The organism is Verrucomicrobiia bacterium, assembly GCA_036405135.1.
Lineage (GTDB): Bacteria > Verrucomicrobiota > Verrucomicrobiia > Limisphaerales > JAEYXS01 > JAEYXS01.
This window is the reverse complement of sequence record DASWYF010000036.1, coordinates 1-57,671: the sequence shown is the minus strand read 5'-3', so window position 1 is coordinate 57,671 and position 57,671 is coordinate 1. Positions and strand designations below refer to the sequence as shown.

The window sequence follows — 57,671 nt, the reverse complement described above, 5'->3', positions numbered from 1 at the left end:
GTTTGTTGTAAGGCAGTCATTGGATCCAATTTAAGGATGGCCTCCAGTTCTTCGCAGATGTACAGGAAGTTCAGCAAGTCGGCTGATTTAGCGCCGCCACTTTCGTAAACGGCCCATCCGAATTTTTGCAGAGGAGGTGGCCAAGTATCGAAGGGGGTGGAGGAAGTGAAAAGTTGCTGGCCAGCGGGTTCATGCCATGAACCAATGATAAAGGTGCGTTCGCCATGAAGTATCCGCAGGAGATCGGTTTTGCTTTCTGAATCGGCAATCATCTGTTGCAGGCTGGCGAGATCAGGTGATGGAAATCCATCCCGTTGAAGGAGCATTTCAAGACTGCTCTCTGAAACGCTGAGGCAGGCATTACGCACCAAGAAAGAGATAAGCGTTGGTTCGCCAGCCAAGGAGTCGGAAACCTGGAAGGAAACACCGATAGATTTCAATGCTGCAGAATGCCGGCCTTCAGCGAGATGATGCAAAGACTCTACGCGAAGCAACTTGGTGATTTTCTTCGGCTCAATCAAGTCGGGTAACAGATTGGTGGCTCCTTGGTTCAGGTCCACCGGATAGCGCCATTTTGGTTTGGCGACAGCATCGTAGATGAGGCGCAATGCAGTTTGATTGCTGACTATGATGCCTTGCAAAATTGCACGAGCCGCAGGCGTGATGGGGTTCGTCACGTACATGACACTGTTGGAGGACAGATCGCCAATCCAAGGAGCATAGATTTCGTCCCATTCTACGTAGTGATTCCGATATTGTAGCAGCAAGACGGTTCCGTTATCCGCATCGGGGATGTGGGTGTAAAAAGTATCCAGTTCAGCCAGGTTAGTGGGCAGGTTTTGGGTGCGGATGGCGGCCAGCTTGGTGTTGATTTTACCTTGAGTGCGGTGGCGTTGGAACAGGCTGAACGCCAAGAGTAGCAAGATGAAGAGAAGGATGCCGCCCCAGCCGAAGACGGCGAGGCGATGGCGGCGGAGCCAGGAGCCGGTTGTTTGGGTGGATGGTTCCATGCTGCTCAACGGTCAAGGTGAGGGTGCTTTTTCTACGGTGAAGAGGATGTCATAATCATCCTTGTAGCTGCCTTTTTTACGAGGTTTCCCGTCATTATCGAGGCCGTCAGGACCGATGCTCCAGAGGTCAAAGCCTGTGGCGGTTTTCCGGTAACGAAGCGGGCTGGCATCAAACGGATCGAGAGGAATGCCGGGGATGGAGGTGAGGTTTTCGGGGAGATCACCGGCGTGTTCCGATTGGTAGATATGCAGCAGCAGGGCCGCGCGGGCGAGGCGAAGATACGCGCGTGCCGTCACATTTCTTTCACCTGCCTTGAGAAGAGCTGGAATGGTGATGCGGGTGATCCTCAGTCGCAATTTCGCATCGGCAACCTGTATGCGCAGGGCTTTATCCACTTCTGCGAAGGCGGCGGTTATCTGTTCAGCGGGCTTTCCGCTGGCGGCGATGGATTGCTCCATCAACACTGTATGCAGGGCGAAGTCCTGCTCATTCAAACCGGTGATTTCATAAAAAGAAGAGATGAGCGATTGCTCGAATGAAGCCTTAGCGATTCGTTGCGAATTGTTAAAGATTTCCAAGGCCATGGCGCGTTCACCCGTCATGGCGCGAGGCAGGTTGAGAGCGTTTTCAGCAGTCTCCAGCTCCATCAGCAAAGGCTTCAAGAGGGATGGAGGAAGGGCAGTGCGGTTCAGGATGTTTTCCAAGGCTGTGCAGGTGGTGAAATATCCAGCAATCTGAACGAGGTGCGAAATGAGCGTCGGCTCATCGGACAGAGAAGAAGCTGCCTTCAAGGAAACGATGAGCGAATCAATGGCGGCTTGTGGATGGTTTTCCACAGTGTGATGGAGTGATTCCAAACAAAGGAGACGCACAGCGTCTCGGAGCTGGGTAGCGTGGGGCAACAGGGTGTTATAACCGGCAGTCAAATTGACTGGATAGCGCGCGGTGGAAAGCTGGCTGCCCTCGTAAAGCAGTTTAAGGGCGTTCTGATTGGAAGAGATCACCCTGGCCAGTTCAGCGCGGGCTAGAGCGGGAATAGGGTTCGTGCGGCTTAAGATATTGCTTTTGGAATAGCTATCGAACCATGGGCCGGTGGGCGGAATGCCGACCATCAGGGGAAAGGCGCTCAAATAGATGGTAGCGGCGTTTTGATTGACGGGAGGTTCGACATACCAAGCATTCAACTCTGCGGTAGAAGCAGGGAGCCCTTGGGCACGGATGGCAGCGAGCTGGGCCGCCATTTTCTGGCGTGATCGCCAGTTCTGGAATTGGGTGTAACTGACGAGTAACAGCGTGAACAGAATGATGCCGCCCCAACCGAGGACGGCGAAGCGGTGGCGGCGAAACCAGGAATTGGTGGATGCACTGGTGGTCTCCATACTTCAGAGTTAGCAAAGTCAGGGTGATTTTTCCACGGTGAAGACGAGATCGTAGGCGTCGCCGGAGTTTTTCTGTCTGGGTTTGCCGCCTTGGTCGATGCCATCAGGGCCGATGCTCCAGATCATGAAGCCGGTTTCGGTGCGGCGGTAGCGGAGGGGTTTGCCATCGAAAGGGTCCAGGGGGATTTCGTTGAGAGCGGACAGGGATTCGGGATGTGGCCCGGATTGGAGGATCAATGCGAGGCGGGCAAGGCGAAGTTGGGCGATGGTCGTCACGTGACGTTCTCCAGCCTTTTCCAGTGAAGGGAGCATCATGCGCGTGAGGAGCATGCGCAGGGGATATGTGTTGGCGAGTTTTTGATTGAATGAGGCAGAGGCTTCTTTCAAGGCGGGATTCAGCCGGGTGACTTCGTTGGTGCAGGCGGAAATATATTCCTCCATGACCTCCAGGTAGGTGCGGCGGTCGGATTCTTTAAGGAGCGCATCATAGGCGCTGGCGGTCAATTTGGTGCCGAAGGAGGGGCTGGAAGAGGCGGCTGGGGAGTTCATATTGGCTCCAAATATCTGGACGCTGTTCCCAAAGGCGTCGAGACCGATGGCGCGCTCGCCGGCGAAGGCGCGCTGGGGATGGAGGGAGTGTTCGGCACGGAGGATTTCGTCCAGCAGGGGTTTGACAGTGGAAGGATCAAAGCTGGCGCGGGACAAAATATTCTCCAAGGAAGTGGCGGTCTGGGTATAGGCGGCACATTGAAGCAAGGAGGAGATGATGACGGGTTCATTCGACAAGGAATGGCCGACGCGCAAGGAGACGATGAGGGAATCAATGGAAGCGGCCAGGCGGGCATTCAATGCGTGGTCCAGGCTTTCATACGTCAACACGCGGGTGGCATTTTTTAATCCATTGAGATGACTGAAAGTGGCATTGAAGCCGCCGCTGAGGTTTATGGGGTAGCGTGAGGAGGGGAGACGCGCGCCATCGTGGAGCAGTTTAAGGGGGGCTTGGTTGGAGGCGACCAAGCTGGCGAGTTCTGAGCGGGCGGCAGGGGGAATGGGGTTGGTGCGAGAGAGGATGTTGCTGCTGGACTGGGTATCGAACCATGGGGTGGAAGGCGGAACGCCGGTGATCTGGTTGAAAGCGGTACCGTAAACAAGGGCGGCGTTATCCGCGACGGGTGGTTCGGGATACCAGGCATCCAGATCAGCGGCGGAGGTGGGATAGCCTTGGGCACGGATGGCGGCGATCTGGGCGGCGAATTCCTGCTCGGTAAGGTTCCGCTTAAAAGCGTGCCAGCCTAGCAAAAGAGCAAAGATGACCAGGCCAGTGATGGGAATAATCCATACGCGAGAACGGTTTGGTTTTGGTTTGAAGTTGGTCGCCACACTCATGGATTGGGACAAAATAACAAATAACAGAAACCAGAGCCATTACAGAGGTTGCCGATATTTCGAACCGGAAAGGAGTGAGGAATTCCTTTGATGGCGTGTCTGGGCTTGAGTTGATCCGTGAAAAAAGAGAAGGTTTTTAAGTTCTTGAAAGGGAGGGGCTTGGCAAAATGCAATACCGCGTGATTTTTGCTTGTTCTATGAGGGTGAGAGCGTAGGGTGAAAGTGTTAGATACTAGCGGAGTCGTATTAAGCTATGGTAACCAACGGAATTGAAAGCCGACATTTTGGACGCGTGTCACAACGATTCGTTGTGGACATGGCGATATTTATCGCGGCGTTTTTGGTGGCGTTCATCCTGCGTTTTCAAGAGGAGTGGATGCTGGCGGTAATGGATCACTGGGCGGGGATTTTCCTTGGGGGGGCATTCTATTCCTGTGTGGCGTATATCTTCGGTTTTTACTCTTTTCACGGCATCCCCAGCAATCCAGTGAGCCGGGTGCTGGCGGTGAGCGGAGCGGTGACGCTTTCAGCAGTGCTGATGTTGGGTTTCTTTTATCTGTTCCAAGTGGCTGGGATTGGTCGTGGTGCGATGGCGCTGGGAGCAGTGATCGCGGTGGTGTGTCTTGGGGTGTACTATTCGTATATACGACACCGGGAAGAAAGTTTTCGCGAACGGATGGTGGTGATCCTGACGAGCTTGGATGATGAGCATGAGTTGATGTTGAACCGTCGCCTTTGGGAGCCAGGATTGGAATTGGTGGGCGTGGTCGCGGCGGCGGATTACCATCCCGGCGAAGGCTTGAAGGTGCTGGGCAAGATTGCCGACCTGCCACAGATCGTGCGTCGGCAAGACGTCAGGCGCGTGGTGTGTGCGGAGAGTTGCATCACCTCGCCGGAAAACTTCCGTCAGTTCTCTGAGTTGCGTTATTCTGGGGTGATCGTGATGCCGTTGATCAGCATGTGTGAGGAGTTTTACCAGTTCATACCGCTGGTGTTGGTGACGCCCGCCTGGTTGTTAGCAGCGAGCGGTTCGCCGCGATTGACTTATATCCGCAAGATGAAGCGGGCGTTCGATATCGTATTTTCCTTGCTGGTATTGGTGGCGCTCTCCATCCCATTCCTGATCGGAATGCTGCTGGTGCGGTTGACGAGCAAGGGGCCGATTTTCTACCGGCAGGTGCGGTCAGGGCGGTTCGGGCAGAAATTTGAGATGCTGAAATTGCGCTCCATGAGAGTTGATGCCGAGGCAGCGGGGGTGCAATGGGCAAAAGATAAAGATCCGCGAGTAACGCCAGTAGGCGATTTTCTGCGCAAGTACCGGATCGATGAGATTCCTCAGTTACTCAATGTATTGAAGGGGGAGATGTCTTTGGTGGGGCCGCGTCCGGAGCGTCCGGAATTTGTCACGCAGTTGGCGGAACGCATCCCGTATTTTCAAGAGCGGTTGATGATCCAGCCGGGCATCACGGGGTGGGCGCAGGTGAAGTATCCGTATGGGGCGAGCATCGAGGATACGCGCAAGAAGCTCGAGTACGACCTGTATTACATGAAGCACATGAGTCTGTTGCTGGATCTGTTCATCCTGCTGGACACGGTGCGGACGATTCTCTCAGGTGGTCTGGGGCAGAAGGCACGCGACAAGGCGCCGCATTATCATACGCGGCATTCTCATCAGGCGGCTATCGAAGAGACGGAAGCGGCGGGGATGCGGAGTTAAACGGGATAGCGGAAACATCGAACTCCCGACTCCGAACATCGAGACAAGAGTTGGAATAGATGGTGAATTAGGGAATTTGACGGCTACGGCGGATGACAAATTACTGCCGGATGGAATCCGGCAGCAAGGGGTTCAGGCTTCGTCGGTCTTTAAATTCGCGACTGACCAAATAATCCACCGTTCTGCCGATGAGAATCTGCGCTGCTTACCAAGTTAGGCGCAGGGGCGCCAGATGATGGCTTTGGTGGCTGTTTTGATACCGCCGGAGACGAGGTCTACCACTTTGATTTCGTGACCCAAGTTGGGGAGCAAGGCGCGGGCTTCGTCGTTGCCGTTGCCGATGACGATGATCTTGGCACCTTTCACCAGTTCCTCGACGGAGCCGACAATGAGGTGGCTGAGGTGGGGCAGGTGGGTTTCGATGAATTTCTTGTTCGCACCGATGAGGCGTTCGGGTGAGACGTTGCGATCGTAGATACGCACTTGCTTGCCCGCCTTCATGAGTTCCTCGATGAGCTTGACCACGGGAGATTCGCGGAGGTCATCGGTGCCGGCCTTAAAGGCGAAGCCGAGGACGGCGATGGGTTCTTCCTTTTGCTCAAGCAGGTAGCGGAAGGCGCTGTTGAAATGGGCGTCGTTGCTAAGGCCGATGCCTTCCATGAGGGGAAGCTCCACACCGAAGGAACGACCAGCGGCAGCGATGGCGCGGAGGTCTTTCGGCAGACAGGAGCCGCCGTAGCAGAAGCCGGGCTTCAGATAAACGGGGGAGAGGTTCAGCTTGGTATCCAGAGAGAAGATGCGCATGACTTCATCGGCATTGGAGCCGAGGGCTTTGCTGGCGCGGCCGATCTCGTTCGCGAAAACGATCTTCAGGGCATGGAAACAATTGTCGGCATACTTCACCATCTCGGCGGTACGGACATTGGCATGGACCATGGGGCCGGGAATGCCGTCGTAAAGCTCGGCGATCTTCAGGAAATCTTCTTCGGATTCCGTGCCGATGACGGTCTTGGGCGGGTTGTAGAAATCATGGACGGCGGTGGATTCGCGCAGGAATTCGGGATTGATGCCGACGCCGAAGCCGAGGCCGGTTTTCTTGCCGGACGTTTTCTCCAAGGCGGGGATCACGGTGCCATCGATGGAGCCAGGCAACATGGTGGAGCGGATGACGACGATGTGGCGTGAGGGTTTATCACGCAGAACTTCGCCGATGTTTTCGCAGACGCGGCGGATGTAGGTGAGGTCGATGCTGCCATCGGTCTTCGATGGCGTGCCAACGCAGATCATGGAGACTTCGCTGTCGAGGACGGCGGCTTTGTAATCGGCAGTGGCACTGACGCGACCGGCGGCGACACCTTCGCCCAGCATCTTCTCGAGCTCGGGCTCGATGATGGGGGATTTGCCAGCGTTGATCTGGCCGACTTTGAAAGCATCGGTATCCACACCGATGACGGTGTGGCCCTGACGGGAGAAACACGCGGTGATGACCGCGCCGACGTAACCTAATCCAAAAACGCTTACTTTCACCGTGGTTCAAATATAGGGCCAGGTCCGACAGGACCCAACTTTGATTCATTGCAGGCAAATTGCCGTGTGACGCGGAGACTTTGGCGGGAACATGAGTGGGGAGCAAGCCGAGAGACGGGGAAGATTTTAATCACAGATGTATTGGAGAGAATAGGTAGAAGAGGATAGCGATGGCTTGTCTTGAGAACGTTCCAAGGACAACTTAGGGCCTTGATGAGTGAGAAGAAGCCATGGCGTATCGTGTGGTTGAAGAGTGGGCCGCTGCATCCGGTGGATACGGGCGGGAAGATCCGCACGTACCAGATGTTGAAGGAATTGAACCGGAGGCATCCGGTGCATTACGTGGCGCTGGACCCAACGGCGCGGCAGCACACGGCACAGGCGAGCGAGTATTCGCGTACGCAGACGTGGATCGACTGGCAGGAGACGCCGAAGGGCTCGCCAAAGTTCGTGGCTGAACTGGGATCCAATTTTTTGTTTAGCCGGAATCCGTATGTGATCGACAAGTATCGGTCGAAGCCTTGGGAGCAGATCATTGCGAAGCTGGATGGTGAGGGGGCGATGGATGTGATGGTGTGCGATTTTTTGACGCCAGCGCCGAGTGTGTTTCATGGGAGCTTTCGTCCAAAGACGCCGTGTCTTTTATTCCAACATAATGTGGAGGCGCTGATCTGGGAGCGCATGGCGGCGAATGCGACGGGGTTGAAGAAATGGTATTTTAACCAGCAATGGCAGCGGCTGCGCACGGTGGAGCGGGAGTTTTGCGAGAAGTTCGATGCGGTGGTGGGGGTGTCGGACAATGACTGTGAGCTGATGCGGAAGGATTACGGGCTCACGAATGTTTTGGGGAGTGTGCCGACGGGGGTTGACGTGGAGTTTTTCCAGCCATCCACACAGCCAGCGAAGCCGGGCAAGATCGTATTCCTTGGATCGATGGATTGGCAGCCGAACATCGATTGCGTGTTGTATTTCAATGAGGCGATCTGGCCGAGGATCAAGGCGGCGGATCCGCAGGCGACGTTTGTGATCGTGGGGCGCAAGCCACCGGAGAAGGTGCTGGCGCTGGCGAAGGCGGATCCATCCATCATCATCACTGGCACGGTGCCGGATGTGCGGCCGCACTTGAACGACGCATCGGTGATGGTTGTGCCGTTGCGCGCGGGTGGGGGAACGCGCATCAAGATTTATGAGGCGCTCGCGATGGCTTTGCCGGTGGTGTCTACGCGGGTGGGGGCGGAGGGATTGGATATCACGGACAAGCAGGATATCCGGTTGGAGGATGAACCGAACGCGTTTGCGGATGCGGTGATCGCGTTGTTGAAGTCACCGGAGGAGAGGGCGCGAATCGGTGGTAATGCGCGGAAGCTGGTGTGTGAGAAGTTTAGTTGGGGATCGGTGACGGATCAGTTTGAGGAGTATCTGACGCGAACGATTGAGATGGCGAAGGGAAGATGACTTTAGACAGAGAGGTTTAAACAGAAGGACGCGGAGGTAGCGAAGGGAAAAGGTTGGGGAGGCTGGACAGGCGGTGGCGCCTGTCCCACTACGGTGGGCGAGGGCGTCTGCTCAATGACATGAAATCACTGCGGTTACTTGGCTTCGGCGACGGCTAACAAACTTTGGCCGAAGGGGGGGGCGGGGAGCCAGCTTTCTACGGTGCTGGTGACGGGGAAGATGATGCGGTCGAACATGCGGACGGAGCCAACTTCGAACTGGCGTTTCTTCAACACGCAGAAGTTCAACCACCAAGCAAAGTAGCCGGTGACGTTGAAGTATTGCAGGCGGATGATGTCGAATCCGGCTTCCGTGAGCTTCTGCTGAAGTTCGTGCTTCTTGTAACGGCGGAAGTGGCCGAAGTCTTTGTCAATGGGCGCGTAGATCTCAGGTCGCGCAGGGACGAAGAGGCAGAGGCGACCATTGCGTTGGCTAAGGAGTTTGGCGTAACGCTTCAATTCATCGACGTCATCCTGAATGTGTTCGAGCACATTGATGCACACGACGCCATCCCATTGAGAACCTTCGTTCAAGGCGCTGACGGTACCGCGGATTAGCGGGATGTCCGGCACGGTCGCCTTGAACATGGCGCAAAAATCGGGGTCGGGCTCGATGCCGAGGACGGATTTCACGGCGGGCAATGCTTTCACCATGGTGGTGATCTGGCCGATGCCCGCGCCGACCTCGATGACGTCACCTTGCAGATGCGGGCCGAATTCGATGAGGAGGCGTTTGCGGTAATTCTCCGCCTGCTTCAGGGCTTCGAACTCGAAGTTGTTCGTCAGCGCGAATTCATTGGGGCGACTCGACATGATCAGTTGAAGAGATTGTACTTCAAGATGCAGCGGAGGGCGCTGACACCGTCTTTCCAGCCGATCTTTTTGCCTTCGGCGTAAGTGCGGCCGTAGTAGGAGATGGCGACCTCGTAGATGCGGGTATCGAGCTTGGCGATCTTTGCGGTGATCTCGGGTTCGAAGCCGAAGCGGTTCTCCTCGATCTTCACTTTCTGGATGATCTCGCGGCGGAAGACTTTGTAGCACGTCTCCATGTCCGTCAGGTTCAGGTTCGTGAACATGTTGGACAGCGTGGTGAGGATCTTGTTGCCGATGGAGTGCCAGTAGTAGAGCACGCGGTGCGAACCCGAACCGAGGAAGCGTGAGCCGTAAACGATGTCCGCGCGGTCAGCGAGAATCGGGCGCAAGAGCAGGTAATACTCCGTGGGATCGTATTCGAGATCGGCGTCCTGGATCAGCACGATGGGGCAGGTGGCTTTGCTGATGGCGGTGCGGAGCGCGGCGCCTTTGCCCTGGTTCACTTCGTGATGATAGAGCTGGATGCGCGGATTCTCGGCGGCGAGCTTTTGCAGCACGGCATAGGTGCCGTCCTTGGAGCAATCATCCACAACCACCAATTCCTGCACGGGCTTTTGCTCGAGCACCACGCGGATGACCTCCGCCACGGTGGCCTCTTCATTGTAGACGGGCATCACGACGCTGGCGCAGGGGGCCAGGTCGTCGTTCTTCGTCGCGTGCAGAATGGCTTCTTTCGTATTCAAAATCGCAGGGACTGTAGGGAAACGGACAGGGTGGTGCCAGTCCTATTTGAGCCGGTAAATCTCCAATCCCTCCGGCACAACTTCATCCGCCCGCGTGATGGGGTATTTGCCCACCAGCTTCCATTTGTCACCGGCGGCGGCCACGGCGTTCTCGAGAAGCTCATGGTGCTTGGCCTTCAAGCGGGCGGGGATGGTGCGGTCGATGATGAGGAATTGAACGCCCTCTTTCTCCAAGATATCGAACGTCTCCTCCGCGCTCTTGGCTTTCGCCTCGTAACTGCCGCCCGCCCAACCGCTCTTCGCCAGCAGCTTGCTCGCGCGTTTCGCGATGGTGTCGAGGCGTTTCTCGCCGAGGGCGACCTCGGATACGAACATGCCTTCACCACGCGCATCGGAGGACACGAGCACGATGGTCTTCGGCTCCGGCGCTTCCGCTTGAAGTTTTTGCGCGATGGCTTCGTAACCGCGATAACCCTTCGGTTTCAGTCGGAACGTCTCGATGGCGAATCCGGCGACGCCTACTGCGACGGTCAGCGCGCAAGCCGTCGTGCCCGCCATGCCCTTCTGCACGAGCAGCTCGGAGATCGTCTTCATGCCCAGCAGGGCGAAGATGATCGCGGGGGCGAGGATGGGCGTCATGTGACGCGCCTCAAGCCCCGCAGGCACCAGCAGGTAGAGCAGGTAAGTGCCCGTCATCAAGCCGATCAAGGAGGCGAGCACGGGACGTTGCAGTGGCTTCATGGCCCAGCTCGCGATCAATCCCACCAGCGCGAACGCCAGCAGGGCGATGCCCATCGTCGCCTCGATCTTGCCGATGAAGTAAGGGGCCGCCTTCAGGATGAACCCCAGCGATAGCTTCTCCTCCGCCATGCCGTCGCTCGCCATCTTAAGGGTCAGGGCAATCCACGGCACGCACAGCACCACCACCGCTCCGGCGGGCAGCCAGAACGAGAACCGTTTCAGCCATGCCCAACGCGCGCACAGCACCAAACCCACCAGCGGCACGAAGGCCAGCGCGAGCCCGGCGTATTTCGTGAGGATCGTCGCGGAGGCGATTAAGCCGTAGGCCAGCGAGGCCTGCCACGCGCCGTTCTCCAGATAGCGCGCATACGCCAGCGCACCCCACAGCGTGAGCAGAGACATCGGGATCTCCATCATGATCAGCCCGCCGTATTGATGGATCTGCGGCAGTAACAGGAGCAGGAGCCCGCCGAACCACGCCCATCTCGCATCCAGCAGCCGCTCCAGCACCAGATACGAGGTCCACGCCAGCAACGCCGTCAGCACCGCCATGAAGACCAGGATGGATTCGCGACTCGCGCCGAAGGGCAGCGTCCACGCGGCTTGCGCGGCGTAGAAGACCGGCGGCCAATGCCCCAGCGCCACCTTGGGATAATGCTCGTAGAACTTGTTCGCGAACTTCAGCGGATTGCCTGGGCAACCGGCGGCGATGTAATCCCGCACCATCAGGCCCGTGACGTAATGCGCCGCCTCATCCGGCTCCGCGCCGAACTCGCTGCGATACGCCTCCTCCTGCCACTGGAACCCGATGATGACAGCCAGGAACACCGCCAGCGCGGGCAGGCGCTTGGCGAGATAACCGACGGCGATTTTAAGCTGAGCGAGCAATGGACCCATCGGGCGGGAGGCTAAAGTTCAAAGTTCAAAGTTCAAAGTTCAAAGTTGTGTCCTCGGATCGTTTTGAATCGTGGAGATTTGACTATTTAAACTTTGTGAGAGTTCCCGAGGCCCACTTTGCAGTCTGGTTTTGGTATTCGGGGGATGATCTTTCTTTTCACTCTTATTTTCGAAGTGAATGCTGCCAGCACCTTTCCGGCCAGCATCAGCATCGCAAAAGCTAGAAAACCCAGTGATGGAGAAACGACTCCCAGCAAGAGGCACAAAGCAACCAGCGTGGCTCCAACCCAATCGATCATACTTGGGACTAGGATAGTCGTAGAATGGAAGCTGGCACTTATATTCTGGCTGGTTCTTCGTAAGCCTCCGCTCTAATTCTCTTTCGGACGGCTCTTATACTTCTCGTAGAGCTTCGTGTGGCGGCTTTCCAGACTCATTTCTTCGCCTTTAATCCACATGTGTTTCACGGTGGAGCGGATATCGAGGATGGGGCCAGCGGTGGCGATGAGGGAGGCTTCTTTGCCGACTTCGATAGAGCCGAGCTTGTCTGCTACGCCTAGTATTTGTGCGGGGTAAAGGGTGATGCCTTTTAGGGCTTCAATCTCCGGCAGGCCATGAGCGATGGCGGTTCCAGCAGTGTGTGGGAGATTGCGGGCGAAGGTTGCATTGCCTGCGCCCATGCCTTCATTGAAGAGGACTTTCACGCCCGCTTTTTGCAGCACAGCAGGGGCTTTAAACTGCACTTCGTAAGTATCCGTGTCCGTAGGCGGTTGGTCGTTCAGGCGGTCGTAGATGACGGGGACTTTTTGTTTCGCCAGCACATCAGCGACTTTCCACGCATCACGAGCGCCTTCGATGACGATGGGGTATTTGCGTTTCTCCGCCCAGGCGAGCGCGGCCTTGATCTGGCGCGTTTCATCGGCATGGATGAAGATGGGTGCTTTGCCTTCCAGCATCGGCAGCATGGCTTCCCAAGCAGGGACGGGCAGGGGAGCTTTGGATTTATCCGCGAGTGAGCGGGCTTTGCGATAGGCTTCCGCGTCATCGAAGAAGTCATCAATGGCTTTCAGCTTTTTATCGCGTTCTTTGGCCTGATCTTCGGGTGATTTCCATTTGCTGCGGTCGGCAGTGAATTCCTTGGGCTTCACGTTCAAGCCCATCTCTGGCCAGTAGAGGTGCAAGGCGGCGGGAGCGCGGATGGTCATCGTCTCGATGGTCCAGCCGGTCATCTGCATGACGCCGGAGTAACCCGCCACCGTGCCGCCAATCGGCGCGACGCCGAAGTGCGTGATGCCATTGGCACGGGCGACGGGGAGCAGCTCGGAATCAGGATTCACGGCGAGCCAAGCTTTCACATCGGGCGTGAAAGCGCCGACTTCCGTGGTGTCTTGCGTGGCGCGGACGGCGTTGATCTCCGTGAGGCCCAATGAAGTGGCGGGAGCAATGAGGCCGGGATAGAGGTGCAGGCCGGTGAGGTCGATGACTTTGGCTCCAGCAGCCTTGGCGTCTTTGCCGACGGCGGTGATCTTGCCATCCGTCACAACGACGTTGCCGGGGGAAAGGGTTTCGCCGGTGATGGTGTGGACGGTGGCGTTTTTCAGGAGGAGGGTTTCGGCAAACGCACTTGAAATGGCTGCCGAGAAAACGGCGAGAGCTATAAAAGCCAAGTGCTTCGTCTGGCGCGCACTTAATGCCGGCTGGAATCCGGCAGCACGGGGTTGCGTGTTTCGGCGGACGAGTAGGGAGATGAAGTTTTTCACGGTTGGCCTCCGATCTTGGTGCAGTCGAGGCAGTGGACGGGTTCGAGTTCTTTGGCGGTTTCCAAGGCGCGACGGAAAAAGGCGGCGCGGGCGGAGTCGGAATCTTTCTTATCGCCGGAGAGGCGTTTGGCTTTCGCAATAAGCGCTTCGCGTTCTTTCACGAGCTTGTCGGTGCGGGCGGCATCGAGAGAGCGGTCGAAATACTTTTTACCATCGATCCAGGTTTCGAGGCAGAGGGTTGTGTTATCGAGCGGAGACTTGGTCCACAGCGCGAAGTCTGCATCCTTGCCGACTTCCAGCGAGCCGACGCGTTTATCGATGCGTAGTTGCTTCGCCGGATTGATGGTCACGAAATTAAGCGCTTCGATCTCCGGTGTGTTGCCGTATTTCACGGCCTTGGCCGCTTCCAGATACATGCGACGAGCGAGATCGGAGGAATCGGAATTGAAGGAGACGAGCACGCCGCGATCGCGCATCAAACTTCCTGCGTGCGGAATGGCGTCATAGACCTCGAACTTGTAACCCCACCAATCCGAGAAGCACGAACCACCGGCGCCGTGCTTGGCGATTTCGTCAGCTACCTTGTAGCCTTCCAATACGTGTTGCAGCGTGCCGACCTTCACTTTGAAGGATTCCATCACGCGCAGGAACGCGAGGATCTCGTCCTGCCGATAGGAGTGGCAATGAATCCAGCGCTGGCCATTGAGGATTTCGCCGATGGCTTCGAGTTCCAGATTACGCTTCGGGGCGAGGCCGCCATCGCGCTTAAATTTGTCCCATTCCGCGAGGTATTGCTGGGCGGCGAGGAAGCGATTCGCCATGAAGGTGGGCACGCCCATGCGGGATTGCGGGAAGCGTTTGTTCACCTTCTCGCCCCAGTTGGATTGCTTCACGTTCTCGCCGAGCGCGAATTTGATGCCCATGGGTGCATCGGGAAATTTCAGCTCTTCCGGTGAGGCACCTTGCTTGAGTTTGATGATCTGGTTCTGGCCGCCAATGGGATTTGCGGAGCCATGCAGCAGATTCGCGACAGTGAGGCCACCCGCGAGTTGCTTGTAGATATTCTCCGTCTCGGAATTCACCACATCGCCGATGCGCACCATGGCGGTGGAGGGTAGGGTGGATTCATTCACATCACCGAGGATCATGCTGTGACTGTGGGCATCGATGAGGCCGGGCGTGATGTGCTTGCCTTGGGCATCGATGACGAAGATGTTGTCGATGAGCTCAACATTCATTACTCCGATCGCCTGAATCTTTCCGTCATTTACCAAGAGCGAGGCATTGGTAAGGATACCCTGTGGTCCAGAGGTCCAGATGGTGGCGTTGTGGATGAGGACGAACTTGGGCGTTGCGAGGACTTGGCGGTCTTCCTGAGGGCCACGGGCGACACGTTTGGTGTCTTCGCCCTTGGGCTCTTTGTCCTTCTTCTCTTTTTCTTTCGCGTCGTCCTTTTTGGCTTCCTTCTTTTCGCTCGCGGAGAAGCGTTCTCCTTCGATCCAGACTTCCTGCACGGGGTCTTCGGAATTGAAGTAGCTCGCACCTTTCACGACGGTGAGATTCGCGAGCTTGCCGGGAGCGATGGTGCCGAGCTGTCCATCCACGCGGCAAAGTTTCGCGGGAACGGTGGTGAGCGCGGCGAGGGCGTCGTCAGCGGAGAGTCCGCGTTGCAGGGCGAGCTTGGTGTTCTGGCGGAAATCTTTTTTCTCGCCGAGTTCGCGCGTGGTGAGAGCGATCTCCCGGCCTTGTTGACGCAGCACGGCGGGATTTTCCGCAGCCCAATCCCACACGCGGAGTTGATCGAGGCTCACATCGAGCCAGTCGTCATCGCTCGGCAGTTTCGGGGCGGCGGGGAAATTCAGCGGCACGATGAAGCTCGCGCCGGTGGCGGCGGCAAGTTCCGGGCGACGCCATTCTTGGCCGCTGGAGTAAATAACGAATTTCAGCTTCAGCTCATTGGCCACGCGCGCGGCGCGATCCACCATGAGGATGCTACCGGGCTCGAACCACACGGGCGCATCTTGCTTGAGAGCGGGTTGGAGGGCTTCGAGGGCGGGATTGAATTCCAAGCGCGCCTTGTCGGGCGCGGCTTTCACTTGCGCGTAATATTGGGCATCGAAAAAGGTCTGGCGCACGGCGGAGATGACGCCCATGAGCGAGCCTGGGTAGCTGTCGTCCTTCGTGGTTGGATCGAAGACGATGTGCTGGAAAACATCGGCGCGGAGGACGGCTTCGTTCGGGTTCGCTTCATTCAACTGCACGAAGGCGCTGGTGCCTTGCATGATGCCGCCAGCGGGGATGACGTTGCCGGCTGTGAAACCCAGATCGCGCATGGTCTCGAATGTCTTTGCGTTCGGACGATACGTGGCGGCGACGCGGAACTCGGGCGTGATGCGTTTGAGTTCGTAACCGGGGCCGGCATTGCCGGGATCTTTCTCCTCACCGGGCACGCCGAAGAAATTGATGTTACCGGAGGCGAAACGGATGGGCTCGGAACCGCTGGTGTCGAGGGCCACGCCGCTATTGGTGCCGAGGGCGAGGGCGGCATCGATGAACCCAGCGTAGATGGTACAGCCGGTGAGGTCATGCACGCGGGCATCGGCGGGGATGGCGACGTCCTTGCCCACGGCTTCGATCTTGCCATGGCGGATGAGCACGGTGGCGTTGTTCAACGACTGGCCGGGCTGGGGTATGACGGTGGCATTCGTCAGCGCGTGGATGCCCAATGGTTTGGGGCGATGGCCCGGTGGTAAAAACTCGGCGGCGATCAGCGCAGAAACGAAAGTGCTTAACAGACCGAGCGAGAGGAGGATACGAGGCAACCTGTTGGTAGACTGCTTCATGGATAAAGAAGGAAAAATGGTCGGGGCGGTGAGATTTGAACTCACGACCTCTTGTACCCGAAACAAGCGCGCTAGCCAAGCTACGCTACGCCCCGAACCAGAGGCTGGGAACTTGCATGGAGACGGAAAAGAATGCAATGGGAAAACGAGGAAATTTTCAGGTGAATTGGGAAATGAAAAAGCCCCAACCTGTTTCCAAGTTGGGGCTGAAAATGATGGTTCGTTCGGTCTTAGAAATTTTTAAGACGGAAAACGATACGGCCCTTGGTCAGATCGTAAGGGGACATCTCCATGCGGACACGGTCGCCGATGGTCAGGCGCACGAAGTGTTTGCGCATCTTGCCTGAGATGTGCGCGAGGACTTCATGATTGTTGTCCAATTTCACCCGGAACATGGTGCCGGGGAGCACGGTCTGGATGCTGCCTTCTACTGTGATGTGTTCTTCCACTGTGACTGCTCTTTCTTTCTAAGAATGGAAAAAATTAAGGTGTGAGGCGCTTTTAGAAAAAGGCGCCCCACACCTGTGAAAACGCTAATTGATCGGCGTCAATTAGTAACGGCCACCACGGTCGCCGCCACGATCACCACCGCGATCGCCGCGGAAGCCACCGCCGCCACCGCCACGGCGTTCGCCACCACCGTAACCGCCGCCGCCACCGCCACGACGCTCACCACCGCCGCGGAAGCCACCGCCGCCGCCGCCGCCCGGAGGACGTTCTTCACGAGGACGGGCGATGTTGACCGTCAGGTCGCGACCGTCGAAATTCTTGCCGTGCAGCGCCTGGATGGCAGCTTCAGCAGCTTCAGGGGATTCCATGGTGACGAAAGCGAAACCACGAGGACGACCGGTGAACTTGTCGACCATCAGGTTGACCTCGATAACGCCGCCATGAGCAGCGAACAAGTCATGGAGATCGTTTTCGATCGTGTTGAAGGAAAGATTTCCTACGAACAACTTAGTACTCATTGATGATTTGTTATTAGAATTTACTCACTTCGTCGCAGACCGTTCCCGACCGCCGGGTTTCAAATCATCACTGAAAACTCGTTCACCTGAAGATTCACCAGCTCTCGAACCGTTGAGCAATCTAACTAACGGAAGTGTAAGGTGGAGATTTCGGGCCAGAAACGCAATCATTATTTTTTGAGGTGTATACCCCATATTCTGCTAATGACCTCTGCGGTCTTGAAATAACGTTAACTCCTTGTGTTTAAAGCGGTTTAACCCAAATGTCACACTTTACATATTTTGTCATGATCGCGAAATAATCGCGTAGGTTACCCGCCATCTCCCGGCTTGACGCCTTCTGGAAATCACCCGGCTGTGAGGGCGGCCCGGGCATTGCCCTCGGCACCCGTCTTTTCCAGATAATAATCGAAGTTACCCACATACGGCGTCACCTGGCCGTTATTGATGTGGAGAACCTTCAACGCCAGTTTGCGGATGAAGTGCACATCGTGCGAGATGAAGACCAGCGTGCCCTCATACTTCTCCAGCGCGAGGATCAGCGATTCCACCGTCAGGATGTCCAAGTGCGTCGTCGGCTCATCCATCAGCAGGAGGTTCGGCGGGTCCACGAGGAACTTTACCAGGTTCAACCGGCTCTTTTCGCCACCGCTCAGCACCGTTGTCTTCTTAAAGATCTCTTCCTTGCGGAACATGAACGAGCCGAGGACTCCGCGAGCCTCCTCTTCACTCATCGCCGGGGCGGCCGCCATGAGTTCTTCCAAAACGCTGTTGTTCGGATCGAGCGTCGCGGAGCGATGCTGACTGAAGTAGCCGATCTTCGCATTGTGCCCCAAATCACGCGTGCCTTGCTGGAAGGGCACCTCGCCCGCGAGAATCTTCAGGAGCGTGGATTTACCCGCACCGTTCGGACCGACCAGCACCGTGCGCTCGCCGCGTTCCACCATCAGGTCCAGCCCGCGATACACCTGATGACTGCCGTAAGCCATGTGGATGCCTTCCAGCGAGATCGCCCGCTGACCGCCGCGTGGCGGCTGGGGGAATTGGAACCGGAACGGCTTGCGCGGCTGCTTCGGCTTCTCGATCAGTTCCATGCGCTCGATTGCTTTCAGCTTGCTCATCGCCTGCGACGCCTTCGACGCCACAGAGCGGAAGCGGTTCACGAACTCCTGCAAGTCCGCGATCTCCTTCTGCTGATTCTTGTAAGCCGCCAGCTGATTCTCGTAATTCTCCTCCCGCTGCCGCAGGTAATCCGTGTAATTCCCCGTATACGCGATCAACTTCTGCTCATTGATCTCGAAGATGTTTTTGCACAACTCATCCATGAACTGGCGATCATGCGAGATCATCAAGAGCGCGCCGGGAAAACCCTTCAGATAATCCTGCAACCACAGCAGCGCCATCAGGTCCAAATGATTCGTCGGCTCGTCCAGCATCAACAGATCCGGCTCCATCACCAGCAGCCGCGCTAGGTGCGCCCGCATGATCCAGCCACCGCTCATCTCGCGCGCCGGACGATCGAAATCCGTCTGCTTGTAACCCATCCCCACCAGGATGCGTTTCGCCTTCGCCTCAAACTCCGGGTTGTTGAGCGCATCGAACTTGCTTTGCGCCTCGAAATATTCCGGGATATCCACCGTGCCCGCCGCCTCCATCTCCTGCAGCGTTTTCTCCAGCCGCTCGATCTCACCCGCGCGACCCGTCGCCACCTCGATCACCGTCTCATTGCCGATCGGTTCGCTCTCTTGCGGGAGGAAGCCTACCGTCGTCCACTCATCGCGGACCACTTCGCCCTCATCCGGCTCATCTTTTTTGAGGATCAGCGAGAACAACGTGGATTTTCCCGCGCCATTCGGCCCCACCAACACCACGCGATCACCATAATTGATCTGCATCGTCGCCCCTTCAAACAAAGTGCGACCACCGAACGTCTTTTTCAGATTACGAATCGTCAACATGCTACAAACAAAACAAAGATTAATGATCCCGTCAAAATGGGGGATATGGACAATCTCTGGAAACGAGCGTCCAGCCCCCTTATTAACCAAGAACATTCGTAAGGAACAGGCTTTATTTTAACGCCCCAGAACTCGTAGCCGCCGTCGTTAGACGGCGCTAACAAATCCGGTAAGGATGGCTTCCACGCCGTCCCAAACTAAACCTTTAGGCTTTCGCCAGCCAAAAGCAGGGACATGGAAACACCCACGCCTCGTAAATCGTCCTTCTTAAATCGTAAATTAATCACTTCCCCGAAATGGCCTTCCATCCAGTTTGTTCAATGTGACACTCCGCGATAGCATCCTGTTCTGCGGCACTTTAGCTACCAGTCCACACCTCCCGCACCAAACCCTCATCAGCCACTCCAAACACCTTCGTTTTTTAGGCAAAGATGGAGACTGTCTGGAAAGATGGGTTGAGGATGACTGCGCAGGACAAACTGGTGGGGACTAGGCGCGGCGAGGGAGCATATCAAACAAAAGATACGCGACCGAGCCGCAACAACGTCACCGCCAGTTTGCACCAGCAGACAGCCTCAAGACAGCTTTTCAGCCAGTCTCAGGAACTATGTCAAAGAGCAATGAAACCATCCGACCCCTGCAAATGTATCTGACCTATGTCTCCTCCTCACAGGGAGGCCAGACTCTAATGCTGTTCCTGACGCGGCTGGTTCCGCAGTGGGTACGGCCGTCGAACTTCGACTAGGGATTCCCCGGTGGGTCATAATTAATCCTACGCCCACCGACGTCCCGTTCCCCCTCCAGCTTACGCGCCCTGATCCAACACCCGATACACCCACAGATCCTACCCGAGATTGGTAGGGCGAGAGTCCTCTCGAGCCCAAACTCTTTTCGTCCAGGCTCACCCGAAGGTTCTCACCCCACACCCAATCTCGTAATGATTCCATAAGGATTGCCAAAACGATTCCAACGAATCACTCAGCGGGGATTTAGGTTCTTCCTGCCTCAATTCAAAACTTAAAACTGAGAACTTAAAATTACCTAAGCCCTTCCTTTACCGACAACGAGTTGTCAGCGAGAAAAAGACTATCAAAACTCTTGCAATCATCAATCACTTTTTCTGAAAAATCAGTTCATATTTCCTAATTCATTGCCCCGCAAGAAATTGCACCCGAAGATTTCGCGGAGCGTGGCCGTCCTCGGCCACAGCAACTCCCATAAGCAAAGTCAGGCCACGACATTTAGTAACCATCCGAACAAAGCGTTCCCCGCTTGTCTTATTGTACCTTGCTGTGCCCGAGGACGGGCACGCTCCTCCTAAAATCCCGGCGGGATTACAGCCTGTAGCCGGTGAGTTGAGCGAGGCACGAGCGACACCACCGGACAACGTTTCCCTTTTTGCCCCAGCACCCTGGCAGGGCGTGCCAGCAATCCACCTCCTGTGTTCCAAGACGCCCTTATAACGTTTAAAACATGAATAATACTTGTCACAATAAGTGTGTGGTAGTTAAGTTCTCTCTTAGCCAATTTCATTAAGAGCAAGGAAAGTTGAGAGTCGCTTAAGTTTTGTTCGTGGCTGATTTCAACGCTGGAGATAATAAGGTAAAATATGTGGTCTGATCGGGAAACACACTTAGACTGCTTAGGCTATGGCACTTATGTCAGTGTGCTATCTAATGTTTGCACACACAAAGATTTGGCACCACTAACACTTGGGATTTTCGGCCCTTGGGGCAGTGGAAAAACTAGTTTAATGAAGATGCTGATGCGAGAGATAGACGCATCAAAGGGAGGCAAGAAACGGAATACATTGTGGTTTAACGCTTGGATGTACGAAGGCAGAGAGGAAGCGCAAAGTGCGCTAATTCACGCCATTTTGACGAATCTTCAAAAAGACTTGTCCCTCACCGCAGAAGCAAAGCAGTTAGCGGCCAAGCTAAAGAAAGGGGCAAGCGTTTTGAAGCTCGGTAAGTTCATTATGAAAAGTGCCGTCACAATGACTCCCGATGTAGACGGTTTTCTCGATTGTTTTGAAAATGAATCAGAAAAAGTGGCTCAAACGATGGAATCGTTTGAAAACGATTTTTCCGAGCTTTTGAAGCTGGCTGGAATAGATCGAATAGTAGTTTTTATTGATGATTTGGATCGTTGCTCGAGCATGAAGGTGATTGAGACATTCGAGACCATAAAACTTTTCCTCAATACTCCAGCTTGTACCTTTGTGATAGGCGCTGATGCAGAGAAAATTCAGCAGGCTGTGGGGGAGGTCTATCAAGTAAGCGATCTTAAAAGGCAGAAAGACTATTTGGAAAAGATTGTTCAAATACCATTCAGCATACCTGCACAAAACTTACAGGATATTGGTTGTTACGTGGGGATGCTGCTTATTGGTAGGCACTTGAACGATAGCGGGTGGGCGGATTTGGCAGCAAATCGCCCCGCTTTCTACAAGCCAAGTGGAGAGTTGGTCGATCCTTTTTGCAAGTGGGTCAATGATAATGCTCCACTGGTTGGAGGAGCTCAGAAGCCACTCACAGACGAGCTAACGGCGATACTGCCCAATGTTGACACTCTCGCAAGGGGCCTCAGAGGGAACCCTCGTCAAATTAAGAGATTTCTTAATATTCTTTCATTAAGAAGGCAATTGGTTGCGGCGAACAATCTCTCCAACGTCACGGATGCGATGTTGGTTAAAGTGGCGGTCCTAGAATATGTTTGGAGTGAATTTTTCTTCATCCTTGCTGAGACGATTGATCCTCAAACGGGTTGTAGCGAACTACTTGCTCAGATTGAATTGAGTTTGGATGAAAATGCTGCCTCTGAACGGTCTTCCTCAGTCAACACATTCTTGGGTGAGCCAGGGTTGGTGGATTTTATCCTGTCAGAGCCCAAGTTGGATGGGGCAATTAATCTTAAGGACTATCTTTTCTTGGCCCAGACCTCTCTTAGCCGAGGGCAGGTTACTGGCATTGTCTCTGTTGATGAAAAGACCAAACAGTTGGTAAGGGTGGTTTCGGGGTCTGATACTACGTTGTCAAGGAGTGCCGCGAAACGCGCTGCACATGAGCCCACTGTGGCCGCAGCGGTTGTCAGGCAGCTTGCAACCATGCTGCCCTCGGTAAAAGAGCATTTAATTGCAACGAATATTATCATGGGTCTTGGTCATATATGCGGTATCCACAAAGATTTGTACAAAGCAACCATTAAAGTTGTTGGAGAGGTTGATGCTAGCAATACTGGAGTAGCGCTCGCAGCTTCAACATTCCTAGAAGGCGCAAAAAAGAATGGGATAGAAGTTCCGGCCGCGATTACGGAGAAATTTACAAGCGCATCAAAACTTGTAAACGCATTTGGAACCGGAAAGTTCAAACCTCGTCGATTGGGAGGAAAATAAATGGGTACATCAAAAAGTTTTCCGACGCCAAGCGGCGGGAAATGGACGGCAGTTAAACACAATGTGACAGGCAATCTTGGTGGTGGGAAATCGACCGCTGCCAACGTAGCAGGTAGCACAGTGCGCGCTTTGGGCGGTATTCAAGGTGGAGGAGGTGGAGGAGGTGGAGGAGGTGGAGGAGGTGGTTCGTTGGGGCGAATTGCTTCTCGGCTATCGGGTTTCAGTGGGGCTGTTCAAAAAGATGGGCTTACAGAGGGCCTTAAGTCATTAGGACTTGATGAATTGAAGGACTGCTCCGCTGCAGAAATCATTTCTAAAGTCGCCGATCATTTAGCTGAAGCGGCCGACCCACTTCAGCGCGAAGTGTTATCTGATGCCCTTAGAGAAGCCTTTCTCGAAACTGTAGCTGAGGTGGATGCTTCAAAATATCAGGATTTGGAAAAGGCATTGGACACGTTTTTTGCAGCAAATGGAGTTGAGGGTCTGCTACAGTCTTTTCTGACAAATTACGTCTTCGGAAGCATATGGATGGCAATCGAGAGCCATGCCCAGTTAAAAGCTGAGGTCTCCTCTGCGCCTCAAGCACTCAGCGCAGCCGTTAACCAAGTTTGCAGAGAGCATGTTGCGGCTACGATTCAGGATGCGAAGGCAAGCGGGAAGTTCGATGACATTGATTGGTTTGGGCCTCAAGGTGTCCAGTTGGGAAATGAAATCATTGAGGATTTGAATAAACGACTTAATGAGTTGTGAAATAAGGAGGGGCAATGAACGTGGTGCGTTATATCGGAGAATCAGAATCACTTCCATCAGATTACCTGCGATGTTTTGAGCCAGACTCTGGATGGGTCATTTACAACTCTTTGCCACCTGGGGCAAATGTTGTTGTGAGGTTTGAATTGGATGGAAGGCCGTTAGAGATAGATTTCGATAGTCTAACGCGAGATTTTTTGGATCTCGCCACTCTGGTTTATATCGCGGATGAAATTAATGTTCGTAGACAAGCTTCCAACCAATGGACAAGAAGGTTCAATGTCTTGTTTCCTGTTAGAAATCCTGATTTGTGGAGCGCAAACCAAAAGTTGCTTTACAGCGTCTTGGAGACATTGGCCGGCGATCACTACGAGTTTACTTGGATACCTCGTCCTAAACTGCACAATTTCGGCAATCATAGAGAGAAAATGCCAAAGGGGTATGATACTGTATGCCTCTTTTCTGGTGGAATTGACTCGTTCATGGGAGCTTATAAACTCCTATCTGAGGGGAAAAAGGTTTTGTTTGTGGGGCATCAAGCTGAAGGAACTGCCGCTTCGGCCCAGACGCAATTAATCGAGTTCTTGCGCCGTGAGTTTCCTGATCGATGTGCGCTAGTGCAGTGTCGGGTGGCTAGATCGACAAAGGATGTAATCATCTACGATTTACCGTCAAACGATGAAGATACTCATCGTACTCGATCACTATTGTTTCTAGGGTTGGCGATCGGTGTTGCAAGAGCAGCGGAAATAGATCAGGTTTACATTCCAGAAAATGGCTTAATTGCCCTAAACCCTCCACTGGGGAAGAGCAGACTTGGAACGCTTAGCACAAGGACCGTGCATCCAAAATATTTAACCGAACTTTGTGATTTCTTGAATGTTACTGGAATTTTTCAGGGTTCGATTAAAAACCCATTCCTGTTTAGCAGCAAAACAGACATGCTGGTCGGCATTGACCCAAAGCTGAGCGATGCCTTGAAAAGATCTGTGTCTTGTGCTCGGCCGTACCTTTATAAACATTTAGGTGTTCGTCATTGTGGATATTGTGTGCCTTGTATCTATCGGCGCACCGCAATGATGAGCGCTGGACTCGATGCATCGACAGATTATGCGTATCAGATTTTTGAGGGCATGCCTGATGCTGAAGTGGTAAAGCAAATCGATTTTCGATCGTTGTTTGCCTTTGCGAAAAAAGTTGTTTCAGCTACTCCATTGGGCCGAGAATTGATAGCTCTTTCGCATGGGAGTTTTCCTCTCTCCGCTGGCGAAAGATTTGGTGGTAAACCTGTTCAAAACTATGATATATGGGGCGAGATGCTCTTTAGATGGGCAACCGATTTCTTAGGTAAAATTGATAAAGTTGGTTCTGTAAGGACAAAGAAAGCATTAGGTTTCCGCTCTGTCTAATGAAAGCGATTTCGATAAAACAGCCGTGGGCCAACCTTATTGCATCAGGCGAGAAGACAATTGAAACCCGTGTCTGGAGCACTTCATACCGAGGTGAGGTGCTGCTAGTTTCATCGAAGATACCTAAAATCGAACCGGCGGGTTTTGCAGTGGCAACAGCAGAACTAGTAGAGTGTCGTCCCATGACTCTCGAAGATGAGGCAGCAGCGTGCTGTGCTATCTATCCGGATGCCATTTCATGGGTTTTTAAGAACGTAAGAGCGATTGAGCCCTTTGAGGTCAAGGGGCAATTGGGATTGTACGATATTGAAGTTTCACCCGAAAAATTATTGCCTAGAAAGAAGCCCAAGCAGCGCACATTCTTTGACTGATTCGCTGAAGCTCTATGTTTCATTGATGTGTCATCCAGAGAGTGCACACCTCATTTAGGCCAGTTCAAAAACTTCCTCAAAAACTCAAACGTCCCTTCGCCATTGATCGCGTGGCCGCCGTTGAAGTATTCGATCTGCGTTTTGTCGGGCAGGCCGTATTGGGCATAGAGCCAGCGCGTCTTGGCGTATTCGTAGGCCACCCAGGAGTCCAGCGCCACGCCGTCGTGATGGCCGCGCTCCACCATGAAGGGGCGGGGGAACATGAGGTAGCTGAGCTCGGCATAGCTGAAGGTGCTGCCCATGTTGAAATACGGCATCTCCCATTCATCGGTGAACATGAAGCTGCGGCGATCGTGGGTGGAGGCCACCTTCCGCGTCCAGTCATTGAAATCACCGGAGCAGATGGAGAGCGCGTAGCCGGGGAGCAGAGTGGGGATGCGCACCGCACTCTCACCACCGTAACTCAGGCCGTAGAAGCCGATGCGCGTGGCGTCCACATTCGGCAAGGTGGCGAGCCATTTCAGCCATTGCTCATGGTGTCGCAGAATGACGGAGAACATGGAGGCGTGGACGGTGTTGCCCTTCCGTGAGAGCGTGCGGTAGTAGGTCTCGCGATTGTAGAGATTGTTCGGCGCGAGGACGATGAAGCCCTCATCAGCAAGGCGCGCCGCGTAGTCCTGATAAGCGGGTTTGTGATCCAGAATGGTGTGGCTGGGCACGCCATTGCGACCGTGCTGGCACACGACGACAGGCCGCTTCTCACCGGGCTTCAAATCCTTCGGCAACAAGATCACGCCCCACGCAAAGCCTTCGGTGCCGACATCCAGCACGACATCGTAACCGCGCCACTTCGGCTCATCGTAAACTTGGCGCGTGCGCGGATTGAGCGCGGGCAGAGGTTCATCAAGCTTGCCGATGATGTCCTCCCAGAATTGGCGGCGGTAATCCACGGCGGCGCTGGCAAAATCAGCCGGGTTCTTCAGCGGGAAACGCAGGTTGTAATTCCACGGAATCGTCCCTAGCTCCGGCGCGACCTTGAAGAGAAAGTAATTGTTCCGCACCGCATCCGAATCGCGCAGCAACCATTGCACATGGTCATCGAGTTCCTTCACCTGCCGATTCTGCCGCGCCACGGTATCGAAGGCCTTGCGCTGATCTTGCAGCGGTGGTTCAACTGACGAGGGGACTTGCGCGCCCAGCATCTTCAAGAGCGCGGCACAACCTTCTTCACGCACGAGTTGGCGCGCCTGCAACTTCTGCGGCACGAAAGCTTCAAGCCGTTGAAACTCCGCAGCGACTTCCTCAAACGCCGGCGTCGTGAGCTTGCCCGGCGCACCGATGCTCTTCTGCCCCTTAACCGCAGGTGGCCCATCCACCACCGGCTCCGCACTGTATTGCACCACGAGCCCGCGTGGCGCGATGAGCGAGGCGGTCTCCGCATCACCAAATTCACGCAGCAGCCCCCAAACATTGCGATACAGCGGCTCGCTCCAGGTTTGCTGGCGCGACTTAAAATAACCGCTCACCAACGCGGCCTTGATGCGCGTATCCACCGCCGCCGCATTCATCGCGATGAGCCCGCCCTCGCCATAACCGGCCACCGCGATGTTGCCGCCACCGTGCTGTTTCAAAAACCAATCTACCGCTGCCAGCACCTTCTGCACCTCATAGCCGATGACGTGCCGCCCCATCATATAAGCCTGCCGATGGACCCATTCGCGATTCGCCATGCTCGTCATCATGATCGCCGGATTACCCGCCGCGCTGTTGCTGCGATCGATCAAGGTCGGCACCACCACCACAAAGCCCGCCTCCGCAAACCGCCGCGCCCATTGCTCTGCGGGCGCGATGCCATTCGCCAAACCCGCCATCTGCTCCGGCGTCTGATCCGCATCCGGCACCACGACGATCAAGCCCAACGGCTTCGCCTTCGGCTCCAGCAACAGTCCTTCGCCCGTGACGCGTTCTAAAACCGGCCAACGCACTTGCTGCACGCGATAACCCTTCGTCTCCGCCACCAACGCCGGATTCGCATCATCGCCGAAACGCTCCATCCCCGTCGCCACCCGCGCATCCACGATGCCGAGAATACGCTTCAACCGCTCACGATTCGGCTCAATGGACCGCCCATAATTCTCCGCCGACGACACATCACGCTTCCACCATTGCGCGCGCTTCTCGATGGACTGCGCGATCGTGCGATCCATATCCCGCAACGCCGCCTGATGCATCTGCTCCGAGATATCGCCCGTCAACGTCAGCGGTTTCGTCCCCGGCAAAGTCTCTTGCGCGTGCAACGAGAGCGACGTCGCCAATAGAATGATGTGAAGATATTTTAACATGCGCGGAAGTTAAATGAACATGAACAAAGCTGTGTCAGGAAACAAGGTCGGATTGGTTCATGAGCGTCGTTGACCAACCTGTCATTCTTATGCGATATGGAGCCGTAAACCATGGGCGTCGATAAACACACATTGCAACAATGGGTCGCAGGCGCGGAGGTCCGTTTCAAAAAGACCCGCAAACCGCTGGCGGGCATGCCCTTTATGAACAAGCTTGGCCGCCTCGCCGAGACGACGCAGGCTTACGTGTTGACCGAGAAGATCGATCTCACGCGTGCCCGTGATTTCCACGCGCAAGAAGCCACTGAAGATATTCTCGTCGCGTCAATCGATCTGCCGATCCTTGGCAAGCGTGGCGTGGGCAATGACACGGGCATGGCCGTGGCCAGCTTCAAATACACGGACACTGAAGGGCAGGAGCACAACGTCATCGCCATCTGCGCCTACACAATTAGCGGCGTGGTGAACAAGACCCGCGAAGTCACCCGCGTCATCGTGATCCCGATGGCTTAGGAGCGTGCCCGCTCCTAAGTGCGCGTAAATCCCCGCAAACATTTCGTGCAACCGTTCCCATCGCTTGCTACCGTTTCCAGCCAAGCTGACATGAGTAGATTCATTCAATTTGGCCTATTGCTCATCGCCGTGTTGCTCCTTGGGGCCACGCTCTCCGCGCGTGCCGCCGAGACCAACAAACCTTGGAGCGATTTCGTCGAGAAAGATTTCCCCTTCTTCTCCTCCGTCCTCGAAGCGCGGAATCTCGGTGCCGGTTGGCCCACGAACAATCTCACCCCGCGCGGCCTCATCTTGAATCTCGGCCACGATTGCTGGGCCTGCTTCGATACCGATCTCCTCCGCGTCTCCGCCATCTGGACCGGCACCAACGTCACCCCCGTGGCCATGTCCTACGGCTCCTATCAATTGCAGGGCTACAAAATCCCCGAAGGCCAAAAAAAACTCCCAGAGCCGGTTGGAAAAGTCTGGCTCGCTAACGGCCTTTATCCCGGCTGGCAAACGGGCGAAACCGTTTCACTCACCGATCCTCGCGAGCTTGCCCCGGATGAAAAAGAATTGGGCCGGGGGCCGCTCAAGCCGGAGCAAGGCCAGTTCAAGGCGGTGCGGCAGGTGGATAATGGTGTGGTGCTCGAATATACCGTCATGGGTGCTCAAGTGCAGGAGCGCATCACGATTCGCAAGGAAGGTGAGAACTTGTCCGTCGCCCGCAGTTTCAAGTTCGACCGTGTTCCGCAAGCGCTCTGGCTCGTCTTGGGCCAACGCCAGCCCGTCGTCGGTGATCTCTACTATACCTATGTGACGGGCGCGGATGGTAAAAGTACGCAAGCAGCCAAGATCGTTGCGCGAGAAGACGGTCTGAACGTCGTGCAGCTTCAGCCCTCTAGCAAGCCAGTGAGTTTCCAAGTCTTGATGAGCCTGAGCGGGAGCGCTCTAATCAAGCCTGTCTCCGAGCTTAAGCCCTCAGCTTCCCGCTGGCCTCAAACCATCACCACCACGGGCAAACTCTCCATCGCCAAAGACGCCTACGTCCTCGATGACATCCCCATCCCTGATCGTAATCCTTGGAAACGCAACGTTCGCTTCGCCGATCTCGCCTTCTTCCCCGATGGCCGCGCCGCGTTCGTCACCTTCGATGGCGATGTCTGGCTCGCGTCTGGTCTGCATGGCGATTTGAAAACGGTGGAATGGAAACGCTTCGCCTCCGGCCTGCACGAACCCCTCGGCCTCGCCATCCGTAACAACGAGATATTCGTCAATGATCGCAACGGCCTATGGCGTTTGCAGGATACGGACAACAACCGCGAAGCCGATGTGCACGAACTCTTCTGCAACCTCTTCGCGCAAACCGCCGAGACGCGTGAATTTGCCGCCGGTGTGCGCGTCGCACCGGATGGTTCTTTCGTCATCTCGAAAGGCGGTCAGCAAGGCAGCACCATCGGCAAATACAACGGCACCGTCCTCCGCATCGCCCCCGATGGAAAATCCTTTACGATGCTCGGTTACGGCTTCCGCGAGCCCTTCATCGGCATGCACCCGAAGACCGGCCTCGTCACCGTCAGTGATCAGCAAGGGAACTACGTGCCCACCACGCCGCTCTACATCTTAAAGACGAATGAGTATCACGGCTTCCTCACGCACCTCTTGCCGAAGGAGCAATATCCCGCGCCCATCGCTGATCCGCTTACGTGGATTCCTCATCCGGTGAACTCCTCCGCCGTCGGCCAAGTTTGGCTCGCCGATGCCAAGATGGGCCCGCTCAACGACGCCTTCATCCACATCGGCTACAACCGCCCCGAACTCTTCCTCGTGCGTTTGAACGAACGCGGCGCCAAACCGCAAGCCGCCGTCATGAGTCTGTTCCGTGATTTCAAATACGCACCCATCAACGGCGCCGTGAACCCCATCGATGGCCAGCTCTACGTCACGGGTATGCAGATCTGGGGCAGCACGGCCACAAACATAAGCGGTCTTACTCGTGTGCGCTATTCTGGTGCTTCGAGCAGTCTCCCGCGCGAGATCGTGCCTATGGACAAGGGAGTTCTCGTCCGCTTCGATGTCCCCGTAAACTCCCAGCAGGCAACTAATCCAGCCAGCTTTTCCGTGGAGCGTTGGAATTACAAACGCACTCCCGCCTACGGCTCTCCACACTTCAAGTTGGATGGCACCAAAGGCACCGAAACCATGATCCCCAGCAGCGCCTATATCTCCAAGGACGGCAAAACCGTTTTCCTCGGCGTGCCGGATATGAAGCCTGTTATGCAGATGCGCATGGGCTGGAGCCTGGCGATGCAAGGTGGCACTTCATTCGCGAACAACGCCTACTTCACTCCTTACGAACTCACCAAGTTTGACCCGGTTAAAGAAGGCTTCGAGCCCTTCACCGTTGACCTGACGCCGCGTACCATGGCCGTCATTGATACCACGCCCATCACGGCAGAGGAGGGTGCCAAACTCTCGGAACTCCTAGGGTGCGTCGCCTGCCATTCCACCGATGGCACCACGCTCGGCAAGGTCGGTCCTTCATGGAAAGGTATCTTCGGCAGCCAGCGCGAACTCTCTAAGGGTAAGGTGCTTGCGGATGAAGCCTACCTGCGCGAATCCATCAAAGATCCGCCCGCCAAACTCGTCAAAGGCTTTGAGAAATCCGATGCCGGAATGCCCAGCTACGAGGGGGTCATCACCGAATCACAGATAGAAGCTTTGGTGCTCTATTTGAAGACTCTGAAGTGATTATAATTACTGCCGCCTTTTTCTGTTGCATCCCTTATAAAAAGGCGTAGGAAAGTGTCCAGAGGTCTTTCCCAGCCGTACGTTTCCTCAGCGGGATTCTCCATCCCCACCTCCTTGACGCGCGGCGGGAGAGACCTCTTCCTTTTTTAATGACCAATGACGAAATCCGAATGATCAAGGAATGTCCAAAGTTCCAATCCCTGATCTGTGGAATTCAGTGTTTCATCTGTGGCTAAACTTTTCCCGACTGAAAACTGAACACTGAAAACTTGAAACTCTTTCCGTCATTCGTCATTTCCCTAGATGCTTCTTAAAGAACCTGTCCGCGATCTCCACCGTCTCGCTCACCCACGGCTCGCTCATCCAGAAAGGGTGGGGCGCATGCTTCAAAGTATAGACCTCCGTCTCAATGCCCAGAGCCCGCAGCTTCTCCTGCATCTCCGACCGCCCGATCTTCAACGTATCCTTTTCGCCCTCGATGAAGATCGTCGGCGGCACGCCTTTGCGAACATGCGTGATCGGTGAAGCCTGCGTATAAACCTTCGGGATTTCCTTCGCATTTCCACCGAAAAACGCGACGAGGTTTGTGGAGGACTTGTCCCCATACGCCGCCATCAAGTCTTGCGTCGCCGCCATCACGATGCACGCCTTCACACTGCTGGATTGCTCTGGATGCGGTCCTTTGCCCTCAAACTCCTTCAACCCGCTCGTCATCGCCAGCAAACCTGACAGATGCCCGCCCGCTGAGCCGCCCATCACGCCGATGCGATCCGCATCGATCTTGAACTTCTTCGCGTTCGCCCGCATCCAGCGCACCGCCGCTTTGCAATCATCCAGCGCCGCCGGATACTTCGCTTCGCCTGACAGCCGATAAGACACCAGTGCCGTGACAAATCCACGTGCCGCCAATCGCTCCATCATCGGCTTGTCACTCTCCACCTGCCGCGCCTGCCAGCCGCCACCGTGAATATCTAGAATGGCCGGATACGTCCCCGGTTTGTCCGGTGCATACACGATGACCGTCACCGTATGCTCCGGATACTCCACCAGCACATTCGTCGTGCAAGTCACGCCCGCCGGGGTGGACGGCAAAACCTTCTTGAATTTCGGGATGCTCGGATCGGCCGGTGCCTTTTTCTGATTCTGTGCGTTCGCCGTGAAGGTGAGCGCGGCGATGAGCAGGGCAGGGAGTAGTGCTTTCATTGTTTCTTCTTCTTGGAATTTTTACCGGCCTTCATTTCCTCCGCACTCGGCGGTGTCCATTTCGGCGATGCCGGATTCGACATCGTCAACGGGGCTGCATCATTCAATTTCTTTTGCCAGTCTTTAATTTGGGCCAGCATCTTAACGACACGTTCCTTCTGACCCGCTTCCCCGGCCAGATTCTTCAATTCATCCGGGTCATTCTTCAGATCAAATAGTTGAGTCATATCCACCTCCGGATACCGGATGAGCTTCCATCGCTCATCTCGGATCGCGCGTTGCACATCGCGATACGCGAGGAACAAAGTGTCCCGCGCCTTGTCCGTTTTCCCCTGCAATACCGGCGCAAAACTCACCGCATCCAGTCCACCCGGCGGCTTCACGCCTGTCAGCTCACAAACACTCGGGAAAACATCCAGCAGGTACACCAGCGCGTCCGACTTCCCTTTTTTCACGCCCGGCCCAGCAAAGAATAACGGCACCTTCATGCCATGATCATAGAGGTTCTGCTTGCCCAGCAAACCATGACTCCCTACCGAGATGCCCTGATCCGCTGAGAAAAGGATGATCGTGTTCTCCGTCAGCTTCAGTTCCTCAAGTTTCTGGAGCAATCGCCCGATGTGATGATCCATCCCGGAGATGACCGCATAATACTCGTGCAGCGTCTTGCGTATCTCATCCTCCGTGCGCGGCCATGACGAGAGCGTCTCATCCCGCACCGTCATCTCGCCGTTGTTGAAGGGATGCACCGGCAGATAATTCTTCGACAACGGAATCTTCTCCCGGTCATACAGCTTCAGATACTTCTCTGCGGCCACCCGCGGATCGTGCGGGTTCGAGAAGGCCAGATACATGAAGAACGGCTTCGCATCCTTTTGTGCCGTGATGAACTCGATCGCTTCATCCACGATTTGCTGCCCCGCTTCTCCGTTCGTGCGGTCAGTTTCATCGTTGGTCACGTATTTGTTGATCTCGAACTGCCCTTGGATGAGCGTCGCACTATTGCCCTTCTTCCCCTGATGATACGTCGTGTAACCGGCCGCTTGCATCACCGCTGGAAACGTATCCGCCGTTGCCGGGGCAAAGTTGCCTTTTGCACCCGCGCCTGCCGCTTGCACATCCTGCCAGCGGAAATAGGTGTTCCCGCTCAGCAACATGTTGCGGCTCGGCAGACAGACCGCCCCGCGATTCCCGCCCAGGCAATACGCATTGTTCAACGCGAACCCGCGCTTCACCAGGCTGTCGAGATTCGGCGTCTTGATGACCGGATTGCCCAAGGCACCAATGGAATCCGCCCGCATATCATCCGCGAAAAGAAAGATGACGTTGGGCTTCTTCGTCGCCGCCTGCGTGGAGACCAGCGAAAGCACCAGCAGCAGAGCAACGCCCAGACGACGAAATGGCAGGTGGAAAGTGGACATGCCGCCATTTCGCCTCAACGGATGAAACCGCTCAAGCCCAATATCGGAAGTTATTTTGCAGCCTTCGCTCCGGCCACCTTCTGGCGCAAGACTTCAAGCGCCTTTGCCAAAGTAGGATCCTTATCCGTATAGGCAGCCGGTGGTTCATCCACCGTTACATCCGGCGGAATGCCCCGACCTTCAAAAGTTTCCCCATTGGGCATCATATCCACCCAGCTCGAAAGGGTGACCACAACACCTGTTTGCCCAACTTGATATCTTTTTGGATTTCCGCTAGCGCCCCTGGTGCGCAATCCAACGGTGGTGACGTTTGGCAGACTTATCATCATCTTGGCGAAACCTTCCCCGCTGCTGACCGTTCCAGGCCCGATGATGCATACAACTGGTTTGGTGTATGGATTATCAAAGGGTTCAATCACACGGTCATACTCTTTTGTGAAATCGGTGTGCTTCGACCCGTTACGATACTTTGATTTAGCATATACCGTCTTTTGGGCGCAGAACAGTTTGGCTATCTCGACAGCCAGCGGTTCACTGCCGCCATTGGCTCGACGGAGATCGATGATGAAGCCCGGTGAATCCTTGAGTTTTACGATTGCCTCCGCGGCCTGTTTGACCAGTTCAGGCGTGGCGGCGCTCTGGTTGATCATCAGAAAGTAGCCGAAGCCATCCGGCTTGACACGGCCGACGGCGGCGTATTTACCGCATATCGTGGGCGATTCGATAATACTGCGGATGGTATCTCCATTGCCGTTGTAATTCCAAGGAGCCGACCAGGTTCCCAGAGTTCCGCCGGGATACTCTATGGCGATATGCAAGTCCTGAAATTTTGCCAACATAGGTTGCAATGACTCCGCCAGTTCCTTTGGTTTTTTTGCCTTGCTGACAATGGGCCGGTATTCTTGCTTCAGCAGATCCCAGTCGATATTAGTTTTGAGAAAGAAGTAGCTGTAAAACTGGTTCATTGTTCTGCAGAAATCGTCAAATTCACGTCCAATCGTCACCTCGGACCAGACGAGCTCGGAGCTGCGCAGAACTAGATTGGTCGAGCCGGCTTTTACCCCATCCAGCCTGACACTGGTATTTCCGTGACCGGCGGAGACTTGGTATTCGCCCTGTGGCACGTAGATCTCGAAATTGCCTTTGCTGTCGGTCAGAAAATTATCTTTATAAGTGCGGCCTTGTATCAACAGCGATGTAAAAGCAGACGATGTTGGACTTCCTCTGTTTAGGTTGCCAGAGAGGATCAATCCTTCCTTTAGCACTACGGCCATTGGCCCATTTGTCTGGCTCACGGGAGAGAAATTGATGGTTCTATATTCCCGGACATATCCCTTTTTCTCGAACCAAAGTATGCAAGTCGCGCGGGGTTGGCCCACAGGTTCGAAAATAAGCGGCACATCATACTTGCCGTCAGCATCACTCAATCCGTTCAGTTTCTTGGAGAAATAGACTGAAGTCCCGTTACCCAAACCTTCAGTGACTTTAATCTCCCTCATGTTGTTGATCTGCACCGTGGCCCCCTCCAGCGGTTTCCCGTTCACATCGGTGACCGTGCCGGTGAAATGGATGGTCTGTCTCTCGGCGGCACGAAGAGGGAATGAAGGTGCTATAAACGCAAGCACCAGCAGCAGAAGTGATGTCGATATCCTCATATCAAGCCTTGGAACTAGCTTGATTACGCACCAACGAACGAAATCCCTCAAGCCCAATAACGGTAATTGATCTCCGGGAAGATATTGTCGATCGCCTCGATCTGCGCGAGCCAGCGCTCATCCACCCGAGTGATGGTGAGTTGCTCATGCAGCGCGATGAAGCGCAGCAGATGATCCTTCACGCGTTGCCGTGCGTAGTTCGGACTCGTGCCCGTGCGCAGGATGAATGGCCAGTCACTCGATTGCGCGAGCAGGAGTTCACGCGCGGCTTGATTGAGCGCACGACGTGTTACTTCAGTTGGATTCGGATACTTCACCGCCAGGTCGTGCATGCGATCCATGGCGATTTCTAGGTGCGGGATGATCCACTCGTTTGTCTCGTTCAGCCACACGCGATAGTAGCCTTCCTCACCCCAGCTTGAGGGGCTGGGCGCCGCGATCTGGTGGCTAGGACGGTCTTTCAGGAAATCTGCGGGCGTGATCAGCGAGAACGTCTGCTGATCGTAATACGCCTTGCGCATGAAGAGGTCGAGGAACTCCGGTCCCTCATACCACCAATGACCGAACAGCTCCGCATCGTAAGGGCAGAGGATCATCGGCGGACGATCCATGATGCCTTGCAACTGCTGGAACTGCGCGATGCGTGCTTCTAGGAAATGCGTCGCATGTTCCTCCACCGCCTTCAACGCCGCTTCCCGATTGTAAATCTCCTTCGCACCACCCGTGCCCGTGATGCGATGATACTTGATGCCTGTGAACCCGCGATGATCGGGGGAGGGCAGGTAAGGCTTGATGTAATCGAGATCGAGATCGAACCCGATGTCCCGGTAGAAATCACGATAGCGCGGATCGCCCGGATACCCTTCATTCCGGCTCCACACCTGCTTGGCAGAATCCAGATCGCGACCAAACGCCGCGATGCCGTTCTGCGTGTAGATGGGCGCGAAGACGCCGTAGCGCGGCCGCGGATTCGCATGGAGAATTCCGTGCGTATCCATGATGAACCAGCGGATGTTCGCCTCCAGCAACACATCCTCGATGCCTTCCGCGTAAGCGCATTCCGGCAGCCAGATGCCGCGTGGATCGACTCCGAAGCAACTGCGATAATGATCCCGCGCCGTGAGCACCTGGGCACGGATGCTTTCCGGGTGACTGCCTAGGAGCGGCAGCAACGCATGTGTCGCCGCACACGTGATGATCTCCAGGCACCCGGAAGTTTGGAACCGCTTGAATGCCTCAATGAGATTGCACTGATAGGAGAAATACGTGTTCCGCGCCAGCCGCAGACGCTGGTGATACAATTGCGCCAAGGGATGACACGCCTTGTCCCAAGTCGTCCGATGCTCTTCCTTTTCCGCCAGCTCGATCAAGGCATCCAGATGACTCACGTAGCGGTCCTGGAGCAGGGGATCCTGCAACATCGCGCAGAGCGTGGGTGTGAGAGTGAGCGTGAGGCGGAATTGCAGGCCATCCCGCACCCAGCCATCCATGATCTGGATGAGCGGGAGATAGGTCTCCGTGACCGCCTCGAACAGCCAGCTCTCTTCGAGAAACTTGGGATGTTCGGGATGGCGGACGAACGGCAGGTGCGCATGCAGCACCAGCGCGAGATAACCCGGGTTGCCCTGTGATTGCGACATTGTGTTTATTGCGTCCCCTTGGTGGCGAAGTGTGACGCTTGCCGCAAGAAAATTATTCTACCGCATCCGGAGTTGGAGGTTGCAATTTCGGGTCCTGTGGGTGCGTGCCCACATCGCCGTGATAGCTCGTGCTGCGGCTGAACTTCAGTTCCGCACTGCGCGCCTCCGAACGATCGGCGGAAACCGCCACCGCAGGCAGATCGTAATGACCATCCGGCAGGGCAAAGCGGTAGCTGAAAGAACCATCCGGGCGCAGCTTGATGACCTTGCCGCCGATGGTGACTTCCGCCGTCGGTTCCGTGGCCCCGTAGATGATCAGCTCGGCGTTCACGTTGAACCAAAAACCCTTGTTCGCTTCCATGCCGCCAAATGGGCTGGAAACACTGCTCAAGCCACCCAGGCTACCCAGACCCGATTTATCAGGCTTGGAGAATTCTGCGGCAGCGGCGCTGGCGAGTTCTTCGCTTAACTTGCGACGGATGAGTTCCGTGATCTCCAGCGAGCCGATCCAGATGCGGCGCACGCTGTCCATGGAGACGACCTTGGCCAGCGCCTTCTCTTGCGCGGCAGTCCAGACGCCTTTCGCGAGTTCCTTCGCCTTCGGCAGAGCTTGATTACCTGCTTCCCGCAATTGTTCCAGCGCTTCCACGAGCGGCAGGTTGCCCTTCAATTCCTGCTTCACCGTCTCAATGAGATCCATGAACGGCACTTCCACCGGCAATTCCGTGAAGCGCACCGAAGTGTCCTCAGAAAGCGAGTCCGGCGGGGCGAGCGTGGGTTTCGATTGCGAAACGGAAACCCATTTGCCTGCCTTGTCGTAATAGCCCAATTCCGCCACGAAGCGTGCACCCGCTTTGCCCGTATGGATGAACCAGTGACGTGACTCTGGATGCACATGCGTTTCACTGAACGCCTTGCCGCCCACGTGATTCAAGAACACGCGGACAACGAGATGCTTGTCCTTGGAGAGCGCGTTGTAGCCGCGTTGTTGTTCCTTGGTGAGATCCCAAGCGGCGTAGAGCCAATGCGGATCGCGCGCGGCGAGGATAAGGCGACCGGTGCCGTAAGCCTCGGGCAATTCACCCAAGCCCGTACTCGGTTCATCGGCACCTAGGAAATAGCGCTGACCGGGACCGCTGATGCTCGGTGTGGGCATCGCGTCATCTTCAAACAAAATCGTGGGGAGCTTCACCGCCGCCTTCTTGGTCGCGCTCTTCTTTACTGGCTCGGGAGTAGGCGCTGGAGTCGGAGCGGGCGGGGGGGCAACTTCGGCTTTAGGTGCCGCCGTCTTTTTCGCCACCGCTTTCTTCAGAGCAGCCTTTTTCACCGCCGCTTTCGGTTCTTCAACTGGAGTCGGAGCAGGTGCTTTGACTTCCGCGACCTTTTTCTCCACCGGAGCGGGTGCTTTGACCGCCGCCTTTTTCACTGCGGCTGCAGGAGCGGGAGCAGGGGCTGGTGCCGGGGCCGCTTTCGCTTTCACTGCTGGCGCGGAAGGCGTAACAGGCGCAGCTTTGGCCTTCGCAGCCGGGGCTGGTTTGGGCACGGCAACCTTGCCCGCGATTTTCTTGGGCTCTGGCGATGGTGAAGCAGCTTCCGGCTTGGAGGCGGTAGCTTTCTTCGCGGCTGTCTTCTTGGGTTTCATACAGCGGTTTGGCGAACTGGTGACGTGTGGATCAACGTCAGAATTGAAATTAGGTAAAAAACCATCTGTTCTGCAATGCTAAATACTGGACAGTCAAAAACGTCACGGAGTGACTGGGGAATCGAGGCTTAACATAACTTGCGCATTGCGGCGCATCCTGCGTGGTGCCAAGCTCTTGCTGTTCAATCCGTCTGTCGTCATATGAAAAAAGTTCTGCTTCCCGGCTTGTTGCTGGTTTCTCTGCTGACCGGCTGTGCGCATCGTGAACCTGCCACCAAGGCTGCTTCGGCTGCACCCCAAGCGGTTTTCACGACACCCAAACTGGACATCCTCGACAGTCAGATCAAAGCCAACCCGTCGAATTCTCAGGCTTATTCCAATCGCGGCTATACTTTGGCCCTGTTGGGACGCAAGGAGGAGGCACGCGCGGATTTGCGCAAAGCAGTGGAACTTACACCCAATGCGCCGATGCGCAACCGCGTGGGGTGGGCTTATTTCAATATCGGTGATTACGAGGAAGCCGTGCGCCAGTTCGAGCAAGCCGCCGAGATGAGCCAGAACCGTTCCCGTTACGATTATTACTCCAAAGTCCTAGGCTACTGGGGCACCGGCAACATGGCCAAGGCCATGGAGAACTATCAACTCGCCGTGGAGCGCGAACCCAAATTCGGCCAATACGCCACGCTGGAAGAACGCATCGCCGAATGGACCCCACTAGAGCGTCGTGCCATGCACGAGACGTATGCACTCTGGAGCAAGACATGGAAACCGCAGTGATCTCGCTGCTATGTAGCCCTTGGTTGTCGAGGCCGCCTGCATCAACTGAACGTAAAATGGAGCATCAATGACACTGATATATCTGACAGGAGTGATCATATGCTGCTTTTTTATGGCGCGTGTTTACCGTTGGAATCAGAAGCGTCAGTTACGTAGCCAAGGAATCTATCCGCAAGCTGGCCAAGCATCCATGGCTGATGTCGAGCGATTGGTGAAAATGGGTCATCGGATCGAAGCGATCGTCTGTTACCGCGAGTTGTTTCCACATGCTGGACTGGCAGAAGCCAAAGAGGCGGTGGATGCTTTGGCTCGGTGAGTTTTTCTGGCATCATCTAATCTCTTTTTCGTGTGTGGATGCTTTTTCCTTTTCCGCCCATCCCTGTCTCGTCACTCTAGCCCCTTCAAGCTATGCAAATCCGTATCGCCATCATGGCCGTATTGTTCCTGTCACTGACGGGGTTCAGTGCGGAAAAGCCTCTTCCTAAACCCTTGCGCGCCCTGCTGATCGCGGGCGGTTGTTGTCATGATTACGCCACGCAGAAAGACCTGTTGAAAAACGGTCTCGAAGCCCGTGCGAATGTGACGGTAGATGTCATCTACACAGCGGACAAATCCACGAAAGCCCGTTTCGATATCTACGATAACCCGGATTGGGCGAAGGGTTACGACATCGTGATCCACGATGAGTGCTCGGCGGATGTGAAGGAGATCCCGTATTTCCAGAACATCATGAATGCGCACAAGACCATTCCTGCTGTGAACCTCCACTGCGCGATGCACTCTTACCGCATTGGCACGGATGAATGGTTCAAGTTCGTGGGCATCCACTCTACCGGCCACGGTCCGCAGGAGCCAATCGCTATCGACTTCACGAACAAAGATCACCCGATCACAAAGGGCTTGGAGAACTGGACCACCATCAAGGAAGAACTCTACAACAACATCAAGATCTTCCCGACGGCCACACCGTTGGCGAAAGGCATCCAGATGGTGCCGCAGAAAGATGGCACGATGAAGGCCGTGGAAGCCGTCGTGGTGTGGGCGAATGAGCATGAAAAGACCCGTGTTTTCAGCACCACGCTGGGCCATAACAACGGCACCGTGGGCGATGACCGTTATCTGACCTTGCTCACGCGCGGTCTGCTCTGGGCCTGCGGCAAGCTGGATGACAAGGCTTACCACAAAACCTACACGCCACCGGCCAAGCGCTCGAACATCGCGCGTGGCAAAATGGCGAAGGCTTCCAGCGAAGAATCAGGCAAGGGTAACTTGGCCGCGAAAGCCTTCGATGGTGATGCCTCCACGCGTTGGTGCGCCAATGGGCCGAGCGACAAAGAATGGCTCGAAGTGGACCTCGGCGCGTCGACAAAGTTGACCGGCGTGAAAGTCTCTTGGGAATTCGAAGGCGCGAAATATTTCCACAAGGTGGAAGGTTCCGCGGATGGCAAGGAGTGGAAGACATTGGTGGATGCTTCCAAGACGGATAAGAACGGACCGTATGCGCACGACTTCAATGCCGAGGGTATCCGCTACGTGCGCGTGTCCTATCTCGGCAAGGCCGGTGGCGGCTGGGGCAGCATCTGGGAGTTCGAGGTTTACAGCACGCAAACCGAAAAGCTCAGCGCAAAGGAGGCGGCTCTCGAACGGGAGCCGTTGCTCAAGGAAGTGAAGGTGGCGAACGGGTTCGAAGCGAACCTCTTCGCCAAGCCGCCGATGGTGAATTACCCCGTCTATGTGGCGGCGGCGCCCGATGGCACCGTGTATGTCTCCAGTGATGGTAACGGCTCGCTGGGCCGGGAGGCAAACCGCGGTTCCATCGTGCGCCTCCGGGACACGGATGGTGACGGCAAGGCGGACGAGTCGAAGAAATTCGTGGCCAACGTGGATTCACCGCGCGGTCTCGTGTGGGATCACGACCGCATCTATGTGCTGCACCCGCCGCACATCAGCGCCTTCATCGACAAGGACGGTGATGGCGTGGCGGATGAACAAAAGATATTGGTGAAGAACATCGCGTTCACTTTCAAGGATCGTCCAGCGGACCATACTTCAAACGGTATTGAGCTGGGCATCGATGGCTGGATTTATGCGGCGATCGGTGATTTCGGTTTCATGGAAGCGGAAGGCACGGATGGGCGGAAGCTGCAGTTGCGTGCAGGTGGTATCATCCGTGTTCGCCCTGACGGCACAGGTTTGGAACTCTACGCGCGAGGCACGCGTAATATTCTGGAAGCAGCGGTGAGCCCATTGCTCGACGCCTTCGCGCGCGATAATACGAACGATGGTGGCGGCTGGGATGTGCGTTTCCATCACTTCGGCGGCTTGACGGAGCATGGTTATCCGTCCTTTTACAAAAACTTTCCGGAAGATCATATCAAGCCGCTGGCAGATTACGGTGGCGGTTCAGGTTGTGGTGCCGCATGGATCGATGAACCGGGCATGCCTGCTGCATGGAATAACCTGCCTTATACGGCGGATTGGGGGCGCAACTTCGTCTATCGTCACACGGTCGCGCCGGATGGTGCGACATATAAGGAGACGGAGAAGCCAGCAGAGTTTGTAGGAGCGACACGCGTGACAGACTTGGACGTGGATGCCTCCACGCAGATATTCGTGGCGAGTTGGAAGGGGGCGACGTTCAACTGGTCGGGACCGGACGTAGGCTACATCGTACGCGTGACGCCCACGGGATTCACGCCTGCGAAGCTACCGGATTTTGCAAAAGCTTCGGATGCGGAGCTGGTGAAGCTGCTTGAATCCCCGAGCGCGCGCCGTCGTCTGGAAGCGCAGCGGACTTTGGTGCGCAAGGGTTTGAAGGATGAGGCGGTGAAATCTCTGACGGCACTGGCGGCGGATACGGCGAAGCCACTGGCTTCACGCATCGCTGCGTTGTTCGCATTGAAGCAGGGCTTGGGCGAAAAAGCGACAGACACCATCGCGAAGCTGACGAATGATGCAACGATTGCCGCTTGGGCCATCCGTGCTTTGACAGATCGCGAAGATCAATTGGCGAATGTGCCGGTGAAGCCTTTGCTGGCAGGTTTGAAATCCACCGATGCCCGCACGCGCAAGGAAGCCGTGGTGGCTTTAGCCCGCTTAGGCAAGGTGGAGAATGCGGGTGCGCTGACGCCGCTGCTCGGTGATAGTGATGCGATCATCGCACACACGACGTATCAGGCGTTGAAGCGTTTGCAGGCGGCAGAGGCGTGCTTCGCCGTGGTGGATACGACGGGTGTGAACGAGGCGCAGCGGTTTGGTGCGTTGCAGGTTTTGCGTTCGTTGCATGACGCGAAAGTCGTTGATGGTTTGATTGCGCGATTGGGCAAGGAAACGGACTTGGCGCGGCGCAAGGGCTTGCTCACGGCGCTCTGCCGCTTGCATTTCAAGGAAGGTGCGTGGACGGGCGACTCTTGGGGCACACGTCCAGATACGACTGGGCCTTACTACTCCACGGTGGAATGGGCGGAGACGGCGAAGATTGCGGCGACTTTGAAAGGTGTGCTGGCAACAGCGAAAGGTGAGGAAGCAGCCCATCTGGTGGCGGAATTCAACCGGCACAAGATACAATCGAACCATACGGTGGAGCGCGTGGTGAAGTTGGCGATGCAAGATGCCACGCTTATACCAGCGGCGGTCGGCCAGCTTTCGCGTGCAGAGAAGATTCCTGTGAATGCCATGCCATTGCTAGTCAAGGCGGCGACGGAAGAGAACACGCCGGATGTGGCGCGGGCGAACGCGGTCATCGCGCTGGCGAAATCAGACAGCGCCGAAGCGGTGAGAGCAATGCTCGCTGCGCTGCCGAAGCTGGCACAGGTGAAGAAAGAGCAAAGCACGGGTTCGGAACGCGAACGGCGTTTGGCGCGGGAAGCGTTCATGAATTCGACGAAGCTCGACAGCCAGCATGCGGTGCTGACGGCGGAAGCGGCCAAGCTGAATAACGAGACATCAGTGCTGGCGGATGCGGCGTTGTTGAAGATCGCGGATCGCAAGAACGCCTCACCAGAAGCAAAGGAAGCGGCGAAGGCGGCGTTGGACAACGGCTGGAATGATCCAGCACGGCGTGCGCAAATCTTGAAAGCCGTACAGGCAGTGGAGTTCCGTCCTTACAAGGACAAGGTGTTGATGGCCTTGGATGATTCGAACAAAGAAGTAGCGAAAGCCGCCAAGGCCGCAGCGAATACGCTCAAGCTCGACCCGGCCAAGGACAAGCCAGCGGCGCATGATAAGCTCATCGTGGACATGAAGATCGCCGATGTCATAGCCGCAGTGCTGAAGACGAAAGGGGATGTGAAGGTGGGCGAGCAGTTGTTCACGCAGCAGGGATGCGTGCTGTGCCATACGGTGCGGACGGATGAACCGCAACGCGGTCCTTATCTCGGCAACATCGCCACGACTTACAAGCGTCCGGAACTGGCAGAAGCCGTGCTGGTGCCCGGCAAGACGCTCGCACAGGGATTTGTGACGAGCAGTTTCGTGCTGAAAGACGAGACGGAGTATGAAGGCTTCGTGACGCTGGAAGCAGCGGACAAAGTGGTGATTCGCAACGTGGCGGCACAAGAGATCACGATCGCCGTGAAGGACATCGCGAAACGGCAGAAGCTGGAGAAATCGCTGATGCCGGAAGGGCTGGCGGGAAATCTGAATGTGAAGGAATTCGCTTCGTTGCTGGATTATCTGGAAGCGCTGGCGAAGAAGTGACGATCTGAAAAACAAAACGGCGCACCCTTGCGGATGCGCCGTTTTTTTGGTTAAAGACTTCTTAGTCGTTTGACAGGATGGACCACATGCCCGTCTGCAGGGTGTTGTTGATGTTCGTCTGTCCCAAGGTCTTCAGCGGCGGCAGGGTTTCTGCATGACCGTCGAGGAATTGGTAGTTCACCATGGCATTGTGGTATTCCTGCAAGGTGTAGATGCCGCCGGTCGCGTCGAAATGTTCATTCGGAGCGTTCAACGTGTAGGTGTCATTGCAACCGGCGATGTTGCCGGGACCCGGACGTTCGGAGAGCACGATCACGTCGGAGGGATCCTGCACCATGCGGGCGCGCACAGCGAGTTGGAAGCGGGGGTTGGGGGCACCGGCGGTGATCGCATCGCGCGAATCCCACTTGGGGGCCATGGAACTGAGGTTGTTCCATTGCAGGCCGATGGCCGTGCGGTTGGCCGGATTCGGCGGCCAGTCTGCAGCGCCGGGGTTGCGGCCGCCGATCTGGAAGCTGCCCATGTTATGGCGGGCCATCGCGTAGGTGCGGCGGCGTCCGGTGGTCGCGTAGCTGGCGATCTCGATCCTGTCGGTAGGGCACATCAAGACTGCGAGAGCATTCGTACCGCCACCGCGGGTGCCGCGCTTCTGGTTGTCATCCCAAGTGCCGCCCACGTAGGAGTTCAGCAAATCGTCCCAGGAGATATCGGGATTCCAGCTGGTGAGACGGATGCCGGCATAAGGCAGCTTGTCCGCGTTGTCATCGGTATACATGGTGGTGCCGACGGCAAGCTGCTTGAGGTTGTTCATGCACTTGGTGGTCATCGCCTTGGTCTTGGCTTTGGCAAGCGCGGGCAGGAGCATGCCTGCCAGGATGGCGATGATGGCGATCACTACCAGCAGCTCGATGAGCGTGAAGGCAGCACGACGGGTACGGACGGAGTGTGACATAATACTGGGGCTAGGAGTTGAAAACGGCTTACTCGACGATGGCGACCGTCAAGGTTTGGGAATTGATCCCGTACTTCTTTCCGGGAGGAAGCTCAGGCAGACTGGGCAAGTATTTGCTCGTGACCAGCTCCTGCATGTCCGAGGGGACGGCCTTTTTCCACATGCAATAGACCTGAAGCGCTTCAGAGAGGGCTTCGAGATTGGGCTGGCCGTTCTTCACGTACTGTAGAGCAGGGGGCTTCGGGATGAAACCGGCGGGCAGGACGTTCGGATCCTGGGCGCTGCCTTCCACGATGACCTCATTAGGATCACGAGGAATGGCGGCAGCTGTGGCGCCGCTGACAGCGGGTGCCGCAACCGCCGGAATGCTGCCTCCAGAGGGAAGCAATTCCACGGCAGCAGGCGCGGGGGCAGAAGCCTCTACACTGGCAGTTTGAGGTTGAGCTGGGGAGGGAACGACAGTTTCAGTTTCCTGATCACCACATCCGACCAAAATCACAGCGATACCGACAGCCAACAAATTACAACAAATACGGCTCATGATACGTCTTTACTTACTCCCGCAAGACGTGCGTCTCCCTTGAAAGGTTACGCGATACGGCTGCGAGAGTTGCAGAGTAAGAAGGCAAAACTCTCGAATGACAAGGGTTTTTGTGTTTTGGGATGTGGATTTTATGGGGGGTGATGTGGGAAATACCATCAATCCCGTAGTTTTTCCGGGTGCTTGTTCAGGGCTCTAAGCGCTGTTTTGATGGAATCAAAGGCCATTTCATCTTCCTGAATATCCGTGATCTTTCGAGAAACGAGAGAATCTACGCCATCACCCACCTGCGGCTGGCTGGCTGGAGCAGCGCGGCAGATGAAGAACAGGTCGAGCACGGGATAGGTGATGCCGCCGTAGACGTAGTTGTTCGTGGATGAGGTTAGGTATTCGATCGTATCCACTTCCAGATGCACCTCTTCGCGTATTTCCCTTCGCAATGCCTCCTCCGCGGTTTCACCCCGGTCAACAAAACCGCCGATGGTGCCCAAGAGTCCTTTACCCGGATTTTTCGCGCGGCGTATCAAAAGCAGATGCCCATCTGCCAGAACCACAAATGCAGAGGCGGAAACTGTGGGATTGAAGAACAGAGTGAGCTGGCAACTGGTGCATTTAAAGGGGATTGCCGGAGCTCCTCCGGGATGTCCGCAACGCGGGCAATACTTGACGAGTTCAAACGGTTGCATCGCGCGAGAAGGTAAGAGCTTGGCGGAGATGTAGCAACAACCGGATGAAACGGCGGCTTGTTTTTACGGCTTGAGGAAGAAATGCTCGCGACGATGGCTGAACAATTTATCGCCAACGCAGCGGATGTCGCCGAAGGAAAGGTGATCACGTTCGTTTATCGTCAGGACGGCATCCGGCGCGATGGCTTTCTGCTGCTGACGAAAGTGGGGCTGCGTTGTTACGAGAACCAATGCCGTCATCTGCCAGTGAAGCTGGATTCAGGCAGCGGACATTTTTTATCGCGGGAGAAAAAGCTGATCCTCTGCCAGTCGCATGGGGCACTTTATGAGCCGGAGACGGGCTTGTGCACGCGTGGGCCGTGCCAGGGAGCATCGTTGAAGGCGCTACCGGTCGAGGTGAGGGACGGGAAGGTTTATCTGACGGTTGTGGATGAGGTGAGGTGATTTGAGAGACGGTGCATTTGGTGCGCACTGGCCATAAGTATTAGGAGGACAAGATGACGCCTTCTTCTACGAGCAGGATGGGAAGTTTGTGGATGATGGGGTAGATGACTTTTTTGTCTTCGCGGATGAGGGCACTATCCAGCTTGGTCTTGACCGGATGACCATTTCGGGCTTTCAAAGTGCCGGCGGTGATCTGTTGATTGAGCGATTGCACGAGGGCTGCATCGGCCATGTGCAAAGGCTGGTGAGTTTCTGGGCAGCAGAGGATGTTCAGCAATTTGGCGTCAATCATAGTATCTGGTTCAAGGCAGCGGCTTGCGCCGCGAAAATGACTTCTTTGACCGGCACATCGGCGGCGTAAGCGAGGCGTTTGCAGGTCTCGTATTCAGGAGCGCGCTGGACGGGCTTGCCATCGAGACGTCCTACTTTCACTTCCACAGGACCGTAAGGCGTGACCACGGTGATCATCTCACGATGGAGCTTGCGGCGCTCGACATAACTGCGGCGCACACCGAACGCGCTGGTCTCGCAGAGCATCAGGTGAGAGTAACGGTCCGCGTCATCGCGCGCGCACAGCACAGTGAGCAGTACACCGGGGCGGTTCTTCTTCATCTGGATGGGCGTGTGGAACACATCTAGCGCACCCGCGGCGAGGGCTTTCTCTACAAAGTTGCCCAGCACCTCGGCAGGCACGTCATCGAGATTGGTTTCCAGCACAGCGATGGTGTCGATTTCCCAATCGTGTGGCGAAGAAGCAGAAACGGAATCGGTCAGGACGGCGCGCAAGACATTCGGGCGCGTTTTGTTGTCGCGCGTGCCAAGTCCATAACCGACACGGCTGGCGACCAATCCTTGCATCGGACCGAAGTGTTCAACGAACTCCGCGAGCAGGGCAGCACCAGTTGGTGTGACGAGTTCGTGCGGTTCTTCGCATTGCGTTAGCGCGATGCCGCGTGCGCCGAGGATTTCTAGAGTGGCTGTAGTGGGAACAGGGAAGCGGCCATGTGCGCAGTTCACCCAGCCAGTGCCTTCCACGACATGAGCAGCAAGAACGCGCGGTCTGCCGAGCATTTCCAGAGCTATGCAAGCACCGATAATGTCCACGATGCTGTCCACCGCGCCGACTTCGTGAAAATGAACGTCTTCCGGCGGCATGCCATGCACCTTGCCTTCAGCAACGGCCACACGATGAAACACGGCGATGGCCTTTTGTTTCACCCAATCGGACAGCGCACTTTGCTGGATCAGTTCTTTGATCTGGCGATAGTTGCGGTTGCCTTCGTGCGTGTGTGAGGGCGACTGACCGGCAGCGGGTTCGTGACTGTGAGAATGGCTGTGGTCGTGTCCGTGGGAGTGCGAGTGACCATGCTCGTGAGAGTGGGAATGTGAGTGGCTGTGATCGGTAGAGTCACAGGCATCGACATCTTCCTCCACGAGATGCACATCGAACTTCACACCTTCGATGTTCGATTTCTGACGACGGGCGGTGGTGATGTGATAACCGGAGACGCCGAGCTTGCCGATCTCGCGTTTCAGCACGGCGACATCTACGCCGAGGTCCACCATGGCACCGAGAAACATGTCGCCGCTGATGCCGCTGAAGATGTCGAGGTAAAGTGTTTTCATGCTCACGATCGCTACGCCGCTATCAACCGGCAGCGAGTGAATTGATCTGGCTGGCAGCGTAACCGGCACCGAAACCGTTGTCGATATTCACCACGGTCACACCGCTGCCGCAACTGGTCAACATACCGAGCAAGGCAGCAAGCCCGCCGAAGTTCGCACCATAACCAATGCTGGTGGGAACGGCGATCACGGGGCGGGAGACTAATCCTGCAACGACGCTGGGCAAGGCACCTTCCATGCCTGCGACGACGACGAGCACGTTGGCTTTGCGCAAATCTTCGATGCGATTCAGCAGACGATGCAATCCAGCCACGCCGACATCGTAAACCCGTTGGACATTGTTGCCCATCGTTTCAGCGGTGAGGGCGGCTTCTTCGGCCACAGGCAAATCGCTGGTGCCAGCAGTCACTACGGCGATGGTGCCGGGACGCTTGGCGAGAGGCTTCTTCTCTATGGTCACGCAACAGGCTGTTTCATGATGTAACGCATTCTTGAACTTGCGTTTGAGCAATTTGACCTGCTTTTCATTCACGCGGGTGATGAGCACCCGTTGATCGCGAGCGACGATCACTTTCGCGATGGCGACGGTTTGTTCCGGTGTCTTACCGCTGCCGAAGATGACTTCGGGGAAACCGTTTCGCAGGGCGCGATGGGTGTCCACTTGAGCGAAGCCGATGTCCGCGATGGGGGCACCTTGGAAAGCGCGCAGAACGTCGGCCTTGTCCAGTTCACCGGCGCGGAAACGTTCGAGCAGTTGGGCGGCTTCGGAGGTGGTCACGGGATGAAAAGTTCAGACAGGGGTTATTACTTGCGTATCATCGGAAGGTTTCGTATCGCCGGTTCCAGCCAAAGTCTGCTTGGAGGTTTCCACCTTGATGTAGTGGAGGATGACGGGTGCCAGGATCATGCCGGGGATGCCCATGAGACGTTCACCGAGAACTAGTGCCAGAAGAGTGAGCCACATGGGATTCTTGATGCGGTCACCGATGATTTTGCTGTTCAGGAAATATTCAAATTTATGGATGGTGATGAGAAAACCCAGCGCGATGGCGGCCAATTCCGGTTTCACCGTGAAGGCCACGCCTGTGATGAGAGTGTTGCTGATGAGATTCCCGATGATGGGCAGGAGACCGCACAGGAACGTGGTGATGGTGAGCAACGCGGCATGGGGGACATCGGCAGCATACAGAAAGATCGAGGTGCAGATCGTATTGATCGTGGAGATGAGCAGCTGCGCACCCATCACCCGGGCGAAGCTCTCAAAGAAGGTGCGGAAGCGTTTGCGGATCTCCGTGGCGGTCTGCGCCCAGAGATTGTTGCGGTCTGCGTGAGGTTGCGAATCGAAATCCAGCTTGGAATTGATGAACAGGCTGACGGCTACGACGATACCCATGATGAGGTACACCACTTGGAACGTGATGGCCCGGGCGATGCCACCGATGCGGGCGAATTGTTCACGGCCTTCCTGAATCAACACGGCTTTCAGGCTTGGATAGTCGGTGAAGGGCAGTTCGATGCCGTTTTTATTGGCGTAATCGACTATAGCGGGAATGGTGTTATCCGCAATGATGGGGAAGGTGACATAGGCCTGTTTGGCAAAGAAAAGCAAACCGATGGCTGCCGTGGTCGCTAATACCAGAAACAAGCTGACGCCCAAGGTCTTGCTGCGTCCGAGAGACAGGACGCGCAGGGAAAGATAGCTGAACAGGGTCGTAAGCAAGAGCGTGGCCATGCTCAACCAGCCCATAAGAACGAGCAGAATGAACATGAAGGCGTATGAGATACGAACTTGCTTCGTCATGTTGCACAAACAGATAACACGTTCTGGCAGAATGGGAAAGGGGTTTAAAATGACTAATGACGAAATCCGAATGCACAAGGAATGACCAATGTCTAAGCCCCAATGGTCATTGGTCATTCCTTCGTCATTGGTGCTTGAGAATTGGGCATTCTATTTAAGGGCAGTTACGGGGTTGCCCCCGCACGGTACGTTGTGTATGGTGCTGGGCCTTTTGAAGTAAGAACGAACGATGAGCACTCAGGAGTCAGATAAGCAAAACCCGGCAAATGAGCCGTTGGTGAATGAAGAAACGGGCGTCAATAACGGCCAGTCCGGACCGACGCTAACGCCGGAGCAGGTGATCCAGTTGCTGGACAAGGCCGCCAAGGCAGATGAGCTGCGTGACCAGCTTTTGCGCACGGTGGCGGACATGGACAATCTCCGCAAACGTTCGGCGCGCGAGAAGCAAGATGCCATTCGTTACGCAAATGAATCGATCTTGGAAAAACTGGTGCCGGTGCTGGATAATTTCGAGATGGCCATGCTGGCGACCTCCACGGCGGAGGGTGGCAATGTGGATGCTCTGAAGACGGGTGTTAACATGATCCTGAGCCAGTTCAAGAATGTGCTGGCTGAAGCCGGTCTGGAAGAGATTCCCGCCCAAGACAAACCGTTCGACCCGAATCTGCATGAGGCCGTTTCCCAGCAGGTGAATCCGGATGTGCCGGAAGGACAGGTAGTCCAGCAATTACGCAAGGGTTACAAGTTGAAGGACCGGTTGTTGCGCCCGGCGACGGTGGTGGTTTCCAAGAAGGCTTAAGCCTGACCTATGGCCAAACGCGATTATTACGAGATCCTCGGGGTGGATAAGGGAGCGAGCGCTGATGACCTGAAGAAGGCGTATCGCAAGCTGGCGGTGAAATATCATCCGGACAAAAATCCGGGGGATAAGGAAGCCGAGGAGAAATTCAAGGAACTGGGCGAGGCTTACGAAGCACTCAGTGATCCGCAAAAACGTGCTGCCTATGACCAGTATGGTCATGCGGCATTTGATCCACGTGCCCGTGCCGGAGCAGGTGCCCGAGGTGGTGGCGGTGGTGGATTCCATGATCCGTTCGATATTTTCCGCGAGGCGTTCGGCGGCGGTGGTGGTGGCGGTGGAAGCATCTTTGAAGAGATCTTCGGCGGTGGTGGACGAAGCGATCCGACGGGTCCCAAGCGCGGCTCCGATCTGCGTTATGATCTGGAGATCACGTTTGAAGAAGCAGTGCTCGGTGTGGAGAAGGAAATCTCCGTCACCAAGCTGGAGACGTGCGAGCATTGCAGCGGCAGCGGTGCGGAGGAGGGTTCCAAGATGCGCCAGTGCCAGACGTGCGGTGGGCGTGGCCAGGTGGTGAGTTCGCGCGGCATCTTCAGCATCGCGCAGACGTGCCCGCGTTGCGAAGGCGCAGGTCGTGTGGTGGAGAAGCCTTGCCGCAAATGCGAAGGTGCGGGCCGCAAGGAGAAGGCTTCCAAGATCAAGCTGCGCATCCCAGCGGGTGTGGATACGGGTGTGCGGTTGCGTCGTGCGGGTGAAGGAGAGGGCGGTATGCGCGGCGGTTCGCCGGGTGATCTGCATGTGGTCTTGCACGTGCGTCCGCATGATGTTTTCCAACGCGATGGCGATGACTTGATCTGCGAAGTGCCGATCAGTTTCGTCCAGGCGGCTCTCGGCGCAGAACTCGAAGTACCCACGATGACGGGTAAAGCAAGCATCCGCGTGCCGACCGGCACGCAGAGCGGCACGATGTTCCGTTTGAAGGGGCGCGGCGTGAAAAATCTGCAAGGTTACGGCACTGGCGATCTGTTGGTCCGCGTGTCTGTGGAGGTGCCGACACATCTGAACTCGACGCAACGGGCCAAGCTGGAGGAGTTCGCGCAGCTTTGCGATGAGAACGTGAACCCGAAGAGCAAGAGCTTCTTCGAGCGCGCAAAGAACTTCTTCCGCTAAACCATTTCACCACGATCATGCACCGCTTCTTTGTGCCACCGACAGAGTTGCGGTCATCGCGTTTTCCCTTGCCGGAAGCGGAGTCACGTCACGCCGCACAAGTGCTGCGTGTACGTGCGGGTGACATCGTGCAGGTGCTCGATGGGGCAGGGCGACGATATGATTGTGCCGTGGACACGGTGGAGAAGCGGCAAGTGTGGTTGCGTGTGGAGAAGGAAACGCAAGTTCCTGCGCCGAAAGTTGCCGTGGAAGTTTATCCCGCCGTGGCCAAGGGCAAGGCGATGGAGTTGATCATCCAGAAGGCGGTGGAGTTGGGTGCTGCGAAGATCTGTCCTGTAGTATGCGATCATTCTGTGGCGCATTATGATGACGATCGTGCCGAGGATAAGGCGGAGAAGTGGCGGCTTACGGCGATTGAGGCGTTGAAACAGTGTGGCCGCGAGTGGCTGCCGGAGGTCACAGCACCGATGCCTTTCAAACAATGTTTACCGCCATCCGATAATAATGCCCTCAATCTGGTCGCTGCCTTGCAAGAAGGCGCCACTCCAGTGGGGGAGCGCTTTGCTGCTTTTGTTAAAACCCACGATGCTTTGCCCTCAAAAGTCCGTCTTTGGGTCGGGCCTGAAGGCGATTTTTCTCCTGCCGAATATCTCTCGCTCAAGCAGCAAGGAGTTCAGGCGGTCACACTCGGTCCCCACGTCTTGCGTTGTGAGACCGCCCTGTTGGCGCTGCTGGCCGTCTGCCAGCACGAGATACTTTTTCGCAGTTAGTTCAGCGCGCCCTTCAACGCCATGGCGAATCCCGGTTGCGTCTTCAGGACCTGAAACCGGTTGTCGCCTTCCGCCGTCTTGATCAGATTTGCCGCTTTCGGATCTTTCGCCAGACGCGCATTGCTGAGCTGGATCGATTTGCTCAGTGCCTTCAATGCTTCCGTTTGTTTGTTGCCCATCACAGCGCGTATGGCTGCCAGATCATACCATGCTTCAGGGCTGTCTGGCAGCACGGTGGTCAGCTTGGAGAGCGTCGCTTCCAGTCGCACCACGTCGCCGATTTGCGAGAACAGATGGGCGATGGTGGTCAAAGAGTTGGCGTCTAGATTTTGCTTCAGCAAGCCTTCCAGCAGACGTGCCGTTTCCTGCGGACGCTGCAACTGCATGTACGCCTGGGCAGCGGATGCCACTGTCGTGAAGTCGTCCGGCTTGCGGGCGACCAGTTGTTGCAATTGCTGGAAGGCGCGGTTCGAGTTGCCCACCGAGATCGCGGCCGATACCACGTTGAACGCCGCCTGCAGGTCTTCCGGGTTTGCGGCGGCCGCCTTCTCCGCCTGCTCCAGGCTGTTCACCGGCGGTGGCGGCCTCACTCCAGCAGCGGGCTGGGGGATGGGTGCAGGCGTGGCGGATTGCTGCACGGGTTGGCCGATCACCGGACGCAGGTTGTCCCGCAATTGCTGGAACGCGCCATTCTCCGGGTCGAATTTCAACCCTGTCTCCACCAGCTTGTAGGCATCCTCATAGCGGCCCATGCTGGAGAGCAGGCTCGAATAGCGGAAGATCGCTTCCGGGCTGTAAGGGCAGTAGGCGAACGACTGTTTATAGGCGAATTCCGCCTCTTTTACCACGCGACCTTGCTCGGCGAGGATGCGTTGTATCTCTCCTTGCATCTTGGCCTGTTCGGCGGGTGGCATCGCCTGGATCGCACGGATCTGCTCCGCGCAATTGTTGATGCGCCACACATACAGGCCCGCGATGGCGCTTCGCAGCTTCGAGAACGCCTTCTGGCCGTTCTCATCACGCACGAATTTCCGGTCGCCCTTGAACCCTTCATAATTGCGACGGCGGTAAACGCGGTCGGCGAAGTCACAGATCTCGGCGACTGATGTGTCATAAGTCACCCACGTGCCGATCAAACGTTCCGAGTATTGCGACCAAAAATCATGGTCCTTTTTCAAGATGTCATCCGTGAACTCCTTCACCGGTTCACGGTTGATCTTCATGATGATGCCGAACGGTGTCTGATAAGGATACATCCATTGCAGAGGGAAGCTTTCCTCCACAAAGAACTCGTGATCCGGGTTTTTGTCGAAGATCACTTTCGTCAACAAACCGTTGATCGCCATCACAGACATCTGGCCGCTCACAGAGACACGATTACCCTCTTGCTTCACATCCTCACCCGGTTGCAAGCGCCCTTCCTGCATGCGTTTGATGGCATCCTGTATGTATTCGTCGAATGCGATCTGCGAATCTTTGAGCGAAGGTGTATAAATCTCCTTCGCCGGATAAACTCCCTCCGCACGACGGCGTGTTTCCATCTTTTCACCGATGGACGTGAACACATCGTCCAAAGGCTTGCCCAAGGTCTTGAAAGGTCCTGGCAGGAAGTTTTTGAAGAACGGCGGATCCTGTTGCGCACTGCGGAAGTAATGCGCGCGGATGTAGCTCAGATATGTGCCGTCAGCCAGGGCGTTCTGCGTGATCAGATACACATCACGACGGTCGAACTCCGGGTCGCGCTTCTTCGAAGCAGGGATGAAGCTCTCGCAGAAGATCATGTAGGTCGGATTGAAACGTCCCGGGTCCGTGCCTCCGAACAGGATCGCATCCTTCGTCATCTCCGGATAAATTTTGAAGGGCGGCGTGAACATGTCATGGCCGAACCAGTAACCGAACAGATGCCCGCGTTGCTCGTTGCCATCCCAGTGCGAGAGCACGGATTTCATGGGCATGACCGCAAAGACCATCAGCATGGGCGCGATAGGGAATTTCTCCCTCGACACGATCAGCAAGCCCACAAAGACCGCCGCCAGTCCTACACCGAATACCGCTGTGAACCGCACCAGCGGATCAAAGCTCGGTTCGATGCCGAAGCGGTACATTGGCGCATCGCCCGTGGTCGCTCCTGTCTCCGTCTCATACACCACCAGCAACACCCAGACTGCGATGAACACGGCACCTCCGCCGGCGATCAACGCCCAGCGGCGGTACTCGGCATAGTTCAACATCAGCCACGCGCTGCTCAAGGCCAGTCCGTAGCCGATGAACATCGAGATCATCACGTGGGACGAGGTGAAGAACACCTTGTTCAGGTTCACGCTCTGCTTGTCCGGTGCCGGGTTCAGCAAGATCAGCAAGATCACCGCCAGGCACAAGTAGATGGCGCTTAAGCCCATGATCCAGGCGCGCTCACGATGCTGCATCTGCATCAGGAAAAAGAACGGGATTGCCGCGATGGCCAGATACACCAGGTTGAACTCCTCCACCGCACCGCCGCCATAGCCCCACAACTGCTGCGCGAACCGCTTCGGGTCCTTGATGAAATTGGACGGGTTCGCCTTCTCATACTGGCCGCGCGTGAGTGCGTGTTTGAAACCCTCCACCGTCCGTGCGTAACCCCAGTTCATCGGCGGATTCGTCATCGAGGAGAGCGGCATATAGAAATAGAACGCCGCACCTATCGCCCAGCAAACACCGCTGATCACCACCGGCTTCCATTCCGTAAGGATGGATTCCGTTTTGAAATACAACCATGCTAGCGCCAGCATCGAGCCCACACCCACCATGTTGAAGATGATGAAGATCACGTTCATCTGCCCGCCTGCGCTGTCAAACGTGGTGATCATTCCCTTGCCCTTGGCAACTAGGCCGATCACGTAGAAGGCCACATTCGCCAGCATCATATCCCGGCCCAGCTTGGGATTTGCGAAGATGATGCCCACCTGGATGCCCATCGCCGCCACCAGCAACGTCTGGTGGTTCGTGAAGCAGATGCCGAACAGGAACATCGTCCAATACAGATACTTCAATTGATGCGGCGCATAGATCCAGCGCAGCAGGCAGCAGAGAACGCCCATCAGAGACAGCACGCTCAAGGTATACACCTCCACGATCACCGACTGGCTCCACATGAACCCGTTGAAGCCCATCAACGCACCTGCCACAAATCCCGGCACGATGCAGAGCGCGTTCTCCCACTTCTTCTCCAAGTTCTTCAGAGACGCGATGCCCTCGATCATCATGCTGCTCCCGCGTGATACGAGCAGGGCGATCAGGCCGCAAGAGATCGCGCTCGCCACTGCGGATGAGAGCGCCACCCGCCACGCGATGTTCGAGATCGGCACAAGTACCGTGAAAAGCCACGTATACAGCGTCCACACCGGATAACCCGGAGGGTGGGGGACACCGGCGTAGTAAGAACCCACCGCCAATTCACCAGAGTCCTCCAGCGTCACATCAGGCGCGAGTGTCCAGATGTAACCCAGCAAAATGATCAACGTCGTGACGCCAAAGCTGATCCAGTCGATCCGGCGGAAAAGCGGCGGTGGTGGCGGGATGACCGGCTTCGCTGGCGGAGTTTTTACGCCCTTCTTATCCGTTTCAACGCCCTTGGCAGGCGCGATAGCGCCCGGTGGCTTGGCCTCATTGGCCTCAGCAGTCTTGTTACGACTCATTCGTTAACGTGCAAAAATGTTCGTGGACAGGGTCCAAAATGAACCGTTACTTGAGAAGGAACGGGCTGGGTTTGTCGATGCTAAAGTAGCCAGTGCAAGCCGGTTCCATTCCTGGGATACCGGTCGCAACTGCGCCAGCAGCCCCGCACTGGCCGAATTCGTGGACGCCAGCTGCGTCGCATCATAATCCACCAAGTGCTCATGCATCGTCGGGGCAGGGGCCTGTTGTAGGGCCGCCAGAGACACCATAAAGCTCGCCGCTAAAGGCGTCATCACCCGCAGCAACCCCGTCGAGACCCACGGCCCTTCTGCTGTCTGCCGTTGCTCAAACAGCCGCTCGCGGATCGCCGGATTCACCTTCCGCGCCTTCCACCCCGCCAACCTGTCCAAAATCGTTATCTTCATACTCAATCCTCTCATCCTCGATTTTCCCTTTAAATCGTCAAAATCGAATCCCCGGTTTTAGTCACTGGTCATTCCTTCGTCATTCGTGCTTGGGCATTCGTTACTACTAGGTCTGCCGATGCCCCCGGCACTTCACTGAAAACTGAACACTGAAAACTTAAAACTTCATGTTCCTCCCCATATTCCGCCATGGACTTCCGCAACTTCTCCATCCCATACCGGAACCGTCCCGCCGCCGTATTCGGAGATAACTCCAGCACCTGCCCGATCTCATCAAACGTCATCTTCTGCCAGATCTTCAGCACGATGACCTCGCGCTGCTCCACCGGCAATTCAGCGAGACACCGCATTGCCGCTGCCTCCTTCGGATTCTCCGCCGCGCTGGGCTCAAACCACTGCGCCGATTCCCACTCCGCTTTCAGCCGCCGCCACCAGTTCCTACGGTAATTCAGCGACCGGTTCCGATACGCCCGTAGAATGTAATGCTGCGGCTGGGCAGGGGAAACCTTCACCTTGAGCAAAGCGATGAACGTATCCTGCAACACATCCTCCGCCTCACTATGAGTCAGCCCCAGTGACCGCCCATACAGCACCAGATTCTGGTCCAGCTTGTCATACCAAGCCTTGCACCAACGCTCATCCGATACCGATGACGAAACGGTCACCGCTTCCGTCTCAACCACCGGCACAACCCCACTATGGATGCCTTCGCGATTCACAGATTTACCCAATAGACACCCGCCCTTGAAAATCTGTATGAAGAAAATAAAAGAAATCTTACCCCGCAGCACTTTCGCACCTCGAGCACGCCCTCCCGCTACACCTTTTCCTTCCCAGATGTCCATACCGCCTCCTTCATCAAACTCACCCCAGAATGGGGTTCTTCGCTGTTTTCAGTGGAATGGGTTCAGTGCTGGGGCAGGCGGAGTTTGCCTGCGAGGAAGTAGAGCATGGTGATGAGGTAGGTGGAGGAGCGGTAACCACGCGCTTTGCGGCGGGTGGCGCTGAAGACGCTGTTC

At 55.9% G+C, this 57,671-nt stretch carries 43 protein-coding genes and 1 tRNA gene (1 of these 44 running past the window's edge); 15 read left to right on the top strand and 29 right to left on the bottom strand.

The features are described 5' to 3' along the window. The 3 genes in view from VGH19_17610 to VGH19_17600 are tightly spaced (at most 18 nt apart) and all read right to left on the bottom strand, a layout consistent with a single transcriptional unit that may run on beyond the window. Positions 1-1,010: the 5' portion of a hypothetical protein gene (locus VGH19_17610; protein HEY1173190.1), read on the bottom strand. 400 nt of this gene lie to the left of the window's left edge; the window shows 1,010 of its 1,410 coding nt (coding positions 1-1,010); its start codon is at positions 1,008-1,010; its stop codon lies off the left edge, out of view. Positions 1,011-1,022: 12 nt separating this feature from the next. Beyond that, positions 1,023-2,390 carry a hypothetical protein gene (locus tag VGH19_17605; GenBank protein HEY1173189.1) on the bottom strand — a complete coding sequence of 456 codons (1,368 nt, stop codon included), beginning with the start codon at positions 2,388-2,390 and terminating at the stop codon, positions 1,023-1,025. Positions 2,391-2,408: 18 nt separating this feature from the next. Continuing rightward, positions 2,409-3,776, bottom strand: coding sequence for a hypothetical protein (locus VGH19_17600; GenBank protein ID HEY1173188.1), 1,368 nt, complete (start codon positions 3,774-3,776; stop codon positions 2,409-2,411). A gap of 316 nt (positions 3,777-4,092) precedes the next feature. Between VGH19_17600 and VGH19_17595 the strand changes: the two genes are divergently transcribed. Then, positions 4,093-5,493: a sugar transferase gene (locus VGH19_17595; protein ID HEY1173187.1), complete on the top strand. Its 1,401-nt coding sequence runs from the start codon at positions 4,093-4,095 to the stop codon at positions 5,491-5,493. Positions 5,494-5,706: 213 nt separating this feature from the next. Here VGH19_17595 and VGH19_17590 read toward each other — a convergent pair whose 3' ends face one another. Continuing rightward, positions 5,707-7,020 (bottom strand): nucleotide sugar dehydrogenase, encoded by a 1,314-nt coding sequence (locus tag VGH19_17590; GenBank protein ID HEY1173186.1) that lies wholly within the window; start codon positions 7,018-7,020, stop codon positions 5,707-5,709. Between the two features lie 213 nt (positions 7,021-7,233). Here VGH19_17590 and VGH19_17585 point away from each other — a divergent pair, with 213 nt between their 5' ends. After that, positions 7,234-8,475 carry a glycosyltransferase family 4 protein gene (locus VGH19_17585; GenBank protein ID HEY1173185.1) on the top strand — a complete coding sequence of 414 codons (1,242 nt, stop codon included), beginning with the start codon at positions 7,234-7,236 and terminating at the stop codon, positions 8,473-8,475. A gap of 134 nt (positions 8,476-8,609) precedes the next feature. Here VGH19_17585 and VGH19_17580 read toward each other — a convergent pair whose 3' ends face one another. The 9 genes from VGH19_17580 to VGH19_17540 all read right to left on the bottom strand — a co-directional run bounded on the left by VGH19_17580 (position 8,610) and on the right by VGH19_17540 (position 19,236). Next, entirely contained in the window at positions 8,610-9,326 is a 717-nt protein-coding gene (locus tag VGH19_17580) for a class I SAM-dependent methyltransferase (GenBank protein ID HEY1173184.1), read from the bottom strand. A gap of 2 nt (positions 9,327-9,328) precedes the next feature. Continuing rightward, positions 9,329-10,000 carry a glycosyltransferase family 2 protein gene (locus VGH19_17575; GenBank protein ID HEY1173183.1) on the bottom strand — a complete coding sequence of 224 codons (672 nt, stop codon included), beginning with the start codon at positions 9,998-10,000 and terminating at the stop codon, positions 9,329-9,331. A gap of 111 nt (positions 10,001-10,111) precedes the next feature. Continuing rightward, a complete protein-coding gene (locus tag VGH19_17570) occupies positions 10,112-11,707 on the bottom strand; it encodes a glycosyltransferase family 39 protein (GenBank protein ID HEY1173182.1) in 1,596 nt (531 codons plus the stop codon). A 371-nt stretch (positions 11,708-12,078) separates the two neighbouring features. Further along, positions 12,079-13,467: an amidohydrolase family protein gene (locus tag VGH19_17565; protein ID HEY1173181.1), complete on the bottom strand. Its 1,389-nt coding sequence runs from the start codon at positions 13,465-13,467 to the stop codon at positions 12,079-12,081. Further along, a complete protein-coding gene (locus tag VGH19_17560; GenBank protein HEY1173180.1) occupies positions 13,464-16,310 on the bottom strand; it encodes an amidohydrolase family protein in 2,847 nt (948 codons plus the stop codon). Before VGH19_17560 ends, VGH19_17565 begins: the two co-directional genes overlap by 4 nt. A gap of 17 nt (positions 16,311-16,327) precedes the next feature. Continuing rightward, positions 16,328-16,405: transfer RNA gene (locus VGH19_17555), tRNA-Pro, on the bottom strand. A 135-nt stretch (positions 16,406-16,540) separates the two neighbouring features. After that, positions 16,541-16,759 (bottom strand): translation initiation factor IF-1, encoded by a 219-nt coding sequence (infA, locus tag VGH19_17550; GenBank protein ID HEY1173179.1) that lies wholly within the window; start codon positions 16,757-16,759, stop codon positions 16,541-16,543. A 102-nt stretch (positions 16,760-16,861) separates the two neighbouring features. After that, complete coding sequence (locus VGH19_17545; protein ID HEY1173178.1) at positions 16,862-17,278, bottom strand: RNA-binding protein; 417 nt, start codon at positions 17,276-17,278, stop codon at positions 16,862-16,864. A gap of 347 nt (positions 17,279-17,625) precedes the next feature. Beyond that, a complete protein-coding gene (locus VGH19_17540) occupies positions 17,626-19,236 on the bottom strand; it encodes an ABC-F family ATP-binding cassette domain-containing protein (protein HEY1173177.1) in 1,611 nt (536 codons plus the stop codon). A gap of 1,609 nt (positions 19,237-20,845) precedes the next feature. On the opposite strand from VGH19_17540, the gene VGH19_17535 reads away from it, so the two are divergent. From VGH19_17535 to VGH19_17520, 4 genes are read left to right on the top strand one after another with little or no spacing between them, the layout of a single operon-like run. Then, complete coding sequence (locus VGH19_17535) at positions 20,846-22,630, top strand: P-loop NTPase fold protein (protein ID HEY1173176.1); 1,785 nt, start codon at positions 20,846-20,848, stop codon at positions 22,628-22,630. Beyond that, positions 22,631-23,380, top strand: a complete 750-nt coding sequence (locus VGH19_17530; protein HEY1173175.1) for a hypothetical protein — start codon at positions 22,631-22,633, stop codon at positions 23,378-23,380. It begins immediately after the preceding gene. Positions 23,381-23,394: 14 nt separating this feature from the next. Continuing rightward, positions 23,395-24,789: a Qat anti-phage system QueC-like protein QatC gene (gene qatC, locus VGH19_17525; GenBank protein ID HEY1173174.1), complete on the top strand. Its 1,395-nt coding sequence runs from the start codon at positions 23,395-23,397 to the stop codon at positions 24,787-24,789. After that, positions 24,789-25,160 carry an ASCH domain-containing protein gene (locus tag VGH19_17520; GenBank protein HEY1173173.1) on the top strand — a complete coding sequence of 124 codons (372 nt, stop codon included), beginning with the start codon at positions 24,789-24,791 and terminating at the stop codon, positions 25,158-25,160. Before qatC ends, VGH19_17520 begins: the two co-directional genes overlap by 1 nt. 50 nt (positions 25,161-25,210) lie before the next feature. On the opposite strand, the gene VGH19_17515 is transcribed toward VGH19_17520, so the two are convergent. Then, the gene (locus VGH19_17515) at positions 25,211-27,502 is read right to left on the bottom strand and encodes a dienelactone hydrolase family protein (GenBank protein HEY1173172.1); all 2,292 of its coding nucleotides are present in this window, start codon (positions 27,500-27,502) and stop codon (positions 25,211-25,213) included. A 111-nt stretch (positions 27,503-27,613) separates the two neighbouring features. Here VGH19_17515 and VGH19_17510 point away from each other — a divergent pair, with 111 nt between their 5' ends. Together VGH19_17510 and VGH19_17505 are read left to right on the top strand one after the other, a co-directional pair. Continuing rightward, complete coding sequence (locus VGH19_17510; GenBank protein HEY1173171.1) at positions 27,614-28,015, top strand: hypothetical protein; 402 nt, start codon at positions 27,614-27,616, stop codon at positions 28,013-28,015. Positions 28,016-28,105: 90 nt separating this feature from the next. Next, positions 28,106-30,745, top strand: coding sequence for a DUF6797 domain-containing protein (locus tag VGH19_17505; protein ID HEY1173170.1), 2,640 nt, complete (start codon positions 28,106-28,108; stop codon positions 30,743-30,745). A gap of 291 nt (positions 30,746-31,036) precedes the next feature. On the opposite strand, the gene VGH19_17500 is transcribed toward VGH19_17505, so the two are convergent. The 5 genes from VGH19_17500 to VGH19_17480 are packed head-to-tail and all read right to left on the bottom strand — an operon-like array spanning position 31,037 to position 38,306. Then, entirely contained in the window at positions 31,037-31,948 is a 912-nt protein-coding gene (locus VGH19_17500; GenBank protein ID HEY1173169.1) for an alpha/beta hydrolase, read from the bottom strand. Continuing rightward, the gene (locus tag VGH19_17495; GenBank protein HEY1173168.1) at positions 31,945-33,369 is read right to left on the bottom strand and encodes a sulfatase-like hydrolase/transferase; all 1,425 of its coding nucleotides are present in this window, start codon (positions 33,367-33,369) and stop codon (positions 31,945-31,947) included. The genes VGH19_17500 and VGH19_17495 overlap by 4 nt, the downstream gene beginning before the upstream one ends. A gap of 50 nt (positions 33,370-33,419) precedes the next feature. Beyond that, positions 33,420-35,024, bottom strand: a complete 1,605-nt coding sequence (locus tag VGH19_17490; protein ID HEY1173167.1) for a S41 family peptidase — start codon at positions 35,022-35,024, stop codon at positions 33,420-33,422. Between the two features lie 47 nt (positions 35,025-35,071). Next, a complete protein-coding gene (locus tag VGH19_17485; GenBank protein HEY1173166.1) occupies positions 35,072-36,664 on the bottom strand; it encodes a 1,4-alpha-glucan branching protein domain-containing protein in 1,593 nt (530 codons plus the stop codon). A gap of 52 nt (positions 36,665-36,716) precedes the next feature. Next, a complete protein-coding gene (locus tag VGH19_17480) occupies positions 36,717-38,306 on the bottom strand; it encodes a DUF4912 domain-containing protein (protein ID HEY1173165.1) in 1,590 nt (529 codons plus the stop codon). Positions 38,307-38,507: 201 nt separating this feature from the next. Here VGH19_17480 and VGH19_17475 point away from each other — a divergent pair, with 201 nt between their 5' ends. The 3 genes from VGH19_17475 to VGH19_17465 all read left to right on the top strand — a co-directional run bounded on the left by VGH19_17475 (position 38,508) and on the right by VGH19_17465 (position 43,781). Further along, positions 38,508-39,083 (top strand): tetratricopeptide repeat protein, encoded by a 576-nt coding sequence (locus VGH19_17475; protein HEY1173164.1) that lies wholly within the window; start codon positions 38,508-38,510, stop codon positions 39,081-39,083. A 112-nt stretch (positions 39,084-39,195) separates the two neighbouring features. After that, the gene (locus VGH19_17470) at positions 39,196-39,399 is read left to right on the top strand and encodes a hypothetical protein (protein ID HEY1173163.1); all 204 of its coding nucleotides are present in this window, start codon (positions 39,196-39,198) and stop codon (positions 39,397-39,399) included. 92 nt (positions 39,400-39,491) lie between these two features. After that, complete coding sequence (locus VGH19_17465) at positions 39,492-43,781, top strand: discoidin domain-containing protein (GenBank protein ID HEY1173162.1); 4,290 nt, start codon at positions 39,492-39,494, stop codon at positions 43,779-43,781. Positions 43,782-43,842: 61 nt separating this feature from the next. Here VGH19_17465 and VGH19_17460 read toward each other — a convergent pair whose 3' ends face one another. The 3 genes from VGH19_17460 to VGH19_17450 form a co-directional block, all read right to left on the bottom strand. Then, the gene (locus tag VGH19_17460) at positions 43,843-44,733 is read right to left on the bottom strand and encodes a prepilin-type N-terminal cleavage/methylation domain-containing protein (protein HEY1173161.1); all 891 of its coding nucleotides are present in this window, start codon (positions 44,731-44,733) and stop codon (positions 43,843-43,845) included. 28 nt (positions 44,734-44,761) lie between these two features. Further along, positions 44,762-45,274, bottom strand: a complete 513-nt coding sequence (locus VGH19_17455) for a hypothetical protein (GenBank protein ID HEY1173160.1) — start codon at positions 45,272-45,274, stop codon at positions 44,762-44,764. 158 nt (positions 45,275-45,432) lie between these two features. Beyond that, entirely contained in the window at positions 45,433-45,960 is a 528-nt protein-coding gene (locus VGH19_17450) for an NUDIX domain-containing protein (protein ID HEY1173159.1), read from the bottom strand. 81 nt (positions 45,961-46,041) lie between these two features. Here VGH19_17450 and VGH19_17445 point away from each other — a divergent pair, with 81 nt between their 5' ends. Beyond that, positions 46,042-46,404: a Rieske 2Fe-2S domain-containing protein gene (locus VGH19_17445; GenBank protein ID HEY1173158.1), complete on the top strand. Its 363-nt coding sequence runs from the start codon at positions 46,042-46,044 to the stop codon at positions 46,402-46,404. Between the two features lie 40 nt (positions 46,405-46,444). On the opposite strand, the gene VGH19_17440 is transcribed toward VGH19_17445, so the two are convergent. Genes VGH19_17440 through VGH19_17425 form a run of 4 tightly spaced genes read right to left on the bottom strand, consistent with a single transcriptional unit; the run spans position 46,445 to position 49,831 of the window. Further along, a complete protein-coding gene (locus VGH19_17440) occupies positions 46,445-46,696 on the bottom strand; it encodes a Trm112 family protein (GenBank protein HEY1173157.1) in 252 nt (83 codons plus the stop codon). Beyond that, a complete protein-coding gene (gene larC, locus VGH19_17435) occupies positions 46,693-48,030 on the bottom strand; it encodes a nickel pincer cofactor biosynthesis protein LarC (GenBank protein ID HEY1173156.1) in 1,338 nt (445 codons plus the stop codon). Before larC ends, VGH19_17440 begins: the two co-directional genes overlap by 4 nt. Positions 48,031-48,052: 22 nt before the next feature. Next, positions 48,053-48,808: a nickel pincer cofactor biosynthesis protein LarB gene (gene larB, locus VGH19_17430; GenBank protein ID HEY1173155.1), complete on the bottom strand. Its 756-nt coding sequence runs from the start codon at positions 48,806-48,808 to the stop codon at positions 48,053-48,055. Between the two features lie 12 nt (positions 48,809-48,820). Then, entirely contained in the window at positions 48,821-49,831 is a 1,011-nt protein-coding gene (locus VGH19_17425) for an AI-2E family transporter (protein HEY1173154.1), read from the bottom strand. Between the two features lie 229 nt (positions 49,832-50,060). On the opposite strand from VGH19_17425, the gene grpE reads away from it, so the two are divergent. The 3 genes from grpE to VGH19_17410 are packed head-to-tail and all read left to right on the top strand — an operon-like array spanning position 50,061 to position 52,570. Beyond that, a complete protein-coding gene (grpE, locus tag VGH19_17420) occupies positions 50,061-50,630 on the top strand; it encodes a nucleotide exchange factor GrpE (protein ID HEY1173153.1) in 570 nt (189 codons plus the stop codon). A gap of 9 nt (positions 50,631-50,639) precedes the next feature. Continuing rightward, a complete protein-coding gene (gene dnaJ, locus VGH19_17415) occupies positions 50,640-51,800 on the top strand; it encodes a molecular chaperone DnaJ (protein ID HEY1173152.1) in 1,161 nt (386 codons plus the stop codon). A 17-nt stretch (positions 51,801-51,817) separates the two neighbouring features. Beyond that, the gene (locus tag VGH19_17410; GenBank protein HEY1173151.1) at positions 51,818-52,570 is read left to right on the top strand and encodes an RsmE family RNA methyltransferase; all 753 of its coding nucleotides are present in this window, start codon (positions 51,818-51,820) and stop codon (positions 52,568-52,570) included. Here the strand turns inward: VGH19_17410 and VGH19_17405 are convergent. The 3 genes from VGH19_17405 to VGH19_17395 all read right to left on the bottom strand — a co-directional run bounded on the left by VGH19_17405 (position 52,567) and on the right by VGH19_17395 (position 57,371). Then, entirely contained in the window at positions 52,567-56,247 is a 3,681-nt protein-coding gene (locus tag VGH19_17405; GenBank protein HEY1173150.1) for a DUF2723 domain-containing protein, read from the bottom strand. The two genes, VGH19_17410 and VGH19_17405, sit on opposite strands and share 4 nt — an antisense overlap. A gap of 3 nt (positions 56,248-56,250) precedes the next feature. After that, positions 56,251-56,652, bottom strand: coding sequence for a hypothetical protein (locus tag VGH19_17400; GenBank protein ID HEY1173149.1), 402 nt, complete (start codon positions 56,650-56,652; stop codon positions 56,251-56,253). 68 nt (positions 56,653-56,720) lie between these two features. Then, positions 56,721-57,371, bottom strand: a complete 651-nt coding sequence (locus VGH19_17395) for a sigma-70 family RNA polymerase sigma factor (GenBank protein HEY1173148.1) — start codon at positions 57,369-57,371, stop codon at positions 56,721-56,723. Positions 57,372-57,671 lie beyond the last annotated feature (300 nt).

Bases quoted from the DNA above. Each gene is read 5' to 3' on its own strand.
- VGH19_17575 (HEY1173183.1), bottom strand. From the start codon at position 10,000: ATGCCCGTCTACAATGAAGAGGCCACCGTGGCGGAGGTCATCCGCGTG.
- VGH19_17540 (HEY1173177.1), bottom strand. From the start codon at position 19,236: ATGTTGACGATTCGTAATCTGAAAAAGACGTTCGGTGGTCGCACTTTG.
- VGH19_17500 (HEY1173169.1), bottom strand. From the start codon at position 31,948: ATGAAAGCACTACTCCCTGCCCTGCTCATCGCCGCGCTCACCTTCACG.
- VGH19_17450 (HEY1173159.1), bottom strand. From the start codon at position 45,960: ATGCAACCGTTTGAACTCGTCAAGTATTGCCCGCGTTGCGGACATCCC.
- VGH19_17545 (HEY1173178.1), bottom strand. From the start codon at position 17,278: ATGAGTACTAAGTTGTTCGTAGGAAATCTTTCCTTCAACACGATCGAA.
- VGH19_17475 (HEY1173164.1), top strand. From the start codon at position 38,508: ATGAAAAAAGTTCTGCTTCCCGGCTTGTTGCTGGTTTCTCTGCTGACC.
- VGH19_17400 (HEY1173149.1), bottom strand. From the start codon at position 56,652: ATGAAGATAACGATTTTGGACAGGTTGGCGGGGTGGAAGGCGCGGAAG.
- VGH19_17585 (HEY1173185.1), top strand. From the start codon at position 7,234: ATGAGTGAGAAGAAGCCATGGCGTATCGTGTGGTTGAAGAGTGGGCCG.
- VGH19_17490 (HEY1173167.1), bottom strand. From the start codon at position 35,024: ATGAGGATATCGACATCACTTCTGCTGCTGGTGCTTGCGTTTATAGCA.
- VGH19_17460 (HEY1173161.1), bottom strand. From the start codon at position 44,733: ATGTCACACTCCGTCCGTACCCGTCGTGCTGCCTTCACGCTCATCGAG.
- VGH19_17495 (HEY1173168.1), bottom strand. From the start codon at position 33,369: ATGTCCACTTTCCACCTGCCATTTCGTCGTCTGGGCGTTGCTCTGCTG.
- VGH19_17480 (HEY1173165.1), bottom strand. From the start codon at position 38,306: ATGAAACCCAAGAAGACAGCCGCGAAGAAAGCTACCGCCTCCAAGCCG.
- VGH19_17485 (HEY1173166.1), bottom strand. From the start codon at position 36,664: ATGTCGCAATCACAGGGCAACCCGGGTTATCTCGCGCTGGTGCTGCAT.
- VGH19_17605 (HEY1173189.1), bottom strand. From the start codon at position 2,390: ATGGAGACCACCAGTGCATCCACCAATTCCTGGTTTCGCCGCCACCGC.
- VGH19_17560 (HEY1173180.1), bottom strand. From the start codon at position 16,310: ATGAAGCAGTCTACCAACAGGTTGCCTCGTATCCTCCTCTCGCTCGGT.
- grpE (HEY1173153.1), top strand. From the start codon at position 50,061: ATGAGCACTCAGGAGTCAGATAAGCAAAACCCGGCAAATGAGCCGTTG.
- VGH19_17600 (HEY1173188.1), bottom strand. From the start codon at position 3,776: ATGAGTGTGGCGACCAACTTCAAACCAAAACCAAACCGTTCTCGCGTA.
- dnaJ (HEY1173152.1), top strand. From the start codon at position 50,640: ATGGCCAAACGCGATTATTACGAGATCCTCGGGGTGGATAAGGGAGCG.
- VGH19_17505 (HEY1173170.1), top strand. From the start codon at position 28,106: ATGAGTAGATTCATTCAATTTGGCCTATTGCTCATCGCCGTGTTGCTC.
- VGH19_17580 (HEY1173184.1), bottom strand. From the start codon at position 9,326: ATGTCGAGTCGCCCCAATGAATTCGCGCTGACGAACAACTTCGAGTTC.
- VGH19_17595 (HEY1173187.1), top strand. From the start codon at position 4,093: ATGGCGATATTTATCGCGGCGTTTTTGGTGGCGTTCATCCTGCGTTTT.
- VGH19_17515 (HEY1173172.1), bottom strand. From the start codon at position 27,502: ATGTTAAAATATCTTCACATCATTCTATTGGCGACGTCGCTCTCGTTG.
- VGH19_17445 (HEY1173158.1), top strand. From the start codon at position 46,042: ATGCTCGCGACGATGGCTGAACAATTTATCGCCAACGCAGCGGATGTC.
- VGH19_17405 (HEY1173150.1), bottom strand. From the start codon at position 56,247: ATGAGTCGTAACAAGACTGCTGAGGCCAATGAGGCCAAGCCACCGGGC.
- VGH19_17470 (HEY1173163.1), top strand. From the start codon at position 39,196: ATGGCGCGTGTTTACCGTTGGAATCAGAAGCGTCAGTTACGTAGCCAA.
- larC (HEY1173156.1), bottom strand. From the start codon at position 48,030: ATGAAAACACTTTACCTCGACATCTTCAGCGGCATCAGCGGCGACATG.
- VGH19_17455 (HEY1173160.1), bottom strand. From the start codon at position 45,274: ATGAGCCGTATTTGTTGTAATTTGTTGGCTGTCGGTATCGCTGTGATT.
- VGH19_17465 (HEY1173162.1), top strand. From the start codon at position 39,492: ATGCAAATCCGTATCGCCATCATGGCCGTATTGTTCCTGTCACTGACG.
- VGH19_17520 (HEY1173173.1), top strand. From the start codon at position 24,789: ATGAAAGCGATTTCGATAAAACAGCCGTGGGCCAACCTTATTGCATCA.
- VGH19_17510 (HEY1173171.1), top strand. From the start codon at position 27,614: ATGGGCGTCGATAAACACACATTGCAACAATGGGTCGCAGGCGCGGAG.
- VGH19_17410 (HEY1173151.1), top strand. From the start codon at position 51,818: ATGCACCGCTTCTTTGTGCCACCGACAGAGTTGCGGTCATCGCGTTTT.
- VGH19_17535 (HEY1173176.1), top strand. From the start codon at position 20,846: ATGTGGTCTGATCGGGAAACACACTTAGACTGCTTAGGCTATGGCACT.
- VGH19_17440 (HEY1173157.1), bottom strand. From the start codon at position 46,696: ATGATTGACGCCAAATTGCTGAACATCCTCTGCTGCCCAGAAACTCAC.
- VGH19_17570 (HEY1173182.1), bottom strand. From the start codon at position 11,707: ATGGGTCCATTGCTCGCTCAGCTTAAAATCGCCGTCGGTTATCTCGCC.
- VGH19_17530 (HEY1173175.1), top strand. From the start codon at position 22,631: ATGGGTACATCAAAAAGTTTTCCGACGCCAAGCGGCGGGAAATGGACG.
- VGH19_17425 (HEY1173154.1), bottom strand. From the start codon at position 49,831: ATGACGAAGCAAGTTCGTATCTCATACGCCTTCATGTTCATTCTGCTC.
- qatC (HEY1173174.1), top strand. From the start codon at position 23,395: ATGAACGTGGTGCGTTATATCGGAGAATCAGAATCACTTCCATCAGAT.